The organism is Cryobacterium sp. MP_M3, from assembly GCF_015752155.1.
Lineage (GTDB): Bacteria > Actinomycetota > Actinomycetes > Actinomycetales > Microbacteriaceae > Cryobacterium.
The window spans coordinates 1-57,671 of the sequence record NZ_JADOVI010000001.1 but is presented as its reverse complement, the minus strand read 5'-3'; the positions used below and the strand labels follow the sequence as shown (position 1 = coordinate 57,671).

Genomic DNA, 57,671 nt, shown 5'->3' with positions numbered 1-57,671 from the left:
AGTCCCGGCTGCGATCGGTCCGCTGCCCGTCCTGCGGGCTCGACCTCTCGCACCCGGCGGCGACGGAGTTGCTGGCCGCGTCGACGGATGCCGCGGCGCTGCTCGACAAGCGCGTCGCGCTGATCGGGCGCATCCGCTTCGACCTCGAGCAGGCCCGTGCCGCGCAGGCGCCGCTCCCCCGCGGCCCGGTCGCGCCCGCAGCCGGGGCGGCGGCCGTCGCTACGCCGACGGCCGCCGCCCCCGAATCCTCAACGACTCCCGCCGCGGCGCCGGTCTTCGCGGTGCCGGCAGTCGCGGCGCTGCCCGCCCAGCCGCTGCTCCCGGTCGGCTCGCAGCTGGCGCCGCCGCCGCGAGCCGAGCCCCACGCCGCCGGGGCACCCCGGCCGCCGAAGCGCTCGAGCGTGCAGATCCTCCTGCTGCTGGTCGGCGTCACGCTCGTGTCGGTCGCGGCGATCTTCTTCCTCACCGTGGCGTGGCTCTTCGCCGGGCTTGCGGTGCGCTCGCTGATCGTCGGCCTGGTCACGGTGGCGGCGCTCGTCACCGCGGCGTTCCTGCGCCGCCGCACTCTCGTGGCGACGGCCGAGGGCATCGGCGCCCTCGCCGTGGTGCTCGTGCTCCTCGACGCCTGGGCCCTGCGGCAGAACGACCTCTTCGGGCTGGCCGGAACGGACGCCCTGGCCTACTGGGGCGTGACCCTGGTGGCCTGCACGGTCCTCTTCCTCGGCTGGCACGCCGTCTCCCGGCTCCGGGTCGCCAGCGTCGCCGGGTTCGCCGCCGCCGCACCGGGGCTGGGGTTGCTCACCGCGGGCCTGGCGACGGGGCAGCCCGACGCCACGCGCCTCTACCTCGCGTTCCTCGGCGCGTCGATCGGCGCGCTGGTGCACCGGTTCACCCTGCCCGCGCCGGGCGACGCCCCGGTCGCCGCCGCCCGGGTTGCCGCTGCCCCCGTCGCCGACGCCCCGATTGCCGACCCCGCCGCCGCCCCGGCCGTCCGCGGCGGCCGCTGGCCCTCGATCGACCGGGTGCCCGAGCGCGTCACCGTGCTCGCCCTGGGCGGCCTGGCCCTGGCCGGCGCCTCCCTCGCCGCCGCGTTCGTCGACCCCGACAACGCGCTCGCCCCTGTCCTCACCCTCGGGGTGGTGGCGGCCGTCGCCCTGCTGCACACCGTCGTCGTGCTGGTCGCCGCGGCGGCCGGCGGGCTGCACCGCACGTTCGCCTACGGCACGGCCGCACTGGCAACCCTGGCCGTGGTGGCAATCGCTCCGCTGGCCACCTTCAGGGCCGACGACCTCGCCCTCGCCACGGCCGCGCCGATCCTGATATCCGTCGGCCTGGCCCTCGCCCTCGAGTTCCTGGCCCGCCGGAGCGCGGGGCCGACCCGCACCGCAGCGATCGTCTCCGCCCTGACCGCGGCGTTCGCGGCCGCCAATTTCGCCCTGCTCGTCGGCCTCTATGCCGCCATCCCGCTGGCCGGCGCCGTGGCCGGGGGTCTGTCCGGGGCCGGCGATCCGCTTGCACCGCTCGTCTCCGAGAACGTCTGGGCGCTCGGCGCCCTGGCCGGGGTCGGCCTGCTGACGACGCTCGCCTGGGCGCTCGGCGGCCTCCTCCAGGCCAGGGCCCGTGTCATCGCCTGGCTGTTCGCGGTCGTCGCGGTGCTCGCGGTTCCGTTCCTCGGCGCGCTCTGGCTGGTCGCGCTGGTCTACGTGCTCCTCGGCGTGCTGTCCCTCCTCGGTCTGCTGGTGGAGCGGTTCGGCCGGGCATCCTTCGGCCCGTTCCGCCCGATCATGGTCGCCTTCCTCGCCTCCACCATGCTCTTCGGCTACCTGGTCAGCTGGAACAGCAGCGGCAGCTGGTGGGTCGGCTCGGCCGGGGCGATCCTGGCCCTGTTCACCGCTAGGCTCCTCGTCGACCGCATGAAGGGCGCCTCGGCCCGCGGGGCCCTGCTCGCCGGCGCGCTGCTGCTGACCCTGGTCGCCGCCGTCGCCGCACCCTGGGCGCTGAACCTCGGCGCGGCGCCGATCGGGGACGCCCGGCTGGTCGACCAGCTCCGCGGCCTCACCCTGGTGACGGCCCTGCTCCAGCTTCTCGTGGCCGTCCCCCTCCCACTGTTCGGGGCGACCGAACGCCGCTGGGCCTTCTGGACCCTGCTCGTCCCCACGGCGGCCGCCTTCGCGCTGCCGCTCCCCGCGATCGCGGAAGGCCTCACGCCCGCGGAGCACGCCGCTCTCCTGCAGGCCGAACCGGCCGCGGGCATCGCGCACGCGGCGCTCCTGCTCGCGACGCCGCTGGTCTGGGTGCTGGCGGGCCGCAACCGTGAGCTGCACCGCGAGCGCCTGACCGCCGCCGGGGCGCTCGCCCCGGTGCTCCTGCTGCTGGGGTGGAGCGTGATCCGGGCGACGGATGCCCCGGCCGCCGTGGCCACCCTCGCCCTTCCCGCAGCGGCCGCCGCGCTGCTCGTCTTCGCCCTCGCCCTGTTCCTCGGCACCCGCGGCGGGCTCACGGCCGGATCCGCAGCCACGGCCGGGACCGGGGCAACGGCCGGGACCGCGGACCGGGACCGCGACCGGCTCGCCCTCGAGGCCGGCGCCGCGCTCGTGCTCGTGCCGGCCGCCGCCTGGGCCGTCTCCGCCGACCTGGACGTCGGCTGGCTGGTGCTGCTCGTGGCCGGCGTCGCGGCCCTCGTCGCGGCGATCGCGGCCGACGGCCTCTTCGCCTCCCGCTCGCCGCGCCGCCACCTGGGCTGGCTGGCCATGGGCCTCGGCATCGCCGGGCTCTGGCGCGGACTCTCCGCCGCCGGCACGGACGCCCTCGAACCCTTCGTGCTCCCCGTCGCCGGGCTGCTGCTCGTCGTGGCCGTGCTGGTGCGCCGGTTCGGCCGGGTCGACCGGGTCGCCGCCGCCAGCCCGGTCGCCGCCCTGCTCACCCTGGCCGGTCTGCTCGTGGCCGTGCTGCCGCTCGCCGTGGCCGGCCAGACCGGCCCGGTCGCCCGCCCGATCGTGGTCATGCTGGTCTGCGCCCTGCTCGCCCTGGCCGCCGCCGGCATCCGCTGGTCGCCGGCCCGGTCGGCCTACCTGGCGGCAGCCGGCGCCGCGGGGACGGCCGGCCTGGCCGTCGCCGTCGTGGCCCGAGCGGTCACCGTGCTGAACGAACCCGGGCTGCCGGACGGCCGCCTCGAACTGTGGCTGCTCCCGCTGGTCGTCGTGGCGGCGGCCGCGTTCCTGCTGCCCCGCCACCCGGATGCCCGCACCCGGTCCGTGCGCCGGCTCGCCGGCACGCTGCTGCTGGCCGGCGTTCTCACGATCGTGAGCCTCGCCGAGATCGCCGGCTTCGACGGCGCGGGCGGCCAGGCCGACGGCGGGGCCGGTACCCTGCGCGGAACCGCGCTCGTGCTCGGGCTGGGCGCGCTGCACCTGCTCGCCCTCACCCGGGACGGCACCCGGGGGCCGTTGCGCGCGGAAACCGGCTGGGTGGCGGTGGCCCTGGCTGTGCTCGTGGCGTTCGCCGCGGTCGTGACCGGCGCGGTCGACCCGTTCGAACTCGTCACCGTGCCGCTCGGCCTCTTCGTCGTCGCGGGGCAGCTGCTGCCCCGGCTCCGCGCCGGCGGCCCCGCGTTCGACGCACTCGCCACCCGCCGGTTCGGGGCAGGCCTCGCGATCGGCCTGCTGCCCAGCGCGTTCACCGACGGCGACACCGTGCTGCGGCCCATCCTCACGCTCGCCGTCGGCGGCGCGCTGGCCGTCGCCGCGGCCGTCCTGACCCCCCACCCGCGGTGGAGGGCGCCCGCCGGGCTCGCCCTGATGCTCGGCCTGGTGACCGTCGTCTCGGCCGCGGGCGGGCGCATCGTGAGACTCCTCGCCGAGGCGCCCGCCGGCCCGGACGCCCGGCTCGAGGCCTGGCTGCTCCCGGCCGCGCTCGCTCTCGTGGTCGCCGGCACCATCCTCGTCACCGGAGCGCACCGTGCCGCCGTCACCCTGCCCGCCGGCACGGTGCCCACCGGCGCCGGGCGGCCGACGGATGCCGCGGCGCTCCGCCTCGGCTACGCCCTGGTCATCCTGGCGACCGCGCTCGTGCTCGCCGCGGAGCTGCCCGCCCTCGACTTCGCGCCCTTGGCCACGATCCGGGTGATCCTGCTCGTCTGGACCTTCTCCTCGCTCCACCTGGCCGCGTTCTGGTTCGACGAGAGCCCGCTCGGCCGCGGCGTCAGCTGGGTGTTCATCGCGGCCGGGGCGGTCGCCGTGCTGGCCGGCTTCGCGCACGCGGCCCCCGACACGATCGAGATCGTCAGCGTTCCGCTGGCCGTCGCGCTGCTGACCACGGGCTGGTTGCACCTGGAGGCGACGCCGGCCGCGCGCAGCTGGTCCTGGTTCGCGCCCGGCCTGCTCGTGCTCCTCGTGCCGTCACTGCTGCTCGACGTGACCGAGAGCCCGCTCTGGCGGGTGGTCGGCCTCGGCGTCGTCGCGACGGTCGTGATCGTGGTCGGCGCGGTGCGTCGCCTGCAGGCGCCCTTCGTGATCGGCGCCGTCGTGCTGCTCGTGCACGCGATCGCCCAGCTCTGGCCGTGGATCTCGCTGGCCTACGGGGCCGTGCCGTGGTGGCTGTGGCTGGGGATCGGCGGCACCGTGCTGATCGTGCTCGCCGCCCGCTATGAGCAGCGGATCGGCAACCTCAAGGCGATCGCCCTGGGCATCTCCGCGCTGCGCTGAGGACGACCCGGTCAGGACTGCGCGGAGTGGCTGATCGTCAGCTGCACGGTGTTCGTGTTGATCAGGGCCTTGGAGAGGTAGAACGGGTGCCCCTCGCGTTCGAGGGTCTGGGTGAGGATGAGCACGGGGCTGTTCGCGGGCAGCCCGAGCAGCTTGCCTCTGGTTGCCCCCGGAACGCCGATCGTGATGTCGGTCTCGCCGGGCCCGAAGGTCGGCCCGAGCACCGCGATGAGGGCGGAGAGCACGCTGCGGGCATCCGCCCGGTCGTCGGAGACCGCCGTGACGGCGGCCGGGCTGAACCGGTCCAGGCCCTCGTTCGGCACGTGTTCCTGCAGCAGGGCGATCGGTGCGCCGTCGCGGGAGATGACGCTCTCGATGAACCAGGACGGTTCGCCGGGCAGTATCCCGATCGCGTCGGCGGTGAACGCCGGCGACGAGGGCTGCAGTGCGTTCTGGGTGCGTCGCACCTGCACCGGCCGGCCCGTCTCGCCGAGCAGGTCCTCGATCGGGCGGATCTTCTGCAACCCGAGGTGCGGCAGCCGGTCGGCGACGAATCGGCCGATTCCCCGGCGGCTGCGCACGAAGCGGTCCTCCTCGAGGAGCATCAGCGCCTCGCGCACGACCGTGCGGCTGACCCCCATCGCGGCGCCGAGTTCGGTCTCCGAGGGCAGGAGGGAGGCGATCGGCAGCGAACCGTCGCGGATGGCCTCGGTGATCCGCGAGTACACGGCCACGCGCAGCGGAATCCCGCCGGTGCTCTCGAGCGGCCCGGCCAGGGCCGCCTCAGTGCGTCGATCCATTCGTCTCCCCGGGTTGCGACCGAGTATACCGGGCGGATCTGGTGCACGTGTATAACATGCATGTACACTGAGCGTATCGACCTTGTGGTTGCTCCAACGAAGGAGTTCGTTCATGCTCGTGCTCGCCCCCGAAGTGATCCCGGCACCCGTCCGGGACCGGGCTCCCCGCTCCGCCGGGGTGCTGATCGGCACGCTCGTGCTGGCCATCCTCACCTTCCAGCTGAACGCCACCCTGCTCTCCGCCGCCCTGCCCGCGATCGGCGAGCAGCTGGGCGAGAGCATGCGGGACGTCGCCCGGGTGCAGTCGGTCTTCTTCCTCGCCGGCGCCGTGTTCGGCATGGTGTTCTCCCGCTGGAGCGACTTCATCGGCCGCAGGCGCAGCCTGGTGATCGTGCTCACGATGCTCCTGGTCGGCACCGTCGTCTGCGTGCTCGCCCCCAGCCTCGCGATGCTGCTCGTGGGACGGGTGCTGCAGGGCGCCGCCAGCGCCACCTTCACGATCTCCTTCCTGCTGCTCTCCGAGCGGCTGGACTCCCGCCTGTTCGGGATCGCGGTCGGCATCATCACCTCGGTCAACGGCGGCCTGTTCGGCGTCGACGGGCTCCTCGGCGGCCTGGTGACCGACACCATCGGCTGGCGGTTCCTCTTCGTGATCACCCTCGTTCTCGGGCTGATCGCGATCGCCTGCGTCGCCCGGTTCGTGCCGCGGGACGAGCCGGGAACGCACGCCGGGTCGATGGACTGGTGGGGCGCCGGCATCCTCTCCCTCTTCCTGGTCTCGGTCACCAGCCTGATCTCGCAGGTCTCCTCCGCCGTCTGGTCTGACCCGCTGACGATCGCCTGCCTCGGCGGGACCCTCGTCACCGCCGTCGCCTTCGTCATGGTCGAGAACCGCATCATGCGGCCCCTGATCCCGATCCGGGCCCTGCGCTCCCGGCAGGTCTGGCCGCTCCTGGTCAGCACCGTCCTGACCATGGCGGGAGCGTACTCGGCGCTCAACTTCACGGTCATCATGCTCAGCCAGGACCGGCAGGTCGGCTATGGACTGAACGCGTCGATGTCCGCGCTGCTCTACCTCTCCCCGACCGCCCTGTTCGGCGTGACCGCGGCGATCTTCTCCGGCTGGGTGGCCGTGCGGATCGGCTGGATCACCTCCCTCCGGCTCAGCAGCGGCCTGATCGCACTCGTCGCCGTGGCCCTGGCCGTGTTCGCCCTCGACCGCTGGGCCGTCTTCGGCCTGCTCATCGTGATGGGGATCTGCTACCTCGGCCTGTTCCAGAGCGCGGTCAACGGGGTGTCCGTGCTCAACTCCCCGCCCGAGGCCCGCGGGGCCCTGCCCGGTCTCAACGGCGCCTGCTTCGGGATCGGGATCGGCACCGGCATCGCCCTGGTCGCGCCCGCCGTGGCAACGGCATCCGCGGCCGGCTACCAGGGTGCGCTCTGGATCTCCGCCCTGCTGACCACGGGGTCCTTCCTCGCCTCCCTCATCCTGCGCGCCGCCGTCAAGACCGGCGCCTGACCTCCTCGAACCCGTCGACCCCGAAATGGATGGTTCACCGATGAACACCCACCCCACCCCGCCCACCCCGCCCACCCCGGTCTACCTCGACTGCGACACCGGGGTCGGCGATGCGCTGGCGCTCGCCTACCTGCTCGCGACGCCCGGCATCCGCCTGGCCGGGATCGGCACCGTGGCCGGCGCCGTGAACGCGGCCGTCGCCGCCGCCAACACCCTGAACCTGCTGGCCACGGCCGGCCGCGACGACATCCCCGTCGCCGTCGGCGGCTACGACCCGGTCGCCGGGCCCGTGCCCGGGACCCCCGGGCACGGCAGGAACGGCCAGGGCCGGAACGGGATCGGGGACGTGCTGCTCCCCCGCTCGCGCCGACACCCCGTGGACGAGAGCGCCACGGAACTCCTGATCCGGCTCGCGCACGAGCACCCGGGCGAGCTCGAGATCATCGCCACCGGGCCGCTGACCAACCTCGCGGAGGCGCTCTACCTCGACCCCGAACTGCCGCGACTGGTGCGCCGCGTGACGGTCATGGGCGGTGCCGTCTTCGCGCCGGGCAACGCCGGCAAGTTCGCCGAGGCCAACATCGCCGCCAACCCCGAGGCGGCCGCGGACGTGTTCGCAGCCAGCTGGCCGGTGACCCTGGTGCCGCTGGACGTGGCCCTCGCCCACTCCTTCGACGAGACCCACCGGCGTGCGCTGGCCGCCGCCGAAGGCCTCACCCAGCAGGCGCTGGCGCAAATGCTCGGCACCTGCTTCACCTACTACGAGAAGCACGTCAGCACCCGGCGGATGTCCCCGCACGACTGCCTGGCCGCGGCGTTCGCCGCCGGGGACCTCGACCCTGAGCGGATGCCCACCCTCCGGATCGGCGTCGACACGACCACCGGCCCGCGCCGCGGCCAGACCTACTTCGCCAAGGTCGACGGCGTGGTCAGCGCCGACGTGCGCAACGGGCAGAACCCGCACGAGGCCCGGGTGCTGCTGTCCCTGCGCCGGGATGCCGCGCCGCGCCTGCTCGAGCGAATCCTCGCCCTCGCGCCGGCGCGGGCCACGGCTCCGGCACGGCCCACCGCAGCTGCGCCCCTGCCGGAACCCGCCTACGCCGCCGGCCTGTCCGAATCGGTGGCCGCCTGAGCGGGGCCGCGGGAGCGGCCGGCCCGCTCAGCCGAGGGCGTAACGCACGCCGGTGAGGCGTTCGCTCTCCTCCCAGAGGCGACGGGCATCCGCCCCGTTCTTCGCCGCCGCCGACCGGTCGACGAGGCGCGGGTGACCCCGCTGCTCGCCGCGCCCGTCCGGCCCGGCGAACGAGTCGCCGGCCAGGCCGGGAGCCGTCGCCGCATAAAGCGAGGGCAGCGCACCCATCTCGGCCGGCTGGGCCAGGAATCGGTTGGCGAGGGCCGACACGCCCCGCTGGAACGCGCTGCCCCGCATCGAGGGACCCACCGCCTGCAGGTTGGTGTCGGCGTAACCGGGATGCGCGGCGAGCGCGAGGAGCGGCAGGCCGGCCGCCGCGGCCCGGCGGGCCAGCTCGCTCGTGAAGAGCAGGTTGGCCAGCTTGCTCTGGCCGTAGGCACCCCAGGCGCTGTAGGCGGACTCGCCCATCAGGTCGTCGAAGTTCATCCGGCCGCGGCGGTGCAGGGTCGAGGAGACCGTCACCACCCGGGCGGCCGGGCGGCGCAGCAGGGAGCCCAGCAGCAGCCCGGTGAGCGCGAAGTGGCCGAGGTGATTGGTGCCGAACTGCAGTTCGAATCCGTCCGCGGTGAGCCGCCGCGGCACGTTCATCACGCCGGCGTTGTTGACCAGCAGGTCGAGCCCGTCGACGTGTTCGTCGGCCCACGCGCCGGCGAAGGCGCGAACCGAGGCCAGGCTCGAGAGGTCGAGCGTGCGCACCTGCACCCAGGCATCCGGTGCGGCGGCCCGGATGCGGGCGGCCGCTTCTTCGCCCCGGTCGGGGTCGCGCACGGCCAGGGTGACGGATGCGCCATGCCGGGCGAGCTCCGACGCCGTCACGAAGCCGAGCCCCGAGTTCGCTCCCGTGACGATGGCCGTGCGGCCGGCCTGATCGGGAATGTCGGCGGCGGTCCAGCCGGAACGGGGCGATGTGCTTCGGGCCATGGTGTCGTCCTCACTCACTGGCGCTCCGGCGGCGCACTAAGAGCACTGTAAACGATGCCGCACCGGGCCGACCCCGCACAGAGCAAAAGGCCCGGCCTGGCCCCCGAACTGGGAGGGTGCTCCCTCGTTCTCGAACCCGGGGAAGGCATAGCGTTGAGGGGAGGGGTTACACGATGTCCGGCACGACGCACGCGCAGCACGCCGATTCCCGCCCGCCCGCGGGCCCGCACGGGACGCCGCCCACGGCCCGGCCGGAACACCCGGAGCACCCGGAACACCCGGAACACCCGGAACACCCGGAACACCCGGAACACGCCTACCAAGGCTTCTACCTGACCGTAACGGTCAAGTTCCTGCTCTCGACCCTCTTCGCCGCCGCGTGGACGGGCGCGGCGGTCTCGATCTCCCAGCCGTGGATCGCCGACCTCTCCCGCAGCGTCGGCGAGCCGGCCGCCTGGGTCATGGTCGCCCTCGTCGCCTACCTGCCCGGCTTCGTGGTGGCATTGATGACCATGTCGCTGCTCCTCGACCGCCAGCCGCCCTTGCGCATCAGCAACCCGGTGTCACCGGTCACGATCATCGTCGCGGCCCGCAACGAGCAGGCCGGGATCGCCGACACGATCCGGTGCATCGGCGAGAGCGACTACGCCGGCGAGGTCACCGTGATCCTCGCCGACAACGGCTCGGAGGACGGGACGGCCGCCGTCGCCGCCCGCACCGCCGCCGCCGCGGGCATGACCCTGCAGGTGATCCCCGAGCCGAGCCCCGGCAAGTCGCACGCCCTCAACACCGCCCTCGAGACGGTCACGACGCCCTGGGTCATCACCGTCGACGCCGACACCCTGCTGCACCGCGAGGCCCTGCGCCGCCTGGTCTCCCGGCTCGAGTCCGCCCCGGCCGACACGGTCGCCGTGGCCGGCACCGTGCTCGTGCGCAATTCCCGGGTCAACCTGCTCACCCGCATGCAGGAGTGGGACTACTACCTCGGCATCGCCGCCGTGAAGCGCATGCAGGGCCTCTACCAGGCCACCCTCGTGGCCCAGGGCGCGTTCTCGGTCTACCGCACCGACAACGTGAAGGCGATCGGCGGCTGGCCCGACGCGATCGGCGAGGACATCGTCGTCACCTGGAAACTGCTGCAGCAGGGCGGACGGGTACTGTTCGAACCCACCGCCGTGGCGTTCACGGATGCCCCGGCGACCGTCCCGCATTTCCTGCGGCAGCGGGCGCGCTGGGCCCGCGGCATGTTCGAGGGGCTGCACGCGGTGCCGCCGTGGCGGCAGAAGCGCCGGCTGGCCGGCCTGATCAGCGGGATCGACTACGTCATCCCGCTGCTCGACGTCGGCTACGCCCTGATCTGGCTGCCGGGCCTGATCCTGTTCCTCTTCGGCGTCCCCGCGATCGTCTCGGCCTGGGCGCTGACCGTGCTCCCGGTCACCCTGCTCATCTACGGCGGACTCCGCCGGCACCAGCGGCGCTCGGTGTTCGGCCCGCTGGACCTGCAGGTGCGCCGCAACGCCGTCGGCTACCTGGCCTTCCTGCTCGGCTACCAGGTGATCTGCTCGTTCGCATCGCTGGCCGGCTACACGCAGTACCTGGCGGGTTCCGCGCGCCGCTGGAAGTAGCCGGCCCGGACTGTTCCCCTGCCCGGTCTGTTCCCCGGTTCAGCCGGCGGACAGCTCGTAGCGGTGCCGCACGTGGTTGCGGTCGACGCTGGCCTGCCAGAACTCGATCTCGACCGGGCGCAGGGCGTAGAGCTGCCAGGCCGGGTTGGCGCCGCCGTCCGCCGCCGGACGCTCGGCCCAGTCGAGGGCGGATGCCTCCGCCGAGAGCTCGGAGACCGGTCCGAGCACGCGCACCTGCCGGCCGAGGCGCGACCAGTAGAAGTTCATCGCGGCCTGTGGGTTCTCGCCGAGTTCGCGACCCTTGCGGGAGGTACGCGCCGACGCGAACTGCCAGCCCCGGGCATCCAGGTTCTTGAGGATCAGCATCCGGGAGGACGGCATGCCCGCCGGGCCGACCGTGGCGAGACTGAACGCGTGAGGCTGCGGGACGCCCGCGGCGAGGGCGTCCTCGAACCACTCCTTGAACAACACCGTCGGGTCGTCCGGCGCGGTCGCCGGGTCGAACACGGGCAGGTCGCTCGGAAAATCCGGCAGGGCGCGCAGCCGGCGGCGGAAGGCTTCAGTCATCCGGCGAGCCTACTCCGGGCACGCCGGTCGCGGCTCAGGTTGGGGAAGCGGGCGCAGGGTCCTCCCTGAGCCGCCTTCCCCAACCTGAGCCGCGAGCGTCAGAACGAGACGCCGCAGACCAGCGCCGCGTTGGCGAACGGGGTGGCCTCGCCGGTGCGGATGAACAGCTTCGCCGAGGCGGAGAGGTCCTTCAGCTTCTCGTGGCTGATGTACTCGATCTCGTCGAACCGGTCGGCCAGCCAGGCCCCGGCCGGGGCCCCGTGCGCCTCGTCGGCCGCGATGCAGTGCTGCACGACCAGCTCGCCGAGCAGCGCGTCGAGCACCTGCTCGAACCGCGGCACGCCGTGCACGAGGGCCAGGTCGATCACCGGCACGCCGCGCGGGATGGGCATCCCGCAGTCCGCGAGCAGCACCAGGTCGGTGTGCCCGAGCCGCGCGATGGCCCCCGACAGCTCGGCGTTCAGGATGCCGCCGCGCTTCATGCGAGCACCTCCGGCAGGGTGTCGGCCAGGGTCGGGTACGACGTCTGGGTGCCACGGTCCTGCACCGCGAAGGCGCCGACCCGCACGGCGAACCGTGCCGCGTCCAGCAGCGAGGCTCCGGCCGCCAGCCGGGCGCTCAGCGCACCGACGAACGCGTCGCCGGCGCCGGAGGAGTCCACCGCGGACACCACCGGCGACGGCACGCTGGTCGTGCCGCTCGCGTCGGAGCAGATCGCCCCCTTCGCGCCGCGGGTGAGCACCACGGATGCCACACCCCAGGCGCGCAGGCGGGCCACCAGGTCTTCGTCCGCCGTGGGGATTCCCGCACCGGGGTCGACCTGGGCGAGCACGAGGGCAGCCTCGTGCTCGTTGACCACGAGGGGATCGGCGCGCCGGATCGTCTCGGCGGCCACGGGGATGACCGGCGCGAGGTTCAGCACCACCCGTCCCGTGGCGAGACGGGCCGCGGTGTCGATGCCGGCGGCCGGGATCTCGCCCTGCAGCACGACCACGGCGGCCGCGGCGATCTCGGCGGCATGGGCCGTGACGGCATCCGCGCCCAGGTGAGCGTTGGCGCCGGGGATGACGACGATGGTGTTCTCCCCGTCGTCGGCCACGGTCACCAGCGCGAGACCGGTCGGGCCGTCGACGGCGTGCACGCCCGCCTGGCCGACACCCGCGCGGGTGAGGATCGCGGTGGCGACCGAGGCCTGCGCATCCTGGCCGACGGCGCCGACCAGGCTCACGACGGCACCCAGCTGGGCGGCGGCGACCGCCTGGTTGGCGCCCTTGCCGCCGGGGAGGAACTCCATCGACTTCCCGATCAGGGTCTCACCGGGCAGTGGGTGGCGTTCGATGGTGATCAGCTGGTCGACGTTGATCGATCCGACGACGACCACTGATGCTGTGGAGGAGCTCACTTGGCGAAGTCGCCCACGTTCGTCTTCGTGACGGAGACGACCTCGACGGGGACGGTCTTGTCGACCTTGGTGCCCTTGATGGCCTTGACGGCGAGTTCGACGGCGAGCTTGCCCAGTTCGGCCGGCTGCTGCGCGATGGTCGCGACGAGGGTGCCCTTCTTGATGGCGGCGAGGCCGTCGGCGGTGCCGTCGAAGCCGACGACCATGACTTCCGTGCCGGCGCGGGAGCCGAGGGCCTGGACTGCGCCGAGGGCCATCTCATCGTTCTCGGCGAACAGCCCGGTCACCTCGGGGTGCGCCTGCATGAGGTTCGTGGTCACGTCGAGGGCGGCGGCGCGGTCGAAGTTCGCGGTCTGCTTGGCGACGACCGTGATGTTCGGGTAGGCCTTCATGCCTTCCTCGAACCCGGCGCCGCGGTCACGGCTGGCGGAGGTGCCGGAGACGCCCTGCAGGGCGATGACGCTGCCCTTCTCGCCCATCGACTTGGCGAGCTCGTCGGCGGCCTGCCGTCCGCCGGCGACGTTGTCGCTCGCGACGAGGGAGGTCAGATCGGCTCCGTTGACGGTGCGGTCGACGGCGATGACCGGGATGTTGGCCTTGGTCAGCGCCTTGACGGCGGAGGCCGCGGCATCCGAGTCGACCGGGTTGACGATGACAGCCTTGGTGGCGCCGGCGGCCGCGGTGGCCAGCTGGTTGGCCTGGGTGGCCGAGTCGTTCTGGGCGTCGACGATGTTCAATTGCACGCCGGCGGTCTTGGCGGCCGCCTGGGCGCCGTCCCGCAGTTCGACGAAGAACGGGTTGTTCAGGGTGGAGATGGCCATCACGATCTTGGTGCTGCCGGCCGCGTCTCCGCCGCCACGGCCGCAGGCGGTCGTGCCCGTGAGGATCAGGGCCGCGGTGGCGGTAAGTGCGGCGATCTTGCGGAATGAGGAGGACTTCATTGTTTTTCCTTTGTTGGTGGGGCGGGTGGTGATGTGAGGGAGTGAGCGGGACGGCTCAGCTGTTGCGGGTCTTGCGGCGCAGCACGTCGACGCCGACGGCGAGGGCGATCACGAGGCCGATCACGACCTGCTGCCAGAACGAGGTGACGTTGAGCAGGTTGAGGCCGTTGCGGATGACCACGAGCACGAGGGCGCCGACGAAGGTGCCCGAGATCTTGCCGAGCCCGCCGGAGAGCGAGGCACCGCCGATGACGACCGCGGCGATGGCGTCGAGTTCGTAGCCCGCCGCGGCCTGGGGCTGGGCGGAGTCGAGGCGGCCAGCCAGCAGCAGCCCGGCCAGCGCCGCGAAGAGTCCGGCGAGGGCGAACACGGTGACGAGGATGCGTTTGACCGGCAGTCCGGACAGGCGCGCCGCCTCCGCGTTGCCGCCGACGGCATACATCGAGCGGCCGATGACGGTGCGGTTGAGCAGGAACGACGCGACCAGGGCGGCCACCAGGAGCACCACGATGGGCATCGGCACGGGACCCAGGTTTCCACCGAGGAAGGAGACTTCCGCGGGCGTCTTGATCGGGCGGCCGTCGGAGATGACCAGGGTCAGTCCGCGGGCGACGCTGAGCATGGCGAGGGTGGCGATGAAGCTGGGCAGCTTGCCGTAGGCGTTGGCAAGGCCGTTGACCACGCCGGCGAGCAGGCCGGCGACGAGTCCGCCGACGAGGGCGAGCCAGCCGGGAAGGCCGGCGCTGACGAACAGCCAGCTCGACACCATCGCCGAGAGGGCCGCGACGGCGCCGACCGACAGGTCGATCCCGCCGGCGACGATGACGAACGTCATGCCGAAGGCCAGCACGGCCACGGTGGAGACCTGGATGCCGATGTTGAGCAGGTTCTGCCCGGTCAGGAAGTCGGGGGTCGCGATGAACAGCGCGATGCAGAGCACCACGAGGCCGACCAGGGCGCCGTTGTTGGCGAGGAACTTCTTGTAGTCGAAGCCGCGCCTCGTTGCGGGCTGGGTTGTCGTTGACATGCGTGGATCCCTTTTCTTTCAGTTCTTCTCGTCGACATCGCGGGCGGCGAGTGTCATTACTGCGTCCTGGGTGGCCTCGGCCGCGGTGAGTTCGCCGGCCAGCTTGCCGTCGCGCATCACGAGGATGCGATCGCTCATCCCGAGGATCTCGGGAAGTTCGCTGGAGACCATGACGATCGCGCCGCCGGCCGCGGTGATCGCGTTCATCAGCTCGTAGATCTCGACCTTCGCGCCGACGTCGACTCCACGGGTGGGTTCGTCGAGCAGGAGCACGGTGGAGGCGGCGATGATCCAGCGGCCGAAGACCGCCTTCTGCTGGTTGCCGCCGGAGAGGGCGCCGACCGCCTGGTCGATGGTGTGCATCCGGATGCGCAGTTTCGTCGCGACCGCCTGGGCCCGGCTGCGCTGGCCGGCGAAGTCGGCCAGGCCGAGCCGGGCGGTGGAGGCGAGGGTGGCGTAGCCGAGGTTGTCGTTGACCGAGGCACCCGTCACGAGGCCCTGCCCCTTGCGGTCCTCGGGGACGTGCCCGATGCCGGCCTTGATCGCGGCCTGGATGTTGCCCTTGGGCAGCGCCCTGCCGCGCACGGTGACGGTGCCGGAGTCGTAGTGGTCTGCGCCGGCGATGGCGCGGATCAGCTCGGTGCGGCCCGCACCGACCAGACCGGCGATGCCGAGCACCTCGCCGGCGCGCACGGTGAAGGAGATGTCCGAGAATTGCCCGTTCGAGCTGAGGTGTTCGACCGCGAGGATCTCGGCGGGTTGGGTCCCGGCGGGCTGGGCGGCGGCGCCGGTGCTGCGAGGATACTGGTCCTCGATGCTCCGGCCGACCATCAGCTTGACGAGTTCGTCCTCGGGGGTGGAGGCCGGCACCTCGGCGATGAACTCGCCGTCGCGGAGCACGGTCACGGTGTCGCCGACCTCGGCGATCTCGTCGAGGTGGTGGCTGATGAAGAGCATCCCGACGCCGCGGCTGCGCAGGTCGGCCATCACGGCGAACAGGCTCTCGGTCTCGTGCCGGGTCAGGGCCGCGGTCGGCTCGTCCAGGATGAGGATGCGGGCGTTGATGCTGAGCGCCTTGGCGATCTCCACGAGCTGCTGCCGGGCGATGCCGAGCTCCCCGACCAGGGTGTCGACGTCGATGTCGAGGCCGATCAGGGAGAGAGCGGCGCGGGCCCGGTTGCGGAGGGCGCTGCGGTCGACCATGCCGTGCTTGGTCGGCATCCGCCCCAGCATCACGTTCTCGGCGATGCTCATGGTGGGCACCAGGTTGAGTTCCTGGTGGATGGTGGCGATGCCGAGCTCCTCGGCGGCCCGGGTGGTCGGCAGTGTGACGGTCTTGCCGTCGACGACGATCCGGCCGGCATCGGGCTGGTAGACGCCGGCCATCATCTTGATCAGGGTCGACTTGCCGGCGCCGTTCTCACCGAGCAGTACCTGCACCTTGCCGGCGTAGACGCTCACGGTGACGTCCTTGATGACCGTGACCGGGCCGAACGTCTTGCCCACGTTCTGCAGGGTGACGAGTGGTTGTTGGCTCATTTCAGTTCGTCCTTAGGCTGGGCCCGGATGCGGGTGAGGTGGGGGTCGACGACGAGGCGCGCACGATCAGTTCGCTGGGCAGCACCACCGATTCCGGCTGGCCGCCATCGATGACCTGGAGGAGCATGTCCACGGCGATCCGGCCCATCTCCTCGACGCTGTGCGAGATCACGCTCAGCGCGGGGTTGAGCAGGGCGAACCATTCGATGTCGTCGAAGGCGATCAGCGCGATGTCGGCGCCGATCCGGCGGCCGAGCTTGTGCAGGATGGCGATGGCCCCGACGGCCATCAGGCTGTCGGCGGCGAGCAGGGCTGTGGGCGGCTCGCGCAGCTGCAGCAGGGCGTGCACGCCGGCCGAGCCGCTGGCCGCCTGATAGTCGCCGAAGTAGACGAGGTCGGGATCCTGGCTGAGTCCGGCGACGGCGATCGCCCGGGTGAACGCGGCGAACCGGTCCCGGCCGGTGGAGGTGGCCTGCGGTCCGGAGATATAGCCGATCCGGGTGTGCCCGGCCGCCGCGAGATGCTCAACGGCCTGCCGGATGCCGGCCTCACTGTCGGTGGTCACGCTCGGGATGTCGAGGCCGTCCACGGTGCGGTCGACGAAGACGGTGGGGATCTCCCGGGTGATGAGCGAACGGATGCTGCCGCTGCCGTCGCCGAGGGGGGCCACGATGATGCCGTCCACCCGGCGGGAGATCAGCGTGTTGAGGTATCGGTCCTGCTGCTCTTTGCGCTCATTGGCGTTGCCGAGCAGCGTGACATAGCCGGCGGCGAGGGCGGCCTGCTCCACGGTGTGGGCCAGGTCGGCGAAGAAGGGGTTGCGCACGTCGGAGACGAGGAGGCCGATCGAGTCCGACCGGGTCGAGCGCAGGGCGCGGGCCTGGGCGTTGGGCCGGTAGTCGAGTTCGGTGACGGCCGCGGCGACACGTGCCCGGGAGTCCGGTGAGGTGGCCGGGTTGCCGGAGAGCACCCGCGAGGCCGTCGCCACCGAGACGCCGGCGAGCGCCGCCACGTCCTTGATCGTGATCGCAACCATCGGGTGTCACCTCGTCGTGTTGTATGGAATCGTTTCCATGGAAACGATTCCATACTAGATCGACGCCAGACTGAATGTCAACCGCCGGATGTCAACAGCCGGTTGCGCCGGCCGGGTGTGACACGGCGGCCGTCGGGAACCGGCTAGTCGCCGAGTGCCGCGCCAGACCGGCCCAGCGTCCGGCCGAGCTGCAGTAACCCGGGCTCGAAAACCACCACCCGGCCTTTTCCGCCGGCCTTGGCGGCATACATGGCGACATCCGCCTGGTGCAACAGGTCCTCGAGGTCGTTGGCCGCCGCCGCCGACGAGATCCCGACGCTCGCGCCGACCGCGATCGGGTGTCCGTCGAAGACGAAGGGTTCGGCGATCATCGCGACGAGACGCTCGGCGAGCTCGATGGCATCCTGATCGCTCGCGTCCTTCAGGAGAACCGCGAATTCATCCCCGCCGAGTCGGGCGCAGACGTCGGTCTCGCGAGTGCCCCGTCGCAGTCGCGAGCCGACGACGACCAGAAGTTCGTCGCCTGCCCGGTGTCCCAGCTCGTCGTTGACGTTCTTGAAATCGTCGAGGTCGAGGAAGAGCACTCGCACTCCAGCACGGCTGACGGTCTCGCCGATCCCCCTCGAGACCTGCCGCGTGAAAGAGCCCCGATTGTCGAGGCCCGTGAGGGAATCAGTGCGAGCCTGGGTCGCGAGTTCGTGGTGCGCCCGGCTGTTCCCCATGGCGAGGGAAACCTGCCCGATCAGGCCGCGGATGGACAAGACGGCCTCTGAGGGAACGGACCTCGGAGCGCCGACGAGCAGCCAGCCGCCCCCACTGCTCAGGCCGAGGCTCAGGCAATCCCACCGCAGTGACGCGCCCACAACGACGTCCAACGGTCTCGGGTCGAGGATACGCGCGGAGGTGCCGTCCGTCGGGGTGGTCAACACCACGCTCGGCAGCACCAGGGGCAGAACTCCGACGTGACCAGCTGCTCCAGTTATACTCAGGCCGTCGTCTGTCGACTGAACCTGGAGCACCACCAGGCCAGGCGTCACTGCGCAGAATTGTTCCGTAACGCTCCAGGCGAGCGCGCGGATCACCGCGCTGTCGGTAGTGCCGAGAAACCGGGAGCCGGTCGAGGCCAGGATCCTGTCCCGGGCAATACTCTCGTCCCGCTTGATCAGGGTCTGTCCTAGCATCCACACGATGAACATGGTCACGAACAACGTCGGCAGGGAACCTGCGAAGGACAAGGGCTCGAGCCGGTCCGGGCCCGGGTGGAAGACCGGCCACAGGGCGATGATCGCCCCGATTGCCGACGCGTAGATGACGCCTCGGGCCACGGTCTGCCAGACGGTCCCGACCAGGGATCGGAACCACACGGCGCTGAACAGGATGGGCATGATCGCGTGGGAGTCCGGGCAGGCCACGGCGAATCCCACCATGCCGACGGCATCCGCCACCGAGGTCCACACCTGTGAGTGCCGGCGCAGGTAGCCGAATACCCAGAGGGCATACAAGCCGGCGGTCGAGACGAGGGCGAGCACGCGAAGCCCCCCGTTCGCGGTGAGAAAGATCGGCGGCAGGATGAGCGCCGTCGACGCCACGACGAGCCACAGGAACAACCATCGCGCGCGCGCCGAGACGCCCTCCGGGCGGGTGAACAGCGTCCGAACGCCCATGGATTCGGCCTGCGTCTGGCTCGTTGCCTGCGGCTGGCTCGTTGCCTGGTTCATGGCGCGCTGCCCTTCCTGGTTGACCGGCCGACCTGATGGGTCAGTGCCGTGCGACTCCGGCTTCCGGCGGGTGTGCCCTTGCGCTGAATTGGCAGACCATCAGCTTTTAGTCCACACGCTATGCGACGGACGACCATTTCCGGGCCTCTGTCCTCACAAGAAGGGGCCCCAGTTCGAGGCGCCGGGTCGGCGGTGCCGGGTCAGGCGTGGATGGTGTGGTACCGGTCCATGGTCAGGAGGCCGGGGGTGAACGCCTCGACCCGGCCCTTGCCCTTCGCCTTGGCGGCGTACATCGCCACGTCGGCCTGGTGCACGATCTCCTCGATGCCGACTCCGGCGGCGGGCGTTGCGATGCCGATGCTGGCACCGACCCGCATCGACTCGGCGCCGACAAGGAACGGCTCTGCCACGGCGTCGACGATTCGCTGGGCGATTTCGGTGGCCTCGGCCAGGCCGGTGCCGTGCAGGAGCACCGCGAATTCGTCGCCTCCGAGCCGCGCGCAGACGTCGGTCGGGCGCACCGAGGCGCGCAGCCTGGCGGCAACCTCGATCAGCACGACGTCGCCGGCCCGGTGCCCGAGCTCGTCGTTCACGTCCTTGAAGTCGTCCAGGTCGAGGAAGAGCACCTGCAACCCGGCCGGATCTTCGCCGCGAGCGAGGCCGGCGGAGAGCCCCGCGAGCAGCGAGGCGCGATTGTGCAATCCGGTCAGCGAGTCGGTGCGGGCCTGCGTCGAGAGCTTCTCGTGCGCGTGGCTGTTTCGGATGGCGAGCGCGACCTGGCCGGCCAGGCCCCGCACCGAGAGGACCGCCTCGGTGGGGATCCTGCCCGGCGCGCCGACCAGCAACCAGCTCCGCTCGTCCCGCCCCTCGAATTCGAGGCACTCCCACATCAGCGGCTCGCCGACCACGGCGTTCAGCGGCGCCGGGTCGAGGATGCGGGCGACGGATGTCCCGGGCTGGGTGAACAGGACCTCACCGGGGAGCCGGCCGGGGACGTTCCGGAAGTTGCCGGCCGTGCCGGCGACCCGCAGGGTGCGTCCGTCCGGTGCGAGCAGGACGAGCCGGAGCCCGGGGGTCGCCGCGCAGAACTCGGCCGCGGCAGACCAGCCCAGGGCCAGGATCGCAGCCGCGCTGGTGGCGCCGAGCAGTTGGGAGCCTGTCGCGGCGAGCACGCGGTCGCGCCCCATGCTCTGCTCCCGGGCGGCGAGCGACTTGCCCAGCTGGCGGGCAATCAGCACGGTGAAGAACATCGTGGGGAGAACGCCGAGGAACGCGCCGAAGTCGGTCACGATCCTGTCCTCCCGCAGCAGCGGCCACACCGCGTAGAGCGAGCCGAGGGCTGCGGCGAACAGGCTGACCCGCAGCAGGGCCTGCGCGCCGGAGCCGTACAGCGAGCGGAACCAGAGGGCGCCGAACATGACCATGACCACGGCCGACGCTTTCGGCGACGCCAGGGCGATTGCCATCATCGCCACCGCATCGATCAGGTCGACGCCCAGGAGGATGCGCCGGCGCACGAAGCCGATGGTGAGCGAGAAGACGAGTGCGGCACCGCCGGCGAGGCCCAGGGCCAGCAGCCCGCCGCGCGCCGTGAGCAGCACCCCGGGGAGGGCCAGGACCACGGAGACGACGGCCAGCCAGAGGAAGAGCCAGCGGGCGCCATCCGCAATGCCCGTGGGCCGCGTGAAGATCCCCGACCCACCCGTGCGGACGGCCGGGCCGTCGGTCACTGTGTTCATCGATCTGGTTCCTGTTCCCGGTGGGCCGGCTGACCATGAGGCCCCGTGCCTTTGCGACCCCGCCTCGCGACGGGTGTGCCTTTCCTCCGGCCGACGGTTGTGAGCTCGTCCGGGGGTGCACCTTCAACGTAGGGGAAGACCACCCCTTTGTCCTCATAAATGAGGACCCCAGTTCGGGGCACACCGGTGCCGGCGGGTTGTTGGTGAGTTGCGGGAAAAGCACCCTCGCGCGCGCCACGAAGGTGCATTCTCCGCATCTCAGCGGGCGGGCGACGGATGCGGCGGGGCGGGCAGGTCAGCGTCGGCCGGTGAAGGCATCCATCGACCGGTACACGCCGAAGACCCGGCCGGCGACCAGGTCCCACGCCGGCAGGGGCAGCAGGCCCCGCACCGCGCCGGACAGGCCGACCGTCCACGGCATCAGGAGCCTCGGACGGCCGGCGAGCATCGCGCGCCACACCCGGTCGACGACGTGCTCCGGCGTCATCAGCGGGGTGAACAGGGGGCCGCGGGCACCCTCGAACATGCCGGTCGAGATGTAACTCGGGCAGACGGTGGTGACCTTCACCTGGCCGTGGCCCTGCTGGGTGAGTTCGAGGCGGAGGGAATCGCTCCAGCCGATCAGCGCGGCCTTCGACGCGGCGTAAACGCTCATCCGGGGAGTGGAGAGCATCCCCGCGGCCGACGCGATGTTGACGATGCGCGATTCGCGGCCGGTCCCCTCGATCATCGCGGGCAGGAACTCACGCGTGATGTACATGGGGGCGAGGGCGTTGACCTGCATGGTCGGCCGGGTGTCGTCGCCGTTGTCGTGTTCCCAGAAGTAGGAGCCGCGCACGATGCCGGCGTTGTTGATGACGATGTCGGGATTGCCGACCTCCATCCGCACCCGCTGGGCCGCCTGGGCGATCGCACCCAGGTCGGCGATGTCGACGACGTACGGCGCGACCAGGCTGCCGCCATCCGCGCGTTCGTTCAGGATGGCGGTGGTGACCGCGAGCGCGGCGGGGTCGCGGTCCCAGAGGATCACGGCCTTCGCTCCCTCGGCGACCGCCCGCTCGGCGTAGAGGCGGCCCATGCCCATGGCTGCGCCGGTGATCAGCACGCGGGCTCCGGATACGGTTCGAGTCATTGCTCCATCATCCCAAGACTTTCCCTGCGGGCCCCACCGCCCGCCTCCGCCTCCCGCCTCCCGCCTCCCGCCTCCCGCCTCCCGCCTCCGCCTCCGCCTCCGCCTCCGCCTCCGCCTCCGCCTCCGCCGAGATCTACCTTTTCGGTCGAGGCCGACCGGCACACCAGTCGGTCTGGACCGAAAAGGTAGATCTCGGCGGGCGTGGGTCAGGGCAGGGCGGGCGGCGCGGGGCAGGCGGGCGTGGATCAGAACTGGGCGGGGCGGGCAGGGCGGCGCGGGGAGGGCGCGGCGGGGGTCAACCGAGGCTGCGCCGCACGGCATCCGCCCAGAGTGCGGCCCGCTCCTCGACCTGGGCGGCGGAGCCCGGCCGCGGATCGGCCACGTGCCCCCGCGCCGGGGCCAGCGGCCCGGCGATCCCGGCCCGGTCCACCCGGCCGACGGCCAGCCCGGCGACGAGCGCCGCCCCACGAGCGGATGTCCCCGGCACCTCCACGGCGGCCAGCCCCCGGCCGAGGTGGTCGGCCAGCATCCCGCGCCAGGGCGACGAGGTCGTGCCGCCGCCGGCGAGCCAGAGGTCACCGTCGGACCGCGCGCCGAGGGCCGTGTGCGCCGTGCGCAGCGCGAGCGCCACCCCCTCGAGCGCCGCCAGGGCCAGGTCGGACCGGTCGTGGCCGAGGTCGAGCCCCACCCAGGCGCCGCGCAGGTCCGGCCGGAGGTAGGGCGTGCGCTCCCCGACCAGGTGCGGCAGGAAGAGCGGCGCGCCCGGTCCGATCGGCCGGCCGGCGAGGTCGTAGAACTCCGGCCACTCGTAGCCGAGCAGGCGGCGCACCCAGTCCAGGGCGAGCCCGCCGCCGAGGATCGCCGCCATCCGGTACCAGCCGGTCTCCGCCGCGTAGCAGTGGATGCCCCGCTCGGCCGCCGGGGCGGGCGCGGCCAGCGGGGTGACGAACTGGCCGCCCGTGCCGAGGGTCAGCTGCACGGCGCCGGGAGTCACCAGCCCGCTGCCGAGCATCGCGGCGGCCGTATCGGCGAGGCCGTGCGCCACCGGGATGCCCGCCCGTAGCCCGAGGTGGGCCGCGGCATCCGTTGTCAGCGGCCCGGCGATCTCGGCGGCCTCGTTGATCGGCGGGAGCAGCGCCGGGTCGATGCCCAGGCCGGCGGCGAGGCCGGTCAGCCACGCCCGGCCGGTCAGGTCGTAGAGCAGGGTCGCGGAGGCGTCGGTGTGCTCGGTCGCCGCGATGCCGGTCAGGCGCAGTCGGAGGTAGTCCTTGGGCTGCAGGGCCACGGATGCCGCCCGCAGCGCGTCCGGCTCGTGCCGGGCGAGCCAGCCGAGGAGCACCCCGGCCATGCCGGGGCTGAACGGGTTGCCGAGCCGCTCGAGCACTGTGGGCGCCAGCCGGGCCCACTCGGGCTGGAGTCCTGCCGCCCGGGTGTCCGCCCAGGTGATCGCGGGTCGCACCGGCGTGCCGCGCCCGTCGACGAGCACGAGGCCGTGCATCTGGCCGGACAGCCCGATGGCGCCGACGGTCCGCTCGGAGTGAGCCGTCACCTCCCGCACGGCCGAGCAGACGGCGGCCCACCAGGCGTCGGGACTCGTTTCGGCCCAACCGGGATGCGGCGCGTCGAGCGGGTAGGCGGCCTGGGCACCCGCCAGCCGCCGCCCTCCCTCATCGAAGAGCGCGACCTTGACCGAGCTGGTGCCCAGGTCGATGCCGAGCAGGGCCTTCTCACCAGCGCGCACGGCTGCCTCCTGGGTCTGCGCGAAAGCGCGTGGACGGACGATCGAATGCTACGCGGGTGCTACGCGGGGTGCCACGCCAGCGCTCGGCCGGCTGGGAGCGGAAGCCCAGCCCGCGCCCAGCCTGGCCTGCCAGTCTGGCCGACACCGACACCGACACCACCGGCGCAGCCGTCGCCGAACTCGACGTCGACGTCGGCCCCGAGGCGGCGCCCGCCGAACAGCCCGACAGCCACACAGCCACACAGCCACACAGCCACACAGCCAGACAGTCATACAGCCACACAGCCACACAGCCAGACAGCCAGACAGCCAGACAGCCAGAAGGAGCACACCATGGGATTCCTCGACCGCCTCCTGGGCCGCGACGAGCCGGAGCGCCCGGCCGCCCGCCCGGCCACACCGAAACGCACCGACGACGAGATCGCCGTCGAACGTTACGAGTATCTGCTGCGCACGGCCCCTCCCGAAACGATCGAACAGGTGCACACCGAGGCATTCGGCAAACTCACCGAGGAACAGCGTGACCTGCTCTTCCGCCGGCTGAGCGAGAACGCCGCCGCCGCCGAGCGTCCCGCGAACGCCGAACCGGCCACGCTCGCGCAGGCCGCCACCCGCCAGGAGCTCCGGCAGCCCGGCACGCTCGCCCGCAGCTTAGGCGGCCAGGGCCAGGGCGGGCTCGGCTTCGGCGGCATGGTCGGCAGCACCATCCTCGGCACAGTCGCCGGCTATGTCATCGGGTCCGCCCTGATGAGCGCGTTCCTGCCCGGCGACGCCGGGGGCGCAGATGCCGGCGGCGACTCCGGCGATTCCAGCGGCGACAGCTCCGGCGGCGACGGCGCCGGCGCCGGCGCCGACACGGCTTCCTCCGGCGGCGACATGGGCGGCGGTTTCGGCGGCGACTCGGGCGGCGGTTTCGGCGGGGGCGACTTCGGCGGCGGGGATTTCGGCGGGTTCTGACCGTTCACCGGCCGGCGCCCTCCCGGATGCCGGCGGGCACCCGCGGCGGGCCCGAACCGTGAGCCCGGAACCGGTAGCCTGAGACCGAACAACGGCCCAGGACGGCCGCGGCGGCCGGGAGGCCGGCCCGCGGGCATCCGCAACGGAGAACAGGCTGGTGACCCGTGCGAGACGCCGGCATCCTGGTCCTGCTCCGACACGGCGAGAGCACCGCCAACGCGGCCGGGCTTTTCACGGGTGTTCTGGATGTCCCGCTGTCGGTGCGCGGGATCCGCGAGGCGCACGCCGCCGCCACCATGCTCGCCGAGGCGGGCCTCACCCCGCAGTCCGTTCTCAGTTCCGAGCTGCACCGGGCCAGGCAGACCGCCGAAATCGTGGCCGGGGACCTGTCCGCCCGCCCGGAGGTCTTCGCCGCGGACTGGCGGCTGAACGAGCGCAACTACGGCGCCCTGACCGGCCGGTCGAAGGAGGATGTGCGGGCCGAGTTCGGCCAGGAGCAGTTCCTCGCGTGGCGCCGCTCGGTGCACACGGCGCCGCCGCCGCTCGGCGATGCCGCCTTCGCCGCGCTGCGGGAGTCGGCGCTGTTCCGGCGGCTCCCCGCCGAGGCCCTCACCCGCACCGAGGCGCTGAGCGTGGTGATGACCCGGGTCGCCGCCGTACACACCGAGCGGGTGGAACCGCGGCTCGCCGCGGGCCAGACCGTGCTCGTCGTGGCGCACGGCAATTCCCTGCGGGCCTACTGCGCCGTGCTCGACGGGCTGGACGACCACGCCATCCACCGCCTCAACCTGCCGACCGGGCATCCGCTCCTCTACCGGTTCGGCGCCGCTCCGGCGCTCCGGCGGCCCGGCGGCCGCTACCTGGATGCCGTCGGCGCGCACGCCGCCGCGATCACCCTCGCCCTCGAGGGCGGAACCTGACCGGTCGCGTTACTCGCCGACCGTGCCGTCCACGGCCTCGCGGAGCAGGTCGGCGTGCCCGTTGTGGCGCGCGGTCTCCTCGATCAGGTGCAGGAGGATCCAGCGCAGGCTCCAGTGTTCGCCGGCGCGGTTCGCGCCGGCCGACAGGGCCTCGAGGTCGACGCCGGCGACGGCCGCGCGGCTGCGGTCACAGGCCGTGCGATAGAGCTCCTGGAGCGCCTCCGGGTCGTCCTGGGCCGCGGTGCGGAACTCCCAATCGGGGTCGTCGTCCCAGGCTACGCTGGCCCAGGGCTCCTGCTCCGGACGGCCGAGGAAGCGCACCTGGATCCAGTGCTCTTCGACCAGGGCCAGGTGCTTGAGCAGTCCGCCGAGCGTGAGCGTGGACGGCGGCAGACGCAGGCTCAGCCCCGCGGCATCCAGCCCCTCGGCTTTGCCGAGCAGGGTCGCCCGCTGGTAGTCGAGGAATTGGGCGAGCGTCGTTGCTTCGTCGGCGGCCGGGGTCGGGTCGATGCGGTCCATGCGGCCCATGTTCCCACGTCCGCCGTCGCACCGGCACCCCCCGGCGCCGACGTCTCGGGTTGACGCCGCGCGACCCGGCGGCCTAGTACCAGTCCATCGCCTGCGAGTGCGACCAGGCCGAGCAGGGGGTGCCGTAGCCGCGGCTGATGTAGTCGAGGCCCCACCTGATCTGGGTGCTCGCGTTGGTCTGCCAGTCCGGGCCGGTCGAGGCCATCTTGCTGCCCGGAAGGGCCTGCGGGATGCCGGTGGCGCCGCTGCCCTCGTTCAGGGCCGTGTACGACCAGCCCGATTCCTTGGCCCACAGCTGGGTCAGGCAGGAGAACTGGGACTCGCCCCAGCCGTACTGCGCGGCGGCCAGGTCGCGGGCGGTGGTGCGGGCCCCGTCGGGTGTGTTGGCGGCGGCGAGCGCGGTGGCTGCGGCATCCGCTGCCGCTGCGGCCGCCACGGCAGCAGCCCGGTCCGCTTCAGCCGCCGCGGCCTGCACGGTGGCCGCGATGGTGCGGGTCTGGCCGGTCAGGGAGAGGACCGCGTCGAGGTCGAGGGTCTGGTAGTTCGCGAGCGACGTGACGGATGCCGCCAGCGGGCCGACATCAACCTTGTCGCGGGTCGAGGCCATCACCACGGTGGCGTCGCGGAGGGTGTTCTGTGCGCGCCCGTCGGCGTGCGCCTTCGCCGCCTGGGGGTGGACGGCGAGCTGATCGTGCTGCAGGCCGGTGCTCCGGGAGAGCTCGCTGGTGGCCGCGATCCTCGCGGCGCCGGCCGCGCTGGTCTGGGCGGAGGAGGCGGCACCGACGATCAGCCCGGTGAGGGCCAGGGCGGCCGCGGCCGACACGATCGTGGTGCGGGTGCGCCCCCGCCGGGCGGCGAGCGCCTTTCGGGAGGACGGCGAGGACGGCACGCGGGCGGACGGGCGGGACAAGGTGCGGAGGAGGGAGATCATGACTTCCAGGTGGCGGCGCCAGCAGGCGAACGAGGCCGGGGCGCCGGGTCGGTGGACCCGCGGCCGGATTGCCGGGCGGGCGAAGTGGTCAGTCTGCACGCCGGTACTGGAAGAATCCTCATTTTCACCTGTGAAACCCATGCACGCGTATGGACATCGTTGCCCCAGAGCGTCCTCCCCGGGACAACGGGACACCGGGCCGTCACCGGGATCCCGCCCGACTGCGCCTAGGCTCGACCTATGCGATTCGGAATGTTTGTACCCCAGGGCTGGCGTCACGATCTGGTCGGGATCGACCCCGCCGAGCAGTGGGCGGCGATGAGCGGCCTCGCCGCGCACGCCGACGCCGGAGACTGGGAATCGATCTGGGTTTACGACCACTTCCACACCGTCCCGGTGCCGAGCGAGGAGGCCACGCACGAGGCCTGGACCCTGATGAGCGCCTTCGCGGCCACGACGAAGCGGGTGCGGCTCGGCCAGATGTGCACCTGCATGAGCTACCGCAACCCGGCCTACCTGGCCAAGGTCGCCGCGACCATCGACATCATCTCCGGCGGCCGGGTCGAGATGGGCATCGGCGCCGGCTGGTACGAGCACGAGTGGCGCGCCTACGGCTACGGGTTCCCCCGGGCCGGCGAACGCCTCGCCCGGCTCGAGGAGGGCGTCGAGATCATGAAGCAGGCCTGGACGACCGGAACGGCCACCCTCGACGGCGCGCACTACCAGGTGGACGGCGCGATCGTGCGGCCGCTCCCGCTGCAGGACGGCGGCATCCCGATCTGGATCGCGGGCGGCGGCGAGAAGGTCACGCTCCGCATTGCGGCGCAGTACGCGAACTACACCAACTTCGACGGGTCGCCGGAGGGGTTCAGCCACAAGAGCGCCCTGCTCGAGGAACACTGCCGGGTGTTGGGCACGGACTTCGGCGCCATCACGCGCTCGGCCAATTACAACACCGTGATCGCGGCGACCGAGGCCGAGGTGGCCGACCGCCTCGACGTGATCGAGGCGCGGGTCACACCCCACCTCGGCGTCGCAGGTGCGGCGGACTTCATGGCGGAGTACCGCAGCGGGCAGGCGCAGGGCGTCGGCACGCCGGAGCAGATCGTCGAGCGGCTGAGCGGGATGAAGGAGCGGGGCCTCGGCTACGCCATCCATTACTTCCCGGAGGCGGCCTACGACCGCTCGGGCATCGAGCTGTTCGAGCGCGAGGTCATGCCGGCACTCCGCTAGCCGCCCCGCGCCGCCCCCACCCCCGAGCACGAAGATGGACCCCATGATCGGCACGAACTCCGAGCCCGGCACGAACCCCGAGCCGGGCACGAACTCCGAGCCGGGCACGCCCGGGCATCCGTCACCGGACCGGGCCACCTGGGTCGAGGACGGCGAGGCACGGTCGGCGGCCTGGCATTCGGAGAGCGGCTGGGCGCCGCCGACGCGCATCATCCCCGTCGACGACACCCTCACCGCGGATGCCGCGTACCGCCTGGCGAAGGCCGGCACCGGGATGCTGTGGCGCGGCGACTACCTGGGCGGCCGCCAGCTGCTGCAGGCCCTCGCGCGCCGCGTCGACCGCGGCCGGCACACCCCGTCTCCCGACCTGGCGACTGCGTTCCGCCGCACCCGCACCGAGGCGGTTCGCCGGGCCCGCCTGCTCGGGCTGGTCCTCGTGCCGCTGGGCGCCGACTACGCGGTTCCCCTCCGCCGGGCGCCGCAGGTGGCGGATGCCTGCACCGAGACGTACGGGCCGGCCGCCGGGCCGTCGGTCGTCGCCCTGCGCGAGCTCCTCGGCGTGATCGGGGCGCACCAATGGCGCATCGAGGGCGTCGACGTCCCGGCGCTCGAGGCGCGCATCCACCCGCACTACGGCGTCTTCTCCCCCGTGCGCGGCGAATACCTCGACCTCGTCGCCACGGCCCCTCTGCCGGACGGGGCGGGCTCCGCGTTCGACATCGGCACGGGAACGGGCGTGCTCGCCGCGATCCTCGCCCGGCGCGGCATCGCACGCGTCGTGGGCACCGACCAGGCGCCGCGTGCGCTGGCCTGCGCCCGGGACAACATCGCCCGGCTGGGCCTGACCGGGGCCGTCGACGTCGTCGATGCAGACCTGTTCCCGGAGGGCCGGGCGATCGTCGTCGTGTGCAATCCGCCGTGGATCCCGGCCGCCGCCGTGACCGCGACCGACTTCGCCGTCTACGATCCCGACAGCCGGATGCTGCGCGGGTTCCTCTCCGGACTCGCGGAACACCTCGAACCCGGCGGCGAGGGCTGGCTCGTGCTCTCCGACATCGCTGAGCACCTCGGCCTGCGAAGCCGGAGCGAGCTCCTCGACCTCGTCGAGGACGCCGGCCTCGAGGTCGTCGCCCGGCAGGACACCCGGCCCGTGCACCGTAAGACGGCGGACGCGAGGGACCCGCTGCACCTCGCCCGCTCGAAAGAAGTGACCTCGCTCTGGCGGTTGCGCGCGGTATCCGCCGAATGACGCAGAGGGCCGCGGTGAGTCGCTGAGGCGGCCGCCCGCGCGTCCGCACAAACATAATCCGCACAAACAGAAGGGCGGGCAGAGAAGATTCTCTGCCCGCCCTTCTGTGAGGTGTCTTACTTGGCCGCGACCGTGATGAGCGGGCTTCCGACGCTCACCTGTCCGAACGCCGCCTGATCGACCGATCCGAACTTCTTGGGGTTCGTGACGAGCACCGGGGTGACCAGCGAGTAGCCGGCCTCCTCGATCACCTTGCGGTCGAAGGTCACCAGCGGAGTGCCGGCTTCAACCCGGTCGCCCGCGGCCACCTTGACGGTGAAGCCCTTGCCGGCCAGGTTCACGGTGTCGATGCCCACGTGGATGAGCAGTTCGACGCCGTTGTCCAGCAGCAGGCCGAAGGCATGGCCGGTCGCCTGCGCGACGACGACCTTGCCCGCACCAGGTGCGTAGACGGTGTCCTCGGTCGGATCGATTCCGACGCCGAGCCCGACGATGCCCTTGCTGAACACCGGGTCCGGCACTTCGGAGAGCGGGATGACGATGCCGGCGACGGGCGAACCGACGGTGGCCAGGACGGTGGCGACCGCGGTCGCCGTGCCTGCTCCTGCTCCTGCGCCAGCTCCTGCAACAGCAGCAGCAGCAGCAACCGGAGCTGCGACGTGGTGGGCCGCTGCGGCCTTTTCGGTCTCGGCGGCTTCGTCGGCGGCAACCTGGGCGGCAACCTCCGCCTTCTGCTCAGCCGTCTGGTAGCCGGAGAGGATCACGAGGATCATCGCGGTGAAGAACGCGGCGGCAATGGCGATGGAGTAGAGCGGGATGTTGTCGAACGCGGGGATCGTCAACAGCGAGGTGAAGACGAAGGCGCTGGTCTTCACGCCGCCGCCGAGTCCGATGATGACGCCACCGACGAGGCAACCGATCAGCATGCGCGGGTAGATGCGCTTGAACCGCAGGTGGATGCCGTAGAGCGACGGTTCAGAGATTCCACCGAGGAGTCCGGCCGCGAGCGCGCCCGTTGCGGTCTGCTTCATCAACCGGTCCTTTTCACGGATGGCGAGGAAGAGCACACCGGCAGTCGCACCGAAGCAGGCGAAGTTCCAGGCGCCCATCGGGCCCTGGATGAAGTCAAAGCCGAGGGACTGGATGTTGAGCAGCATGATCGCGTTGAGCGGCCAGTGCAGGCCGAGCGGAACCATGAACGGGTAGGCCAGCGGAATGACCACCGCGAAGATGAACGGCGAGAAGTCGTTGATCGACTTAAGGAAGTTGCCGAGTCCGGCACCGCCGTACACGCCGATCGGGCCGATCAGGAAGGCGGTCAGCGGGATCATGATCAGCATGCTGAGGAACGGCACGAAAATCAGCTGGACGCTGGAAGGAATGATCTTCTTCAAGAGCTTCGTCAGCGCACCGAGCACTCCGGCCATCAGCAGCGGCGGGAACACCTGCGAGCTGTAGTCGAAGACGGTCAGCGGCAGTCCGAAGATCTGCACGACGGATGCGTGGCCGCCGAAGACGGATTCCGCGCCCGCGGCCTGGCCCAGGGCGGTGAAGCCGGGGAGCATGACGACGGCCATGATGCCGAAACCGACCCAGGGGTCGGCGCCGAGTCGCTTGGAGGCGTTGTAGGCCACCATGAGCGGCAGGAAGACGAAGACGCCCTGCCACATCAGGTTCACGAACTGCCAGGACGGGTCCAGGGTGACGCCCGGTGCGTTCCACGCCGGGATGACGCCGAGGGTTGCCATCAGGGCCATGAAGGTGATGAACAGCGATGCGCCGAGCAGTGCGCCGAGGATCGGGCGGAAGGAGTCGGAGAGGATCTCGAAGAACGTGTCGAGAGCGGCGAACTTGCCGCGGGGGCCCTTCGCGCGCTCTGCGGCCTTGACGTCGGCGATGGTGTCGCCCGAGCCCATCTTCTTCAATGCGGGAATCGCCATAATGTCGTTGTAAACGGTCTCGACTGCCCCGCCGATGACCACCTGATAACGGTCCCCGGTCTGAGCGACACCGCCCAGGACGACGGGTATCGCCTCAACCGCCTTCTGGTCGATGCCCGACGCGTCCTTGAGCTGGAAGCGTAGGCGGGTCGCACAGTGGGTGAGGCCGACGATATTCCCGGCCCCTCCCATGCTTTCAATAATGTCTGCAGCAGGTTTCGATGCCACTTGGTTCTCCCTTGATGTGGATGTGGAACGTGGGATCCCCATGGCACAACTCGTGCCAACCGCGGTGGCCGGCTGAGAAGGTACTGTAAATCTTCACGTATCATTAGCAACGATAACGGTATTTAGGGCAGAGTTGTACCTCGCTTGCCCTCCCGGGGAGAAGTCGAATCTCCGTTCACACCGCCGATGGTCGCCCGATTACGGCGATGACCAGCCAACATGGTCGCGCTCTCACGCGAGCATCGTGCACCCGTGCCCGCCGGATTTTCGGCCGGATGCCATCACGCCTCCCGGCCGCGCTCGTCCGCCGGGGCAGGTCAGGACGGCGGGTCGGCGCGGCGCACCCGCCAGCGCGCCCACGGCCAGACGCCGTCCATCTCCACCTCGAGCGAGAAGCTGAGCAGGATCCGGATGATGACGATCCCGGCCAGTCCGAGCACGCTCTCCGTGGTCAGGTCGACCAGGATCGTGCGGATGATGTCGGCCACGATCAGCACCTCCAGCCCGAGCAGGATCGCCCGGCCGAGGTTGCGGCGCAGCTCGGTGTAGGCGCTCTTCCGCGTGGCGGCGGCGAGCGCCCGCGGCACCGCCACGACGAACGCGGAAGCCCCGCCCAGCACCATGATCCCGGCGCCGGCCGCCTCGACCACCTGCACGACCGTCCGGATGACTTCTTCGAATGCCATGGTTCAGGTCCGATCCGTGGGCCGGGGCAGTGCCTGGTAGTGGGCGCGCAGCCCGGCGTCGAGGTGCTCGGTCGCGTAGCTGAGCGCGGTGCGTGGCATCCGCCCGGCGTTCTCGTCGAGGACGGCGAGCAGCAGGGCGCGGTCGATGCGCTTGCCGACCTCACGCAGCGTCCAGCCGACCGCCTTGTGGATCAGGCTCTCCGTGTCGTCCAGGAGCAGGGCGGCCAGTTCGAGCGTCGTCGACGCGTCACCCCGAGCGATGAAGCCCAGCGTGGCGATCATCGCCGTGCGCCGCTGCCACAGCATCTCACTGCCGGCCAGCTCGAACAGCACGCCGCGCGGCCGGTCGAAGAGGTACCCGCCGAGCACCGCGGGCGCCGACGAGTCGACCAGGTCCCAGTTGTTGACCTGGCCCCGGCGCACGGCGTCCAGGTAGAACCCGGCGATGGCGGCGCGCGCGTCGTCGTCGCGGTGACGGGTCGTGCCGGCCCGTTCGAACCGGGCCACCAGGATCAGCAGTGCGGCGAGCCGGTGTTCGTGCACCAGGCTGGCCAGGAGCAGGTCGATCTCGGGCAACGGAAGCCCGGTGAAGCGTTTCACCACCTGCCGGGTCGCCGGCACGCTGACCCCGAGGAACACGTCCCCCTCGCCGTACTGGCCCGGCCCGCCCTGGAAGTACCGGGACGCACCCACGGCGCGAGCCGGGTCCGCGAGCTCGGCCAGCGCGGCGACCACGGATGCCGCGGTGTCCGCCACGCCCGCCGCCTCCTCCGAGGTCGTCGCCGCTGTCGAGCCCGCCGCCTCCGCCGAGGTCGTCGCCGCTGTCGAGCCCGCCGCCTCCGTCGGGTCCGCAGCCTCCGTCACATCCGTCGCCTCCATCACCCTCGCAGGCTAGCCCAGCGGCCGTTCCCCCTCCCGCGCACCCGCCGACATCCACCTTTCCGGTCGAGCCCGACCGGCGGAAGTGACAACCTCGACCGAAACGCTCGAAATCGGCGAGGTCAGGCCACGTTTCCGGCGATTAGTTGCGAGAAGTCGCAAGAAAACGCCGGGGTCGTCCCGATACGCTGGACCGTGGCGCTGAAGCCGGCGCCGCCACTGCCGCAACCGCGGCATTCCAGGAGGACGGGAGGTTCCCATGTCGAATTATGTTGCCAACGCACTGGTCGGTGAGCCCGAGGTTCTCGAGGATGTCGCGACCTCCCCCGCCTGGCTCCGGCTCAAAGCCGCCGCCACCGCGCTGCAGGCACTGCAGGTCAAGAACGGCTCGGTCCCCGAGGCCATCGCGCACACGGATGCCGCCGCCCACGTCGCGACGATCACCGCGGCCGTCGACGAGCTCGCCCCGCTCTTCCCGCACGATGCCGCCTACTTGACGGCGCTCACGAAGGACTTCGCCCGCTGGGTCGCGGAGGGCTTCGGCGAACCCGACTTCTACGACTCGCTGATGGCCTTCCAGCCGCAGCTGCACCGGGCCGACGGCATCCGCCACCTGGTCGTGTTCCCGATGTACACCCAGAACGGCAGCACCAACCGGCTGGTCGAGGCCGTGTTGATCGAGGTCATCTGGCCGGCGTTCATCGACGAGCTGGAGAAGGAGTACACGAACAAGCTGTTCGTGCCTATCCGGTTCCTCGACTTCACGCCGGGCTACGACACCAACTCGGCCGTCCTGTTCCCCGAGACCGTCGCGATGCGGGAGATCCCCACGTTCACCTGGGGGGCGATCTTCGCCGACCGGGAGGCCGCGAGGTTCCGCCGGGTGGTGCGCGCGGCCGCCGAGATCACGCGTCTCGACCTGCCCGCCGACGCCGCCGCGCTCCTGGACGACCAGCACCTCACCGAGGAAACCTTCGTGATGTGGGACCTCATCCACGACCGCACGCACATGCGCGGCGACCTGCCGTTCGACCCGTTCATGATCAAGCAGCGGATGCCGTTCTTCCTCTATTCCCTCGAGGAGCTGCGCTGCGACCTGACCGCGTTCCGCGAGTCGGTCACGATCGAACGCGACGAGTCGGCCAGCCTGGAGGCGCGCAAGCACGCGAAACTGGTGCAGTTCGCCGTGATCTTCGACCGGATCTTCCGGTTCGCGATCAGCGGCAGCCGGGTGCGCAACTACGACGGGCTCGGCGGCCAGTTGCTCTTCGCGTGGATGCACCAGCACCACGTGCTGCACTGGACCGACACGGCGCTCACCTTCGACTGGGATGCCGTGCCGGAGGTCGTCATCGCCCTCGGCTCGCAGATCGACGACCTGTACTGGGCGTCGATCGACCGGCCGAAAAAGGCGCACTGGCTGGCCGCCTACGAGATGATCGCGAAGACCCTGACGCCGAACCCGGCGTCGACCTGGGCTCGCGGCCTGCCGGTGGAGGTGCTCGCCGGAGCTCCGAAGGGGTACACCGACCTCGTGCTCGACGACGAGTTCCCGCTGTCGATGTTCTTCGAGGCGCTCGACAAGAAGATGAAGACCGTGATCGAGTCGACGGCCGGACTCACCGGGCGTGACTGAACGGTCGGACAACACCGTGGGGCCGGCGTCTGACGCCGGCCCCACGGTCGACGGCGCGACCCCGGATTCCGGGATCGGCCGCGCCGCGGCCTACGCCGCCGAGGAGGACGCCGACGGCAACACCGTGCCCGGGCCTGCCGTGGCCGGTCGCATCGTGCTCGTCGCCGGGGCGACCAGCGCCGCCGGCCTCGCCGTGGTCTCCGCCCTCGCCAGGGCCGGCGCAGGCGTGATCGCGGTCGGTTCCAACGCCGAACGGCTGCGCACGCTCCGGACTGCTGTCCCGGCAGCCGTGGCCTACCAGTGCGACCTGGCCGACTTCGCTGCCGTGACCAGCCTCGCCGCGGTGGTGCACGCCGAGCACGGCCCGATCGACGGCCTCATCCACCTCGTCGGCGGCTGGCGAGGCGGCGGCGGGCTCGCCGGGCAGGGCGACGCCGACTGGGACTTCCTGCACCGCAATGTCGTGACCACCCTCCGCAACACGACCCGAGCCTTCAACGACGACCTGGTCGCCTCGCGCGCCGGTCGCCTCGCGATCGTCTCCTCGGTGTCGGTCGACAAGCCCGCTCCGGGCGGCGCGAACTACGCGGCCGCGAAGGCCGCCGCCGAAACCTGGACCCGCGCCGTCGGGCAGGGCTTCGCCAAGGCGGGCACGGATGCCGCAGCGGTCGTCTTCGTCGTCAAGGCACTCGACGGGCTCGAAGCCGAGCTCGCCGCCCGCGTGGTCGGCCTCTGGGACACGGATGCCGCATCCGTCAACAACACCCGCGTTCTCCTGGTCCCGCCGACATCGTGAGTCGCTGACTGTTGCCCGGGCGGACGATTGTTGCCGTCACGCCGGGAACAGTTGTCCGCCCGGGGAACAGTCGTCCGCCACCGCAGCACAGAATCGAAGGAGCTTGATGCGCGAAGATGGAGGAGTGACTCAACTCCATGACCTCAGCTCACGCGGTTTCGCCTCGGACAACTACTCGGGCGTGCATCCCGAGATCCTCGAGGCGATCACCCGGGCGAACGGCGCCCACCAGATCGCCTACGGCGAAGACGTCTACACCGCCCGGCTGCAGGAGGTCTTCGCGGAGCACTTCGGCCCGGGCGTCGAAGCCTTCCCCGTGTTCAACGGCACCGGTGCCAACGTGATCGGGCTGCAGTCGATGCTTCCGCGCTGGGGCGCGGTGGTCTGCGCGTCGACCGCCCACATCAACTCCGACGAGGCCGGGGCGCCGGAGAAGGTCGCGGGCATCAAGCTGCTCACCGTGGACACCCCCGACGGCAAGCTCACCCCGGCGTTGATCGACCAGCAGGCCTGGGGCTGGGGCGACGAGCACCGCGCCCAGCCGCTCGTCGTGTCGATCACCCAGACCACCGAGCTCGGCACCATGTACACCGTCGACGAGGTGCGGGCCATTGCCGACCACGCTCACGCGCACGGCATGAAGCTGCACATGGACGGGGCGAGGCTCTCCAACGCCGCGGCCTCCCTCGGGCTGCCGTTCCGGGCGTTCACCCGCGACGCCGGCGTCGACGTGCTCAGTTTCGGCGGCACCAAGAACGGCATGATGTACGGCGAGTGCGTCGTGGTGCTCAACCCCGAGGCATCCGACGGCCTGATCTACCTGCGCAAGTTGAACATGCAGCTGGCCTCGAAGATGCGCTTCATCTCCGCGCAGCTGATCGCGCTGCTCGAGAACGACCTCTGGCGGCGCAACGCCGGCCACGCCAACGAGATGGCCGCCCGGCTGCGCGCCGCCCTCGAGCGGGGCGTGGCGGACGGCTCGATCGAGGGCGTCAGCTTCAGCCAGGCCACCCAGTCCAACGCCGTGTTCGCGGTGGTGCCCGCCGGGGTCGCCGACCGGTTGCGCGAGTCGTTCCGCTTCTACGACTGGGATGCGGCCCGGAACGAGGTGCGCTGGATGTGCGGCTTCGACACCACCGAAGAGGACATCGACGCGTTCGTCGACGCCCTGAAGAAGGAACTGACAGCCCGATGAACGCGTTCGCGAACAAGCCCTGGCTCGGTGCGTACGCGCCGGGCGTTCCCGCTACCATCACCGAGCCGACAGAGACCCTCGTCGACATGATCGAGAAGTCGGTGCGGAGGTTCTCCGGCGACGTCGCGCTGGACTTCTTCGGCGCGACGACCAGTTACGCCGACCTCGGCGAGCAGATCTCCCGGGTGGCGAACGGACTGCTGCGCCTCGGCGTGAAGCCCGGCGACCGGGTGGCCCTCGTGCTGCCGAACTGCCCCCAGCACGTGGTGGCGTTCTACGCCGTGCTCCGGCTCGGAGCGATCGTGGTCGAGCACAACCCGCTCTACACCGAGCGTGAGCTGCGGCACCAGTTCGAGGACCACGGCGCCACCGTGGCCGTGGTCTGGGACAAGGTCTACGGGACCGTGCGCGACTTCCCGGCCGATATGGGGCTGCGCTCCGTGATCGCCGTCGACCTGACGGAGGCCATGCCATTCGCGAAGCGGGTGGCCCTGCGGCTGCCCGTCGGCAAGGCCCGCGCCGCTCGGAGCGCCCTCACCGTGGACTCGCTGCCGAAGGGCACGATCGAATGGTCCTCGTTGCTCGGTTCGCGCAAGCTTCGCCACAACCACCCCCGGCCGAGGATCGGCGACACCGCCGCGTTGCAGTACACCAGCGGCACGACCGGCAGCCCCAAGGGTGCCATCCTCAGCCACTTCAACCTTCGTGCGAACGCCCTCCAGGGCGAGGCGTGGGTGCCGGGCCTGCACGTGGGCGAAGAGGTGTTCTACGCGGTCCTTCCGATGTTCCACGCCTACGGCCTCACCCTGTGCCTGACCTTCGCGATGGCCACCGGGGCCCGGCTCGTCCTGTTCCCCAAGTTCGATGAGGGGCTGCTGCTCGACGCCGCCCGCCGCACCCCGCCGACGTTCATGCCCGCGGTCCCGCCGATCTACGACCGGCTCGTCACGGCGGCCGCGGAACGCAAGGTGAGCCTGCGCAGCATCCGCTTCGCCATTTCGGGCGCGATGAGCCTGCCGGTGTCGATCGTCGAACGCTGGGAGGCCGCCACCGGCGGGCTGCTGGTGGAGGGTTACGGCATGACCGAGGCCTCGCCGATCGCCGTCGGCAACCCGATGGGGCCGACCCGGCGGCCGGGCACGGTCGGCGTGCCGTTCCCGAGCACGGAGATCCGGGTGATCGACCCGGCCGACCCGACTGTCGACCGGGGCATCGAGGAGGAGGGCGAGCTGCTCATCCGCGGCCCACAGGTCTTCTCCGGCTACTGGGACCAGCCCAGCGAGAGCGCGAAGGTGCTGCTCGAGGGCGGCTGGCTGCGCACCGGCGACATCGTGCGGGTCTCCGCCGACGGCTTCATCACCGTCGTCGACCGGATCAAGGAACTGATCATCACGGGCGGTTTCAACGTGTCCCCGTCGGAGGTCGAGGCGGCGCTGCTCTCGCATCCGGATGTCGCGGATGCCGCCGCGGTCGGGCTGCCGAGCAAGAACGGCGGCGAAGACGTCGTCGCCGCGGTCGTGCTCAGCGCGGGTGCGACCCTCGACGTCGAGGAGCTGCGCGCGTACTGCCGCACCCGGCTCTCCGCCTACAAGGTTCCGCGCAACATCGTGCAGGTCGACGAGCTCCCCCGCTCCCTCGTCGGCAAGGTGCTCCGCCGCGAGGTGCGCGCCTCCCTCACCGCCCCCTGACCCCGCGCCGCGCTCCCGGCTCGCCGGCCGCGAGGACCGGTGGATGCGTGCGCATGGAATAAAACGGTGACGGATGCGTTGGATCAACCGGGTCGACGAAGCCCCGCCACGTCCTCCCAACCGAAAGCGGGCATCATGACCCTGATCACCGACACCCTCAGCCGCGACGCCGACACCGCGTCGCCGATCCTCCCCGTGCTGGCCGGCCGCTGGAGTCCGCGTGGCTTCGACCCGTCCGCGGTCATCGACGAGGACACCCTCACCACCGTGCTCGAGGCCGCCCGTTGGGCGCCGTCGGCCAGCAACCTGCAGCCGGCACGGTACATCGTCGCCCGCCGCGGCTCCGAGAGCTTCGCGAAGATCCACGCCACCCTGATGGGCTTCAACAAGGCGTGGGCGGATGCGGCATCCGTCTTGATCGTCAATGTCGCCACCCTGCCGATCGACGAGACCCGGGAGAACCCGTGGGCCCGGTACGACCTCGGCCAGGCGGTCGCCCACCTCACCATCCAGGCGCAGCACGAGGGACTGCACACCCACCAGCTCGGCGGATTCGACGCGCCGGCGCTTGCCCAGGCGTTCGGCCTCGGCGAGGACCAGGCCGTCGTCTCGGTCACCGTTCTCGGCGTGCTCGGCGACGCCGATGCGCTGTCGCCCGAGCTGCTCGAACGGGAGCGCGCACCCCGCACCCGCAAGCCGCTTGCCGAGCTCCTCCTGGTCAACGACTAACCACCCCGCACGACCGTCCGCGGCACCCGCGAGAGTTCCCCGTGCCCCGCCGGTGCGACAGGCCGGGCACGGACAACGGGTTACGGGCGGAGGAGCACCTTGATCGCGCGGCGCTCGTCCATGGCGGCGTACGCCTCGGCGACGTCGGAGAGCGGCAGTTCGAGGTCGAACACGCGGCCGGGGTTGATCGCTCCGGAGAGCACCTCGGGCAGCAGTTCCTCGACGTAGGCGCGCACGGATGCGACGCCGCCGTTGAGCCCGACGTTGCGGCCGAACAGCGGTCGCACTTCGATCGGACCGCCGGTGGGCACGCCGACATAGCCGACCATTCCGCCGGGTCGCGCCGACGCGATGGCCTGCTCCATCGATTCCTTCGTGCCGACGCACTCGAGCACGCAGTCCGCGCCGATGCCGTCGAAGATCTCCCGGATGCGGGCAACGCCCGCGTCGCCACGCTCTTCGACGATGTCGGTCGCGCCGAACTCGCGGGCAACGGCCTGACGTTCGGGGTTACGCGACATGGCCACGATCCGGGAGGCGCCGAGGCGCTTGGCGGCGATGATGCCGCAGAGCCCGACCGCGCCGTCGCCGACGACGACGACGGTGCTGCCGGTGGTGACCCCGGCCGATACCGCGGCGTGGTGGCCGGTGCCCATCACGTCGGCGAGGGTGAGGAGGCCCGGAACCTGGGCGTCGGTCGGCTGGATCGGAGTCGCCACGAGCGAGCCGTCCGCGTGCGGCACGCGCACCTTCTCGCCCTGGGCGCCGTCGGCGAAGCCGCCGAGCTTGTCATCGGAGCCCCACCAGCCGCCGTTCAGGCAGGAGGTGCTGACGCCGTTGCGACAGTTGACGCAGGTGTTGTCGCAGTCGTAGAACGGCGCGATGACGAAGTCGCCGACCTTGATAGTGGAGACGTCGGCGCCGATCTCCTCGACGATGCCGACGAATTCGTGGCCGATCCGGTGTGGTTCGTCGGTCGGCTGCACGCCGCGGTAGGGCCAGAGGTCCGAGCCGCAGACGCAGGCTGCGACGACGCGCACGATGGCGTCACCGCCGGTGGAAAGAATGGGGTCGGGGACTTCTTCGAGGCGAACATCCCGTTCGCCGTAAATCACTGTTGCACGCATGCTTCGAGCCTAGGTGCCGCTCCTGACCGTCGCCCGTCCGTGACCCCGGTTTTCGCTGGCCGCGAAAGTGCAGTTTTCGCCCTTATCGAGGTGCCCGGGGGGCGAAAACTGCACTCTCGCGGCACATCAGACCAGGGCGGGGGCGGATGCCACCGTGAGGGCGTCCGCGTCGGGGTCCAGGTCCACCAGCACCGTGTCGCCGTCGCGGATCCTGCCCGAAAGCAGCGCGGTCGCGAGGCGGTCGTCGATCTCGGTCTGCATCAGCCGGCGCAACGGTCGCGCGCCGTAGATCGGGTCGTAGCCGCGTTCGGCCAGCCAGGACCGGGCATCCGGGGTCACCGCGAGCTCGAGCCGCCGCTCGACCAGGCGCCGCTCCAGCCGGTCCACGAGCAGTTCGACGATCTGGCCGAGGTCCTCCATCGACAGCGATTCGAACACGACGATGTCGTCGAGACGGTTGACGAACTCCGGCTTGAAGGTCTGCCGCACGAGCTGCTGCACGGCGTCCTCCTTCTGCTGCCGGTTGAGGCTCGCGTCGATCAGGATCTGCGAACCGAGGTTCGAGGTCAGCACCAGGATCGTGTTGCGGAAATCGACCGTGCGGCCCTGGCCATCCGTCAGCCGGCCGTCGTCGAGCACCTGAAGCAGAACGTCGAAGACCTCGGGATGCGCCTTCTCCACCTCGTCGAACAGGATCACCGAGTAGGGGCGCCGGCGCACGGCCTCGGTGAGCTGCCCGCCCTGCTCATAGCCGATGTAACCGGGGGGAGCCCCGACGAGCCGGGAGACGGAGAACTTCTCCCCGTACTCGCTCATGTCGATGCGCACCATCGCCTTCTCGTCGTCGAAGAGGAACTCGGCGAGCGCCTTGGCCAGTTCGGTCTTGCCGACGCCGGTCGGGCCGAGGAAGAGGAACGACCCGGTCGGCCGGTCCGGGTCGGAGATGCCGGCCCGGCTGCGGCGCACGGCGTCGGCGACCGCGCGCACGGCCTCCTTCTGCCCGATCAGCCGGTGTCCGAGCTCGCCCTCCAGGTTCAGCAGCTTGTCCGTCTCGCCCTGCAACAGCCGGCCCACCGGGATGCCGGTCCACATGGCCACGACCGCGGCGATGTCCTCCGCAGTGACGTGGTCGTTGACCATCCGGGGCCCGTCGGATTCCGCCCGCTCCGCCTCCGCCAGCTCGCGCTCCATCACCGGGATGTCGCCGTAGAGCAGCCGGGACGCCTTCTCCAGGTTGCCCTCGCGCTGGGCCCGGTCGGCGGCGCTCCGCGCCGTGTCCAGCTTCTCCTTGAGCTCGCCGATCCGGTTGAGCGAGGACCGCTCCTTGTCCCAGCGGGCCTGCAGCCCGGCCAGGTTCGCCTCCCGCTCGACCAGGTCCCCGCGCAGCTTCTCCAGCCGCTGCTTCGACGCGGCGTCCTTCTCCTTCTTCAGCGCCAGCTCCTCGAGCTTGAGCCGGTCGACGCTTCGGCGCAGCTCGTCGATCTCCACCGGCGCAGAGTCGATCTCCATCCGCAGCCGGCTCGCGGCCTCGTCGATGAGGTCGATGGCCTTGTCCGGCAGCTGCCGGGCGGTGATGTACCGGTTGGAGAGGGATGCCGCGGCCACCAGCGCCGCATCCGCGATCGACACCTTGTGGTGGGCCTCGTAGCGCTCCTTGAGCCCGCGCAGGATGGCCACGGTGTCCTCGACGCTCGGCTCGTCCACCAGCACCGGCTGGAAGCGGCGCTCCAGCGCGGCATCCTTCTCGATGAACTCGCGGTACTCGTTGAGGGTGGTGGCGCCGATCAGGCGCAGTTCGCCGCGGGCCAGCATCGGCTTGAGCATGTTCGAGGCCGCGACCGAGCCTTCGCCGCCGCCCGCCCCCATCAGCGTGTGCAGCTCGTCGACGAAGGTGATGATCTGGCCCTCGGCGTCGTTGATCTCCTTGAGCACGGCCTTGAGCCGCTCCTCGAACTCGCCGCGGTACTTGGCCCCGGCGACCAGGGCCGCAAGGTCCAGGGAGACGAGCTGCTTGCCCTTGAGCGAATCGGCGACGTCGCCGGCGACGATGCGCTGGGCGAGGCCCTCCACGACCGCCGTCTTGCCGACACCGGGTTCGCCGATGAGCACGGGGTTGTTCTTGGTGCGCCGGGTGAGCACCTGGCTGACCCGGCGGATCTCCGCGTCCCGGCCGATCACCGGGTCGAGCTTGCCGCTCTTGGCGATCTCGGTGAGGTTGACCCCGTACTGCTCGAGGGCCGTCTTGGCGTCTTCCTGGGGCGGCTGCTGACCTGCTTGCATCGGGAGATCCTCTCTCTGGCCGGCCGGCCCCACGCGGAGACCGGCGGAAAAGCTGAGCCTTGTCGACTCAACTTTATTTCATATTCGACCGACACGCCAGCACCGCGCCCGCCGAACACAGGGCAGGCAGGTGAGTCGACTGCCCGGTGACCGCTCTTTTTCGGCTCCATGAACCGCCCTCTGGATGTACGGTGTGGATGACCGCATCTTCACGCCCCAGAGACATCAACTCTTCAACGCAGAGGAATCACGATGGCCTTTCACCCGCTCGATCCACTTGCCGCAGCCGAGTTCAGCGCGGCGTCCGCCATCCTCGCCCGCGAACACGGGGTCGGCGACGGCTGGCGCTTCGCGTCGATCGAACTCGTCGAACCCCCCAAGGGCGCCGTCCGGGCCTTCGAAGCCGACGGCACCGTGCCGGATCGGCGGGCCAGGCTCGTCGTGCTCAACCGCGCGGAGAACAGCACCTGGGTCGCGGTCGTCTCCCTCACCGACGACGCGCTGCTCGACTGGGCCACGGTGCCCGGGGTGCAGGCGAACTTCACCGTGGACGAGTGGGACGAGGCCGATACCGCCCTCCGCGCCCACCCCGATGTGATCGCCGTGCTCGCCGGCCGGGGCATCACCGACCTCGACAATGTGTTCATCGACACCTGGACCTACGGCGACGCCGTGATCCCCGACCGGTTCCGCGGCCGCCGTCTCGGCTGGGCGGACATCTGGGTGCGCCGGGAGAAGGGCGCGAACCCCTACGCCGGGCCGGTCAGCGGCCTGCACTTCGTCATCGACGTGAACACCATGGAACTCCTCGAGATCGAGGACTCGTTCGAGGTCGAACGCCCGGAGGTGATGGGCGAGTACGTTCCCCACCTGATCCCGCCGCGCATCCGCGAGCTCAGCCGCCGCCCGCCGCTCGCGCCGCTCGACATCGTGCAGTCCGACGGGCCGAGCTTCACTGTCGAGGGCAACCTGGTCCAGTGGCAGAACTGGTCGCTCCGGGTCGGGTTCAACTACCGCGAGGGCATGACCCTGCACAACGTGAGCTACGCCGACGGCGGCCGGGTGCGCCCGATCGCCAACCGGCTCTCCTTCGCCGAAATGGTCGTGCCCTACCGCGACCCCAGCGTCGACCACTTCCGCCGCACCGCATTCGACATCGGCGAGTGGGGTCTCGGCTTCATGACCACCTCGCTCGAGCTCGGCTGCGACTGCCTCGGCGAGATCCGCTACCTCGACGCCGTGCTGCACAACAGCAAGGGCGAGCCGTACACGATCCCGAACGCCTTCTGCATCCACGAGGAGGACAACGCGGTGCTCTGGAAGCACGTCGACCACGACGGCGGCGCCGAGGTCCGACGGATGCGCCGGCTCGTCGTGTCCTTCCACGTCACCGTCGCGAACTACGAGTACCTCGTCTACTGGCGCTTCTACCAGGACGGCAACATGGAGTGCGAGGTGCGCGCCACCGGGATCATGGTGGTCACCCACCTCGACGCCGGCCAGCCGCATCCGAACGGCACGCTCGTCGACACCCGCACCTACGCGCCGTTCCACCAGCACTTCATCGTCGCCCGGATGGACCTCGACATCGACGGCCCGGAGAACACGGTCTTCCGCTCCGAGACCCGGATCGAACCGATCAGCGAGGCGAACCCGCTCGGCCTGGCGCTGACCCAGCAGAACACGCCGATCGAGACCGAGGGCTTCGACGACTTCGAGTGGAACACCCAGCGGGCCTGGAAGGTCGTGAACGAGAAGTCGCTCAACGGCCTCGGCACGCCCGTCTCCTACAAGCTCGTGCCCGGCGGCGCCATCCCGTCGTTCTTCGACGCCGCCGCGCCGGCCCTGCAGCGCGCCCAGGTGATCGGGCACACCGTCTGGGTCACCCCGAACGACCAGACGGAGCGCTGGCCCTGCGGCGAGTTCGTCAACCAGAGTTCGGTGGACCACGGTCTGCCCGAGTGGATCCAGGCCGGTCGATCCGTCCGCGACACCGACCTCGTGCTCTGGTACGTTTTTGGCATCCACCACATCACCCGGCCGGAGGAATGGCCGGTCATGCCGGCCGACACCGTGTCGTTCTGGCTGAAACCGGTCGGTTTCTTCGACCGCAACCCGTCGCTCGACGTGGAACCCAGCCCGAGCGCACACTGCGCCCCGGGAACCGCCGGCGCACACGACGAGCACGCGGAGCACGACGAGCATGGCGGGCACGACGGGCACGACCATGGCGGGCACGCAGAGCACCAGCACTGACCGCGGCACCACAGAATCGCGCGGCACCACAGAATCGAAGGAGTGAGCAGTGACCCGAGTAGCGAACTACGTCGTCGCCTACGAAGCGACCGAACGCGGCAACGAAGCCATCGAATTGGGTGTCGCCCTGGCGCGCCTGACCGGGGCCGAGTTGCGACTCTGCCTCGTGCTGCCGCACTCCTCCGCCGTGCCCGCCAAGGTGGGAGCGTCTGCCTCGGACTTCCAGGCCCTGCTCGAGGAGCAGGGCCTGGAATGGCTCGCCCAGGCCGCGCTGCGGATCCCCGCGGACATCGCCTGGACGACGCACCTGCTCTGGGCGGATTCGGCCACGGAGGGGCTGCTGCAAGCGGTCGAACGGTTCGACTCGGACCGGATCATCGTCGGCGCGTCCCGCCGCGGCATCCTGAACCGGTTCACGATCGGCAGTGTGGCCAACGCGCTGCTGCACGCCTCACCGGTGCCCGTCGCCCTCGCGCCGCACGGCTACCGCGCCCCTGAACAGATCACGCGGATCACCTGCGCGATCGGCACCCGGCCGGGCTGGCGCACCCTGCTCGACTCGGTGCTCGCGTTCTCGGAGGGCCTCACCGTCGACCTGCGCTTCGTCACCCTGGTCGAGGTCGACGCCCACCGCACCCACGCCACCGGCGGCGAGGCGGTGGCCGACGAGAACGAGAGCGGCGCCCACCTGCGCACCGTGCTCGACTACTTCTCGACACACTCCCGGGCGCACGGGGACATCACCACCGAGGTGGCGTCCGGCCACAGCGTGGAGGCCGCAGTCGAGGCCCTCGACTGGCAGGAGACCGAGATCGCCTTCGTCGGGTCGAGCCGGCTCGCCCAGCCCACCACGATCTTCCTCGGCATCACGGCCCACCGCATGCTGCACGCCCTGCCCGTGCCCCTGATCGTCGTCCCCACCGGCACCCACGCCCGGCTGACGCACTGACAGAAAGACGCTCCGATGACGAACATCCATTCCTCGGGCTCCGCCGGAGCCTCCACCACCGCCGGCGGCCTGTCCGACAAGGGCTTGAGCGCCGGCTCGATCGGGCTGCTCGGCGCCACCGTGATCGGCATCTCCTGCATCGCCCCCGCTTACACCCTGACGGCTTCGCTCGGTCCGACGGTCGCAGCCGTCGGCACGCAGATGCCCGGCATCTTCCTGGTCGGCTTCATCCCGATGCTGCTGGTGGCCCTCGGCTACCGGGAGCTCAACAACGCCATGCCGGATGCCGGCACCTCCTTCACCTGGGCCACCCGCGCGTTCGGACCGTGGATCGGCTGGATGGGCGGCTGGGGGCTCATCGTCGCCACGGTGGTCGTGCTGTCCAACCTCGCCGGCGTCGCCGTCGACTTCTTCTACCTCATGCTCGCCCAGCTGTTCGGCAACCCCGACCTGGCCGATCTGGCCTCCAACGTGGTCATCAACGTGCTCACCTGCCTGGTCTTCATGGTCGCGGCCTGTTACATCTCCTATCGGGGGATGGAGACCACCAAGGCGGTGCAGTACGTGCTCGTGGCCTTCCAGCTGGTCGTGCTGGTCTGGTTCAGCGTCGCCGCCCTGGTGCACTTCGGCAACGGCACGGCGTTCGACGCCCTCGGCTTCAGCGCCGACTGGTTCAACCCGTTCCTCGCCCCGTCGTTCTCCGCCTTCGCGGCCGGGGTGTCGCTCTCGATCTTCATCTTCTGGGGCTGGGACGTGACCCTCACCATGAACGAGGAGACGAAGAACCCCAAGACCACCCCCGGGCGCGCGGCCACCCTCACGGTCGGCATCATCTTCGCGCTCTACATCCTGGTTGCCGTCGCGGCCCTGATGTTCTCCGGCGTCGGCACCGGCGAACTCGGCCTCGGCAACGAAGACATCCAGGGCAACGTCTTCGCCGCCCTCGCCGGGCCGGTGATGGGACCGTTCGCGATCCTGATGTCCCTGGCCGTGCTGTCGAGCTCGGCGGCATCGCTGCAGTCCACCTTCGTCGGCCCCGCGCGCACCATGCTCGCGATGGGCCACTACAAGGCCTTCCCGAAGCGATTCGCCTCGATCAGCCCGCGCTACAAGTCGCCGGGCTTCGCCACCGTGATGGCCGGCATCGTGGCCTGGGTGTTCTACGCGGTGATGCGGGTGCTCAGCACGGATGTCCTCACCGACACCATCCTGACCCTCGGCATGATGATCTGCTTCTACTACGGCGTCACCGCGTTCGCCTGCGTCTGGTATTTCCGGGCCGAGGCCTTCACCCAAGCCAGGGCGTTCCTGCTCAAGTTCCTCGCCCCTCTCGTCGGCGGGGTCATCCTCGCCGTGATCTTCGCGACCACCCTGTATGACAGCATGAACCCCGACTACGGCAGCGGATCGAACATCGGCGGGGTCGGTCTCGTCTTCATCCTCGCCATGGTGTTGTTCGTCGGCGGCGTGGTGCTGATGCTGCTGATGCGCCGGGCCGACCCGGCGTTCTTCCAGGGCCGCACGCTCCGAAAGGGTTCCTCGACCGACCACGCCTAGCCCGGATCGTCGGCGCGCCCCCGGCCGCGCCGACGCCGCAGTCCCGTGGGAGAATAGGAGCCCTCACCATGGCTCATTCGCTCAGTTCCCACCAGATCGCGCTACTGGTGGGCAGCCAGGCGTTCTCCCGCGGCGAGCGCTATGCCCGCAACGGCAACGTCAACCAGCCGGAATGGTTCGGCACCGGTACCCAGCTTTTCGGTGAGGTGCAGGGCACCCGGCCGGCGCCGTACGCCGTGACCGTGTCCTTCACCGCCAACGCGGCGGGCGCTCTCGTGCGCGCCTCCGGCGTGTGCACCTGCCCGATGAAGAAGAACTGCAAGCATGTGGCGGCCCTCCTGATCGCGACCGCGGGCTCGCCGGGCGATGGCACGGCGGCCGGCGAACCCGGCCGGGCGGTCGGCGACCGGCGGATGCCCCGGTTCGAGCCGTCCGCCGGCCCGCTCGCTCCGCCCGTCCTGCCGGACTGGCAGCGCGCCCTCGCGCCGCTCGCCCGACCGGCATCCGCTGTCCCGGCGATCACGGCGGTCGGACTGCAGTTCGAACTGCAGGACCCGGTCCGCGACGGACGGTTCGCCGGCGGCGGCGCCAGGCCCAGGCGGCTGGCCGCGCGCCCGGTGGTCATGGGTAAGAAGGGAAAGTGGATCCGCGGCAATCTCACCTGGGACAACCTCGCCTACGTCTACGGCGCCTACGACCCCGCCCAGCTGGCGGTGCTCAAGGCGCTCTATGCGCTTTACTCCGCCGGCAACCGATCCACCGGCTACGCCCAGCAGTGGATCCTGCTCGACGGCTTCGCCAACCGGGCGTTCTGGGAGATCCTCGCCGAGGCGAGCACGGCCGGGCTGGCCCTGGTCACCACCGCGAGCGGCCGGGCGCGGGTGGACGTGTCGCCGGGCCCCGCCGCGCTCGAACTCGACATCCGCCGGGCCGACGGCGCCCTCACCCTCTTGCCCGCTGTCATCCTGGACGGGCGCAGGCTCGACCGCACCGAATTCGGTTTCATCGGCAGCCCCGCCCACGGCGTGTTCACCTGGGCGGAGCCCGCGGCGGGCACGGAACTGGGCGACGCGGGCGCCGTGCTCACCCTCGCGCCGCTCGAACACCAGCTCGGCGCGGAGCTGCTCGCCCTGGCCGCGTCCGCCGACGCCCTCGTCGTCCCCGGCGCCGACGAGGCCCTGTTCCTCGCCGACTTCTACCCGTTCCTGCGCCGGAAGCTCACCCTGACCAGCATCGACGGCTCCTTCGACCTGCCGGAAACGCCCCGGCCACGGCTCGCCCTCCAGGTCACCCACCGACCGGGGGCGCGCCTCGAACTGCACTGGGACTGGGAGTACCTCGCCGCCGGGGCTGAGACGGGCACGGCGGAGACCGGCACGGCCGGCGCGCTCTATCGCAGCACCCTCCGGCCGGCGCCCGGCGACACCCGGTTCAGGGACGCCACGCGCGAACAGGCCATCCTCACCGACGTCCTGCCGGTGCTCACCGGTATCCCCTCGCTCGCGCCGGTGGACGAGGGCCTGCCTCGCCTGGCCACGGTCGCGACCCTCGCGGGCGCCGCCATGATCGATTTCCTGGCCGGGGCCCTGGCCGAGCTCGAGGCGCGCGACGACATCCGGGTCACGGTCAGCCCCGACGCGCCCCGCTACCGCCCCGCCGACGATGCCCCCGTGATCAGCCTGGCCACCACAGAGAGCACCGCCAGCCGGGACTGGTTCGACCTCGCGGTGACCGTCAGCATCGACGAAGAGGAGATCCCGTTCGACGATCTGTTCCGGGCGCTGGCCGCCGACCAGGAGATCCTGATCCTGGACAGCGGCACCTGGTTCAGCCTCGACCGCCCCGAACTGCACCAGCTCCGCCGGCTGATCGAGGAGGCCCGCGGCCTGCAGGACGGCGGTGCGCAGTCCCTCGGCCTCAGCCGGTTCCAGGCCGATCTCTGGGAGGAACTGCAGGCCCTCGGCGTCGTCTCCGAACAGGCCGCCGGGTGGCGCGCCGCCGTCGCCGGGCTCACGGATGCCGACCGGATCGACCGGCGCCCGCTCCCCGCCGCGGTCCACGCCACCCTGCGCGCCTACCAGCAGTCCGGATTCGACTGGCTCAGCTTCCTCTACGACCACCGGCTCGGCGGCATCCTCGCCGATGACATGGGGCTCGGCAAGACACTGCAGGCGATCGCCCTGATCGCTCACGCCCGAGACCAGGCGTCCGCCTCGACTCCGGGCGCGCCGTTCCTCGTGGTGGCCCCCACGAGCGTGGTCTCGAACTGGGCGGCGGAGTGCGCCCGTTTCGCCCCTGACCTTCGCGTCGCCACGATCACCCAGACCGCGGTCAAGCGCGCCACGAGCCTCGCCTCCGTCGCCGCCGGCGCCGATGTAGTGATCACCTCGTACACACTGTTCCGGCTCGACTTCGACGACTACGACGGGCTGGACTGGGCGGGCCTCCTGCTCGACGAGGCCCAATTCGTGAAGAACCACCAGGCCAGGGCGCACCAGTGCGCGCGCCGCCTGAAGACGCCGTTCAAGCTCGCGATCACGGGCACGCCGATGGAGAACAACCTGATGGAGCTCTGGTCGCTGCTGTCGATCACCGCGCCCGGCCTTTTCCCGAGCCCCGGCCGGTTCACCGACTACTACCGCAAACCGATCGAGACCGACGCGGACACTGACCGGCTCACCCAGCTGCGCCGCCGCATCCGCCCGTTCATGCTGCGCCGCACCAAGGACCAGGTGGCCGGCGACCTTCCGGAGAAGCAGGAACAGGTGCTCGAACTCGAGCTGAACCCGAAGCACCGCAAGGTCTATGACATGCACCTGGCCAGGGAACGGCAGAAGGTGCTCGGGCTGATCGAGGACCTGAACGCCAACAGGTTCGAGATCTTCCGCTCGCTCACCATGCTGCGTCAGCTCAGCCTCGACGCGAGCCTGTACGACGAGAAGTACGCCGGGGTCCCGTCCACCAAGCTCGACGCGCTGCTCGAGCTACTGGAGGACACCGTCGCCGAGGGGCACCGCACCCTCATCTTCAGCCAGTTCACCCAGTACCTCGGAAAGGCCCGGGACCGGCTCGACGCCGCCGGGATCAGCTACTCCTATCTTGACGGCAAGACCCGTGGCCGGGCCCGCACGATCGACGACTTCAAGAACGGCACCAACTCGGTCTTCCTGATCAGCCTCAAGGCCGGCGGGTTCGGCCTGAACCTGACCGAGGCCGACTATGTCATCCTGCTCGACCCGTGGTGGAACCCGGCCACCGAGGCGCAGGCCGTCGACCGGGTGCACCGGATCGGCCAGACGAAGAATGTCATGGTCTACCGGCTGGTCGCCAAGGACACGATCGAGGAGAAGGTGATGGCGCTCAAGGCCACCAAGGCGCGCCTGTTCGAGAGCGTCATGACGGATGCCGCGCCTCGCGCCGCCGCACTGACGGCCGCCGACATCCGGGAACTGCTCTCCTGACTGCAGCCCGGACCGCGATGGTGTGATCCGGCCGCCCGGTACGCTGGAAGTGCACGGTCACCGGGCCGAACCAGAGCATTGGGGTGGTGGATGCAGCAGCACAGTCCTTCCGAGGGCGGCGCCGAAACCACCGTCATCGGCGCCGAGGCGTGGCCGGCGGACCTGGTCGAGGCGATCCGCTCCTCGACGGCGGCCGCCGCCCTGGCCGCCAGGGCCTGGGTCGGGCGCGGCGACAAGATCGCCGCGGACGCGGCCGCGGTGGCCGCGATGCGGGCGGTCCTGATGGGTGCCCCATTCTCCGGAACCGTCGTGATCCGCGAGGGCGAGAAGGACGCCGCCCCGATGCTCGCGAACGGGGAACGGCTCGGCAGCGGGCAGGGTCCGGAGTGCGACATCGCCGTCGACCCGCTCGACGGCACCAGCCTCGCCGCGCTCGCCCGCCCGGGCGCGGTGAGCGTCATCGCGATTGCCCCCCGCGGCACGATGTTCGATCCGGCCGGCGTTTTCTACATGGAGAAACTCATCGCGGGGGCAGCCGGCCTCGGCGTGCTCGACCTCCGACGCTCACCCACGGAGAACCTCCGCGCCTACGCGGCGGCCAGCGGCCTCGCCGAGACCTCGCTCACGGTCGCGGTGCTCGACAAACCCCGTCATGCGGCCCTGATCCGCGAGCTCCGGGCCGCCGGCGCGACCGTGAGCCTCACCGCCGAAGGGGACGTGTCCACGGCCATCGCCGCCGCGACCCCCGGCACCGCGCTCGACCTCGTGATGGGAATCGGCGGAACCCCGGAGGGTGTTATCGCGGCCTGCGCGGTTCGCGCGCTCGGTGGCGTCATGCTGGGCCGGATGGCGCCGCAGAGCGAGGCCGAGGCGCTCGGGGCGCACGCGGCCGGCCGTGACCTGGCCCGTCTCTTCGACGTCTCCGATCTCGTCGCCAGCAGCCGGGTGCTTTTCGCTTCCTCACCCGTGACCTGAGCCGCCCGTGACGTGATCCGCGGCAGGCCGGCGTGAGCCTCCCCCGCTGAGAGCACTCTCAGAACTGTCACCCAATGGATGCCCGCACGCAGCCTGCCTGTCATCTGGGGTTTCTACGCTGGCGTCAGGCACCGCACCCGGTGCCGTCGTCTGCAGAGGTGAGTGCCGTGTCCCAGCTTCTCGACCGGGCCGATCGCCGGCTCTTCCACGCCCTCACCCCGGCCCGGCTCGCCTGGCTTCATTCCCCGCGCACCCTGGTCCTGGGCTTCCTGGCCCTCCATGTCCTGTTCCTGCTCGCCCTGTTGCCCGCCATCCTCACCGGCAACGTCCTGGGCGATCTTCCGCTTTACCGCACCTGGGCGGAGAACGGCCTCGTGCACCACCTCTGGCAGGGCATCGACGTCGAGTGGGTGTACCCCATCGGGGCCCTCGTGCCGATCGTCTTCGCCGCCGTCGGCGGTCCCCTGCTCTACCAGCTGCTGTGGTTCCTGATGACGATGTCGCTCAACGCGATCGCCGTGGCCGCGCTCACCGATCGGGGCCGGGACGCCCGCGGGTATCGGGCCGCCTGGCTCTGGCTGCTGCTCAGCTTCGTACTGAGCCCCGTCGGCCTTCTCCGGCTGGAGGGACTCACCGCACCCCTCGTGATCACCGGTCTCGTCCTGCTCTCCCGCCGCCCGATCGTGGCCGCCGCACTGCTCACAGCCGCCACCTGGATCAAGGTCTGGCCGGCGGCGGTGATGCTGGCCGTCGTCACGGTCTCCACCCGGCGCACGCTGGTCGCGGTGACCGGTGCGGCCATGAGCGCCGGTGTCGCCCTGATCGTGTGGGCCTCGGGTGGAATCCGGTTCCTCACCGGGTTCGTCACCATGCAGTCCGACCGCGCCCTCCAGCTCGAGGCGCCCGTCACCACACCCTGGGTGTGGCTGGCCGTCTCCGGAAGGCCGGACACGGCCATCTACCAGAACTATGCCATTGCGACCAGGGAGGTCGCCGGCCCCGGCACCGCGCTCGTCGCAGAGTTGATGACGCCGCTGATGTTCCTGATGCTCGCCGCGGTGCTCACCCTCATGCTGATCGGGCTCCGCCGGCGCAGCGACCCTGCCCGCCTGCTACTGCTCGGCTCGCTCTCCCTCGTCGGCGCCTTCATCGTCTTCAACAAGGTCGGCTCGCCGCAGTACATGCTCTGGCTCGTGCCGATCGTGGTCGTCGGCGCCGCCACGGCCTGGCCGCAATGGCGCGCCCCGGTCTATCTGATGCTCGCCATCAGCGTGCTGACGACCCTGATCTTCCCGGTCTTCTACCTGCCCCTGGTCGACGGGGATCCCTTCGCCGTCCTGCTCCTGACCGCCCGCAATGTGCTCCTCGTGGTCATGCTCGGCTGGTCGGTAATCGCCCTGCTCCGTCTGGTGCGCTCCACACCCCGAACCCTCGGGTCGGCCACCCGGTCCAGCGTGCGCACCGTCGCGGTCGGCCGGGACTGACGCCGGGAAGGCAACGTCACCAGGACACTAGAGGACAATGGACGGGTGAGTCCTGCAACTACCTTCGCCCTTATCCGCCACGGACAGACCGACTGGAACGCCGCACTGCGCATCCAGGGTCGGTCCGATATCCCCCTCAACGACACCGGGAGGGGGCAGGCAGTCGACGCGGTCGGCGCTCTGGCACCCTACGACTGGGACTTCCTGGTCTCCTCGCCCCTGTCCCGAGCGGCCGAGACGGCCGACCTGATCGCTGCCGGCCTGGGACTGACGGTGACCCAGCGCATCCCCTCGCTCGTGGAACGGGACTACGGCCTCGCCGAGGGCCTGGGTGCCGGAGCCGAGCTCGAGGCCCTGCGCGAGCCGGGGGGACCGACCGGCAACGGCGGCTTCCGCGGCGCCGAATCGGAGGGCGACGTCGCCGACAGGGGGGTCGAGGCCCTGCGGATGCTTGCGCTCGACTACCCGGGCGCCCGCATCATCGTGGTCAGCCACGGCACCCTGATCCGGTTGAGCCTGATGCGCATCCTGGACCGTCCGATCCCGACGATCACCAACGCCGCCCTCACGGTGGCGCAGAGCGGGCCCGCCGGCTGGACCCTCGACGTGCTGAACGGAGAGGTCCTCTCCGAGGACGACGAGTTCGAGTCAGTCCCGGCCCGCTGAGCGCGGCGGTGGTCGAGCCGGTCGAGACCCCGGGGCGTTAACGCAGGACGGCCACCTGTCGGGGTGGCCGTCTTGTTAACGCAAAATGGCCACCCGATGGGTGGCCATTCTGCTCTTGCTAAGTTAAGTCCGGCGGTGTCCTACTCTCCCACAGGGTCCCCCCTGCAGTACCATCGGCGCAGAGAGTCTTAGCTTCCGGGTTCGGAATGTGACCGGGCGTTTCCCTCTCGCTATAGCCGCCGAAACATCTTTCGATGAATCGATTCTATATTTTTCAGTTATAGAGCCCCTGGTGTTTATTAGACACCGTGAGGCGTTGTTCTCGACCGTACATCGAGAACCACATAGTGGACGCTTGCAGCTTATTCAAACTGGTGTGTTATCAAATTATTGGCTTATTAGTACCGGTCAGCTCCAAGGGTCTTTAGTCCCCTCTTCCACATCCGGCCTATCAACGCAGTAGTCTAGCTGCGAGCCTCTCCCCCGAAGGGATGGAAATCTCATCTCGAAGCCGGCTTCCCGCTTAGATGCTTTCAGCGGTTATCCGTTCCGAACGTAGCTAATCAGCGGTGCTCCTGGCGGAACAACTGACACACCAGAGGTTCGTCCATCCCGGTCCTCTCGTACTAGGGATAGATCTTCTCAAATTTCCTGCGCGCGCAGCGGATAGGGACCGAACTGTCTCACGACGTTCTAAACCCAGCTCGCGTACCGCTTTAATGGGCGAACAGCCCAACCCTTGGGACCTACTCCAGCCCCAGGATGCGACGAGCCGACATCGAGGTGCCAAACCATGCCGTCGATATGGACTCTTGGGCAAGATCAGCCTGTTATCCCCGAGGTACCTTTTATCCGTTGAGCGACAGCGCTTCCACAAGCCACTGCCGGATCACTAGTCCCGACTTTCGTCCCTGCTCGACTTGTCAGTCTCACAGTCAAGCTCCCTTGTGCACTTACACTCGACACCTGATTGCCAACCAGGTTGAGGGAACCTTTGGGCGCCTCCGTTACTTTTTAGGAGGCAACCGCCCCAGTTAAACTACCCACCAGGCACTGTCCCTGAACCGGATCACGGTTCGAAGTTAGATATCCAATATGACCAGAGTGGTATTTCAACGTTGACTCCACCTGAACTAGCGTCCAAGCTTCACAGTCTCCCACCTATCCTACACAAGCCACACCGAACACCAATACCAAGCTGTAGTAAAGGTCACGGGGTCTTTCCGTCCTGCTGCGCGTAACGAGCATCTTTACTCGTAATGCAATTTCGCCGAGTTCGCGGTTGAGACAGCTGGGAAGTCGTTACGCCATTCGTGCAGGTCGGAACTTACCCGACAAGGAATTTCGCTACCTTAGGATGGTTATAGTTACCACCGCCGTTTACTGGGGCTTAAATTCTCAGCTTCGCCTTGCGGCTAACCGTTCCTCTTAACCTTCCAGCACCGGGCAGGCGTCAGTCCGTATACATCGTCTTGCGACTTGGCACGGACCTGTGTTTTTAGTAAACAGTCGCTTCCCACTGGTCTCTGCGGCCTTCGAACGCTCCCGGAGCAAGTCCGTTCACGCCTCAGGCCCCCCTTCTCCCGAAGTTACGGGGGCATTTTGCCGAGTTCCTTAACCACGATTCTCTCGATCTCCTTAGTATTCTCTACCTGATCACCTGAGTCGGTTTGGGGTACGGGTGACTAAAACCTCGCGTCGATGCTTTTCTTGGCAGCATAGGATCACTGATTTCGCCCTTACGGGCTACCCATCGGGTCTCAGCCTTATACGAGAGACGGATTTGCCTATCTCTCGGCCTACATCCTTAGACCGGGACAACCATCGCCCGGCTCAGCTACCTTCCTGCGTCACACCTGTTAATACGCTAACCGCACCAGCATAGGGTCGCACGCTAGGCCCCACGCGTCACCCCGAAGGGATCCGTCTAGGGGATTCAGATGCTTAGCATTACTGGATTAGCTTGGGCGGTTTTTCGCCAGTACGGGAATATAAACCCGTTGTCCATCGACTACGCCTGTCGGCCTCGCCTTAGGTCCCGACTTACCCAGGGCGGATTAGCCTGGCCCTGGAAACCTTGATCTTTCGGAGGACGGGTTTCTCACCCGTCTTTCGCTACTCATGCCTGCATTCTCACTCGTGTAGCCTCCACGGCTGGTTTACACCGCCGCTTCGCTGGCCACACGACGCTCTCCTACCCATCAACACGGCTGAACCAACACCACAAGGGTGCGGCTTACCAAAAATATCAATGCCACAACTTCGGTGGCGTGCTTGAGCCCCGTTACATTGTCGGCGCGGAATCACTTGACCAGTGAGCTATTACGCACTCTTTCAAGGGTGGCTGCTTCTAAGCCAACCTCCTGGTTGTCTGTGCAACTCCACATCCTTTCCCACTTAGCACGCGCTTTGGGACCTTAGTTGGTGGTCTGGGTTGTTTCCCTCTCGACGATGAAGCTTATCCCCCACCGTCTCACTGCTGCGCTCTCACTTACCGGCATTCGGAGTTTGGCTGACGTCAGTAAGCTTTTAGGCCCCATCGGCCATCCAGTAGCTCTACCTCCGGCAAGAAACACGCAACGCTGCACCTAAATGCATTTCGGAGAGAACCAGCTATCACGAAGTTTGATTGGCCTTTCACCCCTATCCACAGCTCATCCCCTCCATTTTCAACTGAAGTGGGTTCGGTCCTCCACGACGTCTTACCGTCGCTTCAACCTGGCCATGGATAGATCACTTCGCTTCGGGTCTAGGACATGCGACTGAATCGCCCTATTCAGACTCGCTTTCGCTACGCATTCCCCTCTCGGGTTAAGCTCGCCACATATCACTAACTCGCAGGCTCATTCTTCAAAAGGCACGCTGTCACCAGAACAAAGCTGGCTCCAACGGTTTGTAAGCAAACGGTTTCAGGTACTATTTCACTCCCCTCCCGGGGTACTTTTCACCTTTCCCTCACGGTACTTGTTCACTATCGGTCATGTAGGAGTATTTAGGCTTATCAGGTGGTCCTGACGGATTCACACGGGATTTCTCGGGCCCCGTGCTACTTGGGATACTCTTCGGGCGATTGCTGCATTTCGACTACGGGGTTCGCACCCTCTATGACCAGGCTTTCAATCCTGTTCGTCTATACAACGTTCTAACCCTCACTGTTCGGCAGAAGCAGCAGAAAAGTCCCGCAACCCCGACCATGCAACGCCTGCCGGCTATCACACATGATCGGTTTAGCCTCATCCGGTTTCGCTCGCCACTACTAACGGAATCACTGTTGTTTTCTCTTCCTGTGGGTACTGAGATGTTTCACTTCCCCACGTTCCCTCTACCCGCCCTATATATTCAGGCGGGAGTCACCAGGTCACCTTACGGGCCTGGCGGGGTTTCCCCATTCGGACATCCTCGGATCACAGTTCGTTTATCAACTCCCCGAGGCTTATCGCAGATTACTACGTCCTTCTTCGGCTCTACATGCCAAGGCATTCACCGTTTGCTCTTAGAAATTTGAAATCACATGAGTTTGAATCGATTGGTGCCCCGACTTACGCCGGAGCAGAAATTGACCAATGATCTAACACTCAAAGAGTGTTTTGATCTTTGTAATCTGTCGGACCGAAGTCCGATCAAATTTAAGATGCTCGCGTCCACTGTGTAGTTCTCAAAGTACGGGCGGTACCCTCACCCAGCCACGAATGATGTGACTGAGAAAAGGTCCAGAGGAA

Annotated in this window: 41 protein-coding genes, 2 rRNA genes and 1 riboswitch (1 of these 44 running past the window's edge); of the genes, 21 read left to right on the top strand and 22 right to left on the bottom strand. The window is 69.9% G+C overall.

What is annotated here, in order from left to right; translation table 11 throughout:
* Positions 1-4,703, top strand: partial view of a zinc ribbon domain-containing protein gene (locus tag IWX89_RS00210; RefSeq protein ID WP_196901594.1) — the 3' portion only. Its footprint begins 106 nt before the window's first position; 4,703 of the gene's 4,809 nt are visible here — the last part of the coding sequence; its start codon lies off the left edge, out of view; the stop codon is at positions 4,701-4,703.
* An 11-nt stretch (positions 4,704-4,714) separates the two neighbouring features.
* On the opposite strand, the gene IWX89_RS00205 is transcribed toward IWX89_RS00210, so the two are convergent.
* Positions 4,715-5,503: a GntR family transcriptional regulator gene (locus tag IWX89_RS00205; RefSeq protein WP_196901593.1), complete on the bottom strand. Its 789-nt coding sequence runs from the start codon at positions 5,501-5,503 to the stop codon at positions 4,715-4,717.
* 112 nt (positions 5,504-5,615) lie between these two features.
* Between IWX89_RS00205 and IWX89_RS00200 the strand changes: the two genes are divergently transcribed.
* Positions 5,616-7,022: an MFS transporter gene (locus tag IWX89_RS00200; RefSeq protein WP_196901592.1), complete on the top strand. Its 1,407-nt coding sequence runs from the start codon at positions 5,616-5,618 to the stop codon at positions 7,020-7,022.
* Positions 7,023-7,062: 40 nt separating this feature from the next.
* On the top strand, positions 7,063-8,154 hold the full coding sequence (locus tag IWX89_RS00195; protein ID WP_196901591.1) for a nucleoside hydrolase: 1,092 nt from the start codon (positions 7,063-7,065) through the stop codon (positions 8,152-8,154).
* A gap of 27 nt (positions 8,155-8,181) precedes the next feature.
* Here the strand turns inward: IWX89_RS00195 and IWX89_RS00190 are convergent, their stop codons facing one another.
* A complete protein-coding gene (locus tag IWX89_RS00190) occupies positions 8,182-9,135 on the bottom strand; it encodes an oxidoreductase (RefSeq protein ID WP_196901590.1) in 954 nt (317 codons plus the stop codon).
* A gap of 173 nt (positions 9,136-9,308) precedes the next feature.
* Here IWX89_RS00190 and IWX89_RS00185 point away from each other — a divergent pair, with 173 nt between their 5' ends.
* Entirely contained in the window at positions 9,309-10,760 is a 1,452-nt protein-coding gene (locus tag IWX89_RS00185; protein ID WP_196901589.1) for a glycosyltransferase, read from the top strand.
* A gap of 39 nt (positions 10,761-10,799) precedes the next feature.
* On the opposite strand, the gene IWX89_RS00180 is transcribed toward IWX89_RS00185, so the two are convergent.
* The 11 genes from IWX89_RS00180 to IWX89_RS00130 all read right to left on the bottom strand — a co-directional run bounded on the left by IWX89_RS00180 (position 10,800) and on the right by IWX89_RS00130 (position 23,602).
* Complete coding sequence (locus IWX89_RS00180) at positions 10,800-11,327, bottom strand: pyridoxal 5'-phosphate synthase (RefSeq protein ID WP_196901588.1); 528 nt, start codon at positions 11,325-11,327, stop codon at positions 10,800-10,802.
* 98 nt (positions 11,328-11,425) lie between these two features.
* Positions 11,426-11,809, bottom strand: a complete 384-nt coding sequence (rbsD, locus tag IWX89_RS00175; RefSeq protein WP_196901587.1) for a D-ribose pyranase — start codon at positions 11,807-11,809, stop codon at positions 11,426-11,428.
* Positions 11,806-12,729: a ribokinase gene (locus IWX89_RS00170; protein ID WP_196901586.1), complete on the bottom strand. Its 924-nt coding sequence runs from the start codon at positions 12,727-12,729 to the stop codon at positions 11,806-11,808. Before IWX89_RS00170 ends, rbsD begins: the two co-directional genes overlap by 4 nt.
* Positions 12,726-13,670, bottom strand: a complete 945-nt coding sequence (locus IWX89_RS00165; protein WP_196901585.1) for a substrate-binding domain-containing protein — start codon at positions 13,668-13,670, stop codon at positions 12,726-12,728. The genes IWX89_RS00170 and IWX89_RS00165 overlap by 4 nt, the downstream gene beginning before the upstream one ends.
* 55 nt (positions 13,671-13,725) lie before the next feature.
* Positions 13,726-14,697 (bottom strand): ABC transporter permease, encoded by a 972-nt coding sequence (locus IWX89_RS00160; protein WP_196901584.1) that lies wholly within the window; start codon positions 14,695-14,697, stop codon positions 13,726-13,728.
* A gap of 18 nt (positions 14,698-14,715) precedes the next feature.
* Entirely contained in the window at positions 14,716-16,236 is a 1,521-nt protein-coding gene (locus IWX89_RS00155) for a sugar ABC transporter ATP-binding protein (protein WP_196901583.1), read from the bottom strand.
* Position 16,237: 1 nt separating this feature from the next.
* Positions 16,238-17,272 (bottom strand): LacI family DNA-binding transcriptional regulator, encoded by a 1,035-nt coding sequence (locus IWX89_RS00150; RefSeq protein ID WP_196901582.1) that lies wholly within the window; start codon positions 17,270-17,272, stop codon positions 16,238-16,240.
* Between the two features lie 143 nt (positions 17,273-17,415).
* The gene (locus IWX89_RS00145) at positions 17,416-18,990 is read right to left on the bottom strand and encodes a GGDEF domain-containing protein (RefSeq protein ID WP_196901581.1); all 1,575 of its coding nucleotides are present in this window, start codon (positions 18,988-18,990) and stop codon (positions 17,416-17,418) included.
* Positions 18,991-19,190: 200 nt separating this feature from the next.
* Positions 19,191-20,729, bottom strand: coding sequence for a GGDEF domain-containing protein (locus tag IWX89_RS00140; protein ID WP_196901580.1), 1,539 nt, complete (start codon positions 20,727-20,729; stop codon positions 19,191-19,193).
* 16 nt (positions 20,730-20,745) lie between these two features.
* Positions 20,746-20,819: riboswitch (cyclic di-GMP riboswitch) on the bottom strand.
* 205 nt (positions 20,820-21,024) lie between these two features.
* Entirely contained in the window at positions 21,025-21,861 is an 837-nt protein-coding gene (locus IWX89_RS00135; protein ID WP_196901579.1) for an SDR family oxidoreductase, read from the bottom strand.
* Between the two features lie 295 nt (positions 21,862-22,156).
* Positions 22,157-23,602, bottom strand: a complete 1,446-nt coding sequence (locus IWX89_RS00130; RefSeq protein ID WP_196901578.1) for a xylulokinase — start codon at positions 23,600-23,602, stop codon at positions 22,157-22,159.
* Between the two features lie 333 nt (positions 23,603-23,935).
* Here IWX89_RS00130 and IWX89_RS00125 point away from each other — a divergent pair, with 333 nt between their 5' ends.
* Both IWX89_RS00125 and IWX89_RS00120 read left to right on the top strand, forming a co-directional pair.
* Positions 23,936-24,559 carry a hypothetical protein gene (locus IWX89_RS00125; RefSeq protein ID WP_196901577.1) on the top strand — a complete coding sequence of 208 codons (624 nt, stop codon included), beginning with the start codon at positions 23,936-23,938 and terminating at the stop codon, positions 24,557-24,559.
* A gap of 164 nt (positions 24,560-24,723) precedes the next feature.
* A complete protein-coding gene (locus IWX89_RS00120; protein ID WP_196901576.1) occupies positions 24,724-25,479 on the top strand; it encodes a 2,3-diphosphoglycerate-dependent phosphoglycerate mutase in 756 nt (251 codons plus the stop codon).
* Between the two features lie 9 nt (positions 25,480-25,488).
* On the opposite strand, the gene IWX89_RS00115 is transcribed toward IWX89_RS00120, so the two are convergent.
* Entirely contained in the window at positions 25,489-25,998 is a 510-nt protein-coding gene (locus IWX89_RS00115; protein WP_307836288.1) for a DinB family protein, read from the bottom strand.
* Between the two features lie 82 nt (positions 25,999-26,080).
* Positions 26,081-27,037: a hypothetical protein gene (locus IWX89_RS00110; protein ID WP_307836287.1), complete on the bottom strand. Its 957-nt coding sequence runs from the start codon at positions 27,035-27,037 to the stop codon at positions 26,081-26,083.
* Positions 27,038-27,178: 141 nt separating this feature from the next.
* Here IWX89_RS00110 and IWX89_RS00105 point away from each other — a divergent pair, with 141 nt between their 5' ends.
* Together IWX89_RS00105 and IWX89_RS00100 are read left to right on the top strand one after the other, a co-directional pair.
* Entirely contained in the window at positions 27,179-28,171 is a 993-nt protein-coding gene (locus IWX89_RS00105) for an LLM class F420-dependent oxidoreductase (RefSeq protein WP_196901574.1), read from the top strand.
* Between the two features lie 43 nt (positions 28,172-28,214).
* Positions 28,215-29,420, top strand: a complete 1,206-nt coding sequence (locus IWX89_RS00100) for a class I SAM-dependent methyltransferase (RefSeq protein ID WP_196901573.1) — start codon at positions 28,215-28,217, stop codon at positions 29,418-29,420.
* 116 nt (positions 29,421-29,536) lie between these two features.
* On the opposite strand, the gene IWX89_RS00095 is transcribed toward IWX89_RS00100, so the two are convergent.
* From IWX89_RS00095 to IWX89_RS00085, 3 genes are all read right to left on the bottom strand, one after another.
* On the bottom strand, positions 29,537-31,630 hold the full coding sequence (locus tag IWX89_RS00095) for a glucose PTS transporter subunit IIA (protein WP_255548434.1): 2,094 nt from the start codon (positions 31,628-31,630) through the stop codon (positions 29,537-29,539).
* A gap of 275 nt (positions 31,631-31,905) precedes the next feature.
* Positions 31,906-32,274: a DUF1622 domain-containing protein gene (locus IWX89_RS00090; protein WP_196901571.1), complete on the bottom strand. Its 369-nt coding sequence runs from the start codon at positions 32,272-32,274 to the stop codon at positions 31,906-31,908.
* A 3-nt stretch (positions 32,275-32,277) separates the two neighbouring features.
* Positions 32,278-33,030, bottom strand: a complete 753-nt coding sequence (locus tag IWX89_RS00085) for a DNA alkylation repair protein (protein ID WP_307836285.1) — start codon at positions 33,028-33,030, stop codon at positions 32,278-32,280.
* Here IWX89_RS00085 and IWX89_RS18890 point away from each other — a divergent pair.
* From IWX89_RS18890 to IWX89_RS00060, 6 genes are all read left to right on the top strand, one after another.
* Positions 33,020-33,169 carry a hypothetical protein gene (locus IWX89_RS18890; RefSeq protein ID WP_307836284.1) on the top strand — a complete coding sequence of 50 codons (150 nt, stop codon included), beginning with the start codon at positions 33,020-33,022 and terminating at the stop codon, positions 33,167-33,169. The genes IWX89_RS00085 and IWX89_RS18890 overlap by 11 nt on opposite strands.
* Before the next feature lie 243 nt (positions 33,170-33,412).
* The gene (locus IWX89_RS00080; protein WP_196901570.1) at positions 33,413-34,789 is read left to right on the top strand and encodes a DUF6421 family protein; all 1,377 of its coding nucleotides are present in this window, start codon (positions 33,413-33,415) and stop codon (positions 34,787-34,789) included.
* Between the two features lie 124 nt (positions 34,790-34,913).
* Positions 34,914-35,585 carry an SDR family NAD(P)-dependent oxidoreductase gene (locus IWX89_RS00075; protein WP_307836378.1) on the top strand — a complete coding sequence of 224 codons (672 nt, stop codon included), beginning with the start codon at positions 34,914-34,916 and terminating at the stop codon, positions 35,583-35,585.
* Between the two features lie 106 nt (positions 35,586-35,691).
* A complete protein-coding gene (locus tag IWX89_RS00070) occupies positions 35,692-36,780 on the top strand; it encodes a low specificity L-threonine aldolase (protein ID WP_196901569.1) in 1,089 nt (362 codons plus the stop codon).
* Complete coding sequence (locus IWX89_RS00065; protein WP_196901568.1) at positions 36,777-38,468, top strand: long-chain-fatty-acid--CoA ligase; 1,692 nt, start codon at positions 36,777-36,779, stop codon at positions 38,466-38,468. Before IWX89_RS00070 ends, IWX89_RS00065 begins: the two co-directional genes overlap by 4 nt.
* A 135-nt stretch (positions 38,469-38,603) precedes the next feature.
* Entirely contained in the window at positions 38,604-39,197 is a 594-nt protein-coding gene (locus tag IWX89_RS00060) for a nitroreductase family protein (RefSeq protein ID WP_196901567.1), read from the top strand.
* 80 nt (positions 39,198-39,277) lie between these two features.
* Here IWX89_RS00060 and IWX89_RS00055 read toward each other — a convergent pair whose 3' ends face one another.
* Together IWX89_RS00055 and IWX89_RS00050 are read right to left on the bottom strand one after the other, a co-directional pair.
* A complete protein-coding gene (locus IWX89_RS00055) occupies positions 39,278-40,324 on the bottom strand; it encodes a zinc-dependent alcohol dehydrogenase family protein (RefSeq protein WP_196901566.1) in 1,047 nt (348 codons plus the stop codon).
* A gap of 126 nt (positions 40,325-40,450) precedes the next feature.
* Complete coding sequence (locus tag IWX89_RS00050) at positions 40,451-42,604, bottom strand: ATP-dependent Clp protease ATP-binding subunit (RefSeq protein ID WP_196901565.1); 2,154 nt, start codon at positions 42,602-42,604, stop codon at positions 40,451-40,453.
* 252 nt (positions 42,605-42,856) lie between these two features.
* Here IWX89_RS00050 and IWX89_RS00045 point away from each other — a divergent pair, with 252 nt between their 5' ends.
* The 7 genes from IWX89_RS00045 to IWX89_RS00015 all read left to right on the top strand — a co-directional run bounded on the left by IWX89_RS00045 (position 42,857) and on the right by IWX89_RS00015 (position 53,952).
* Positions 42,857-44,860 (top strand): primary-amine oxidase, encoded by a 2,004-nt coding sequence (locus IWX89_RS00045; protein ID WP_196901564.1) that lies wholly within the window; start codon positions 42,857-42,859, stop codon positions 44,858-44,860.
* A gap of 49 nt (positions 44,861-44,909) precedes the next feature.
* The gene (locus IWX89_RS00040; RefSeq protein WP_196901563.1) at positions 44,910-45,809 is read left to right on the top strand and encodes a universal stress protein; all 900 of its coding nucleotides are present in this window, start codon (positions 44,910-44,912) and stop codon (positions 45,807-45,809) included.
* A 15-nt stretch (positions 45,810-45,824) separates the two neighbouring features.
* Positions 45,825-47,366 carry an APC family permease gene (locus IWX89_RS00035; RefSeq protein ID WP_196901562.1) on the top strand — a complete coding sequence of 514 codons (1,542 nt, stop codon included), beginning with the start codon at positions 45,825-45,827 and terminating at the stop codon, positions 47,364-47,366.
* A gap of 68 nt (positions 47,367-47,434) precedes the next feature.
* Complete coding sequence (locus tag IWX89_RS00030; protein ID WP_196901561.1) at positions 47,435-50,827, top strand: DEAD/DEAH box helicase; 3,393 nt, start codon at positions 47,435-47,437, stop codon at positions 50,825-50,827.
* A 90-nt stretch (positions 50,828-50,917) separates the two neighbouring features.
* Positions 50,918-51,802 (top strand): fructose-bisphosphatase class II family protein, encoded by an 885-nt coding sequence (locus tag IWX89_RS00025; protein ID WP_196901560.1) that lies wholly within the window; start codon positions 50,918-50,920, stop codon positions 51,800-51,802.
* A 167-nt stretch (positions 51,803-51,969) separates the two neighbouring features.
* Positions 51,970-53,286: a glycosyltransferase 87 family protein gene (locus IWX89_RS00020; RefSeq protein ID WP_196901559.1), complete on the top strand. Its 1,317-nt coding sequence runs from the start codon at positions 51,970-51,972 to the stop codon at positions 53,284-53,286.
* A gap of 45 nt (positions 53,287-53,331) precedes the next feature.
* Positions 53,332-53,952: a histidine phosphatase family protein gene (locus IWX89_RS00015; protein WP_196901558.1), complete on the top strand. Its 621-nt coding sequence runs from the start codon at positions 53,332-53,334 to the stop codon at positions 53,950-53,952.
* A gap of 127 nt (positions 53,953-54,079) precedes the next feature.
* Here IWX89_RS00015 and rrf read toward each other — a convergent pair.
* Both rrf and IWX89_RS00005 read right to left on the bottom strand, forming a co-directional pair.
* Positions 54,080-54,196 (bottom strand): 5S ribosomal RNA (rrf, locus tag IWX89_RS00010).
* A 134-nt stretch (positions 54,197-54,330) separates the two neighbouring features.
* A 23S ribosomal RNA gene (locus tag IWX89_RS00005) occupies positions 54,331-57,459 on the bottom strand.
* Positions 57,460-57,671 lie beyond the last annotated feature (212 nt).

Coding starts and splice junctions, on each gene's coding strand:
- IWX89_RS00195 (WP_196901591.1), top strand. CDS start 7,063: ATGAACACCCACCCCACCCCGCCCACCCCGCCCACCCCGGTCTACCTC.
- IWX89_RS00060 (WP_196901567.1), top strand. CDS start 38,604: ATGACCCTGATCACCGACACCCTCAGCCGCGACGCCGACACCGCGTCG.
- IWX89_RS00030 (WP_196901561.1), top strand. CDS start 47,435: ATGGCTCATTCGCTCAGTTCCCACCAGATCGCGCTACTGGTGGGCAGC.
- IWX89_RS00105 (WP_196901574.1), top strand. CDS start 27,179: ATGCGATTCGGAATGTTTGTACCCCAGGGCTGGCGTCACGATCTGGTC.
- IWX89_RS00100 (WP_196901573.1), top strand. CDS start 28,215: ATGATCGGCACGAACTCCGAGCCCGGCACGAACCCCGAGCCGGGCACG.
- IWX89_RS00065 (WP_196901568.1), top strand. CDS start 36,777: ATGAACGCGTTCGCGAACAAGCCCTGGCTCGGTGCGTACGCGCCGGGC.
- IWX89_RS00160 (WP_196901584.1), bottom strand. CDS start 14,697: ATGTCAACGACAACCCAGCCCGCAACGAGGCGCGGCTTCGACTACAAG.
- IWX89_RS00080 (WP_196901570.1), top strand. CDS start 33,413: ATGTCGAATTATGTTGCCAACGCACTGGTCGGTGAGCCCGAGGTTCTC.
- IWX89_RS00045 (WP_196901564.1), top strand. CDS start 42,857: ATGGCCTTTCACCCGCTCGATCCACTTGCCGCAGCCGAGTTCAGCGCG.
- IWX89_RS00190 (WP_196901590.1), bottom strand. CDS start 9,135: ATGGCCCGAAGCACATCGCCCCGTTCCGGCTGGACCGCCGCCGACATT.
- IWX89_RS00155 (WP_196901583.1), bottom strand. CDS start 16,236: ATGAGCCAACAACCACTCGTCACCCTGCAGAACGTGGGCAAGACGTTC.
- IWX89_RS00090 (WP_196901571.1), bottom strand. CDS start 32,274: ATGGCATTCGAAGAAGTCATCCGGACGGTCGTGCAGGTGGTCGAGGCG.
- IWX89_RS00070 (WP_196901569.1), top strand. CDS start 35,692: ATGCGCGAAGATGGAGGAGTGACTCAACTCCATGACCTCAGCTCACGC.
- IWX89_RS00125 (WP_196901577.1), top strand. CDS start 23,936: ATGGGATTCCTCGACCGCCTCCTGGGCCGCGACGAGCCGGAGCGCCCG.
- IWX89_RS00150 (WP_196901582.1), bottom strand. CDS start 17,272: ATGGTTGCGATCACGATCAAGGACGTGGCGGCGCTCGCCGGCGTCTCG.
- IWX89_RS00115 (WP_307836288.1), bottom strand. CDS start 25,998: ATGGACCGCATCGACCCGACCCCGGCCGCCGACGAAGCAACGACGCTC.
- IWX89_RS00145 (WP_196901581.1), bottom strand. CDS start 18,990: ATGAACCAGGCAACGAGCCAGCCGCAGGCAACGAGCCAGACGCAGGCC.
- IWX89_RS00180 (WP_196901588.1), bottom strand. CDS start 11,327: ATGACTGAAGCCTTCCGCCGCCGGCTGCGCGCCCTGCCGGATTTTCCG.
- IWX89_RS00025 (WP_196901560.1), top strand. CDS start 50,918: ATGCAGCAGCACAGTCCTTCCGAGGGCGGCGCCGAAACCACCGTCATC.
- rbsD (WP_196901587.1), bottom strand. CDS start 11,809: ATGAAGCGCGGCGGCATCCTGAACGCCGAGCTGTCGGGGGCCATCGCG.
- IWX89_RS00185 (WP_196901589.1), top strand. CDS start 9,309: ATGTCCGGCACGACGCACGCGCAGCACGCCGATTCCCGCCCGCCCGCG.
- IWX89_RS00050 (WP_196901565.1), bottom strand. CDS start 42,604: ATGCAAGCAGGTCAGCAGCCGCCCCAGGAAGACGCCAAGACGGCCCTC.
- IWX89_RS00165 (WP_196901585.1), bottom strand. CDS start 13,670: ATGAAGTCCTCCTCATTCCGCAAGATCGCCGCACTTACCGCCACCGCG.
- IWX89_RS00055 (WP_196901566.1), bottom strand. CDS start 40,324: ATGCGTGCAACAGTGATTTACGGCGAACGGGATGTTCGCCTCGAAGAA.
- IWX89_RS00095 (WP_255548434.1), bottom strand. CDS start 31,630: ATGGGGATCCCACGTTCCACATCCACATCAAGGGAGAACCAAGTGGCA.
- IWX89_RS00035 (WP_196901562.1), top strand. CDS start 45,825: ATGACGAACATCCATTCCTCGGGCTCCGCCGGAGCCTCCACCACCGCC.
- IWX89_RS00200 (WP_196901592.1), top strand. CDS start 5,616: ATGCTCGTGCTCGCCCCCGAAGTGATCCCGGCACCCGTCCGGGACCGG.
- IWX89_RS00135 (WP_196901579.1), bottom strand. CDS start 21,861: ATGACTCGAACCGTATCCGGAGCCCGCGTGCTGATCACCGGCGCAGCC.
- IWX89_RS00205 (WP_196901593.1), bottom strand. CDS start 5,503: ATGGATCGACGCACTGAGGCGGCCCTGGCCGGGCCGCTCGAGAGCACC.
- IWX89_RS00140 (WP_196901580.1), bottom strand. CDS start 20,729: ATGAACACAGTGACCGACGGCCCGGCCGTCCGCACGGGTGGGTCGGGG.